The organism is Moraxella sp. FZLJ2109 (genome assembly GCF_024296965.1).
Lineage (GTDB): Bacteria > Pseudomonadota > Gammaproteobacteria > Pseudomonadales > Moraxellaceae > Moraxella.
The window spans coordinates 57,672-114,741 of sequence record NZ_CP101112.1 but is presented as its reverse complement, the minus strand read 5'-3'; the positions used below and the strand labels follow the sequence as shown (position 1 = coordinate 114,741).

The window sequence follows — 57,070 nt, the reverse complement described above, 5'->3', positions numbered from 1 at the left end:
AAAACAAGCCGCGATCATATGATGGCAGCTTGTTTTTTGGTGAATGGTATTGGCTAATTAACCTTGAAATTTCTGCAAGGCTGCAATACGATCATCAAGTGTCGGATGTGAGCGGAACAGATTGGCAAAGCTAAAGCCTTGTGAAGTGCCTGATGAGATCGCGAATGCTTTCATTGCTTCAGGCATTTGATCAGGACGCTCAGCAGCAGGGCGTAGGGCGTTTAGTGCGCTGATCATCTTATCGCGACTGGCTAAGCGTGCGCCCATCTCATCAGCGCGGTATTCACGCAGACGCGAGAACCACATGACGATCGCTGATGCCAAAATACCAAGCAAGATATCCATGACCATGCTGGTGATGAAATAAGCAATACCTGGACCATCACCTTCGTTCTTAAAGATCGCGCGATCGACGAAGTTACCGATGATGCGTGCAAAGAACATTACAAAGGCATTGACCACGCCTTGAATTAGCGTAAGTGTTACCATATCACCATTTGCCACATGACCGATCTCATGCGCCAGTACTGCTTCGACCTCATCAGGGGTCATGGTGTGAATCAGACCTGTTGAGACAGCGACTAGGGCGTTGTTTTTATTCCAGCCAGTTGCAAAGGCATTCGGCTGTTCTGAATTAAAAATACCCACTTCAGGCATTTGGATACCGACCGCATGCGCTTGGCGTGCAACGGTATCAACAAGCCACTGTTCAGTGCCATTGCTCGGTGTTTCGATCACGACCGTGCCTGTTGATTTTTTTGCCATCCATTTTGACATAAATAGCGAAATCAATGAACCGCCCATGCCCCACACAAGGCACAGTACCATCAATGAAGCAAGGTTCAAACCGCCGTTGCCGTGCACACTGCCAAGTCCAAAGACGCTAGAAATGACAAAAAATGCAATGCCGCAGACGATCATGACAGCCAAGTTGGTTAATAAAAATAAACCAATTCGCATCATAAGAAGCTTTTCCTTTTAAAAACAAAATTAAACATGGGTGTAGAGTATTATAGGGATATTTGCCCAAAAGAAAAGGCAAAATTTGAGAAAGTTCTCTAAATTTTGCCTTAATATACAAAAAACTGACAAAGCGTTTTGTAACTGCAAGAGTTGCATACAGTTTATGTAACTCTTGCTAGGATCAATCAGCGGCTAGAGATATAAACGCGTCCACTGGTTGAGCCGACATTTGGATTTTGTGGGGTGGCATAGCTACCACCTGAACCCAGTACTTGACTGGTTTGTGAGATGGTGGTCGATGCTGGCGGTGTATTCATCGCAAGGGTAGTGCGTGAACCGTTAAAGCCTTGATATAGGCTGGCATCTAGGCTATAGATGTTGTTATAACGCTCATTGACTTTTTGAACATAGTTGCGCGTCTCACGGAATGGCGGGATGCCACCATGCTTGCGCACATTACCTGGACCTGCGTTATAGGCAGCGATCACATGATTTGGATTGCTGAACATGCCTTGTAGGTAGGCTAGATATTTAGTACCGCCATCGATGTTCTCAGCAGGATCATAGGCATTATACACACCCATATCGCTTGCAGTGCCTGGCATCAACTGCATCAGACCCATTGCGCCTACTGGTGAGCGCGCGCTTGGATTAAAGGTAGATTCGGTATGGATGATCGCTTTTACCAACGCAGGATCGACGCCATAACGCGAGGCCGATTGGCGGATCAAATCATCATAAGCATCACGACCAGAGCCATAGCTGCTGTATGATGTATCCCAATGCGATGATGTGAATGCTGAGTAGTTCGGAGTTGATGATTGGTTGCTAGAAGTGTACTTTGACAATGCTGCAGTAGCGTAGCTTGTGGTTTGGCTTTGGGTCAAGACAGCCTTATTTGGGGTTTTGCTTGGTTGAATTGACACGGTTACGCCGCCAGCAGGCATCGTTGTGGTGGTCACTTCTGCCATAGCAGTCGTGCTTAGTAGTGCGATAGATAGGGTACTTAATGCGATTTTGTTAATTTTAATAGTCATAATCGTAAGTGAAGTTGAAATTTGAAACGCATTGTATAGCATAAAAATATGAATGGCTAGTAAAAAATATCATCAAGTTACAAAAAATAACACAATGGCAAGATTAGATTTAGCTTATAAATACCAAAGCAAAAACAAGGTGCAAAGCTTGGGAAAATAAGCAATATTCTGTTTAAAAATTCGCCTTTATATGGGATTTTCCAATAAATAATTTGTATTCAGAAATCAACCATCAAATTTCAAGGATGATAATTGTAACAAAATATGTATCAGCACTTTACAAAAAAGCCCAAATTTGTCTATTTGGGCTGATTGATATTCTACAAGTTGTGGCTAGCTTAATAACAGTTCCATCACCGCCTTTGAGCCGACAAAGCCCACTGCCAGTAGCACAAAGCCATAGATGGCAAAGCTTGCCGCGCGCTTGCCACGCCAGCCATAGCGATAATGCCCCCAAATCAGTATGCCATACACAAGCCAACTGATCAGGCTAAACACCATCTTATGCGCCAAATGCTGCGTCATGATGTCATAAGTGGCAATAAACCCAAGCACCAAAGCAAGGCTTAAAATCGCAAAACCCAGCGCAATCATATCAAACAATAAGCCTTCCATGCTCTGCAGTGATGGCAGGCGCGACACCCAAAAACGGTGCATAGTCTGATGCTTGAGTTCGCGGATCTGTAAGCGCAGCAAAATCCCTTGCACCGCCGCCATCAAAAGCACACAATAAGCAGCAAAAGACAATAAAATATGCACCTGCAAGCTTGCAGACAGATCAGAGATTGGCTGATAGTCTGCCTTGCCAAAATAGCCTAAGCTGATACCAAGCAGTCCTGATGGCACAGCAAGCACGCCAAGGCTTAGAATAGGGCGATATAAGCCAAACAGCACATAAAACAGCACAAAAAACAAACTGGTAAGGCTCAAAGTATTAAATAGATTAAAATTCAGCCCATAGTTTGTCACAATTTCAGGATACAGCACAGCGCCATGCAAGATAAGCGCGATAATAAGCAGGCTTAGCAAGCTGACTTTGGCAATCGGACGGTCTTTGGCAAGACAAGCAAGTAAATAGATGCTTGCCGCTGCATACACCGCCACACACGATAGGTATATAAAAAGCACAGTGACCCCTTGAGTCTTGTCAAATGATGCAAAACTTGCCGATTTGCCTGTGGTTTTATGGGTAAAATTGGCAAAAAAGACAAAAATTTGTGGATATTGACAAGATTTGTGCAATTAAATTGGAATATTTGCCTAATTTAGCATAAAATAGCGTTTATTTGTAGCACTAGTTTTGGCAAGACACACAACCTTGCCCATTGAAAAGATTGGAAAAGCAATGTTTGATACCTTAACAGAACGACTTTCGGGCAGTCTGCGTAATATCGCAGGCACAGGTCAGCTGACCGAAGATAACATCAAAGACACACTGCGCGAAGTGCGCATGGCGCTACTAGAAGCGGATGTGGCACTGCCTGTGGCGCGAGATTTTGTCGCCAGGGTCAAAGAGCAGGCTTTGGGTCAAGATGTCCTAAAAGAGCTTGCACCTGGTCAAGCCTTTGTCAAAATCGTCTATGATGAGCTGACTGAGATGATGGGCAGCGCCAATCAGACGCTTGAGATGACTGGCAAGCCGCCGATGGTGTATCTGCTGGCAGGTCTGCAAGGTGCGGGTAAGACGACGACAGCAGGTAAGCTTGCTAAGTTTTTACAAGAAAAACAAAATAAAAAAGTCATGCTAGTCTCTGCCGATGTCTATCGTCCTGCAGCGATCAAGCAGCTTGAGCAGGTGGCAGGGCAGGTTAAGGCAAGCTTTGTGCCATCAAGCAGTGATGAAAAGCCGATCGACATCGCGCATCGTGCGATTAATGAAGCGAAATTACAATATCAAGATATTCTCATTATCGATACCGCAGGTCGCTTGCACATCGACGATGAGATGATGGATGAGATCAAAGAGCTTGCCGCGGCGGTCAATCCTGTCGAGACGCTGTTCATCGTCGATGCGATGACAGGTCAAGATGCGGCAAATACCGCTAAAGCATTCAATGATGCACTGCCTTTGACAGGTGTGATCTTGACCAAGACAGACGGTGATGCGCGCGGTGGTGCGGCATTGTCGGTGCGTGCGATTACCGGTAAGCCGATTAAGTTCTTGGGTCGTGGTGAGAAGCTGGATGCGCTTGAATTATTCCACCCTGAGCGTATCGCCCAGCGTATCTTGGGTATGGGTGATGTGCTGAGTCTGGTCGAAGAAGTTGAACAAAAACTTGACCGTGAAAAAGCCGAAAAAATGGCGAAAAAGATGCAAAAAGGCGGCGAGTTCGACCTTGAAGATCTTTTGACCCAATTTCAACAAATGCGTAATCTTGGCGGCATGGCAGGTTTTCTAGATAAAATGCCAGGTCTTGGCGGTGCGGACATCCAAAAGGCGATGGCAGAAGCTAAGCCTGAAGAGAAAATCAAAGAAATGGAAGCCTTGATTCACTCAATGACCCCATTTGAGCGCCAAAATCCTGATCGCATTACCCCAAGCCGTAAGCGTCGTATCGCGGCAGGTTCTGGTCGCCAAATCCAAGATGTCAATCGCCTACTCAAGCAGCACAAGCAGATGGCAAAAATGATGAAAATGATCAGTCGTCCAGATGGCATCGGTAAGATGATGAAAGCTGTGCAAGGTTTGACGCGTGGTATGTCAGGCGGCGGCCCATTGTTTGGCAATAAAGGCGGTGATGCGAGCGCTGCCCCAAGCATGGCAGAGATGCAAAAATCGATGCAGGATCTGGGCTTGAACCCAAATGATATGCCAAGCATGGAAGAAATGCAGAAAAAAATGCAAGAATTGGGCGGTCAGCTGCCACCACAATTTAAAAAGCGTTTTTGATTGGCTGTAGCTGTGATTGATTTGAAAAACCGCTCTCCATTTGGCGAACGGTTTTTCGTTTTATCATTTTATTGATTTTGAGAGCTTTTTGTCATGGCAATTTTGATGGCATTTGATACGGTGTTTGAGCAGTGTTCGGTGGCGATCGTGCGTGATAATGCCGTGTTGTATCATAAGACAGTGGCGGGCAATCGCGGACAGACTGAGCTGATTTTGGGCATGGTGGATGATGCATTGGCGGCGACAGGTTTATCATTGAGCCAAATTGACTGCTTGGCGTTCAACCGCGGACCGGGGGCATTCAGCGGCATTCGTATCAATACTGCGGTGGTGCAAGCTTTGGCAGTGGCGGCAGATTTGCCTTGCGTGGGCGTCTCAAGCCTTGCTGCACTTGCTGATACGGCTTGTCATCAAGAAAGCTTGGCAGATGATACGATCATTGCAGCAGTGATGGATGCACGCCAAAATCAAGTGTATCATGGGCGATTTATTGTCAAAAATGGTGCGCTACATCGTGAAAATGGCACAATCATCGGTGATGAGAGTCTGTCTGATTATGACAGTCTTATCATCTGTGATGTCGCGGTCGGTGATGGCGTGGATTTGCTACAGATTGATACGGCTAAAACCGCCAAAATCACAGATCTAAAGCCCGCTGCCATTGATATTGCACGCTTAGGGTTAATTGCTTATCAAGCAGGGCAAGCGGTGAGTGCTGAGCAGGCATTGCCCGTTTATCTGCGTGATAATGCGTGGAAAACCTTGGCTGAGCAAGGCAAAAGTTAGTTTATACTCAGTTTTTGTCCAAATGTAAAAGTTATCAAAACCACAAAACTAAGTTTAGCACCTTATTTAAGCTTTATTTCAGCTTGGTGCGTTATCATTTGCCATTATTTGGTTAATTTTTAGGTTGTTCTATGGATATTTTGCTGATTATCAAAGCCGTCATCATGGGTATTGTTGAAGGCATTGCTGAGTTTTTGCCCATTTCTAGCACGGGTTATTTGATTTTATCAGCCGATGTGATGAATTTTTTGAGTGGTGAATTTCGCAATTTGTTCATCGTCTTTATCCAACTTGGGGCGATTTTGGCGGTGATTTATGACTATTGGGGCAGATTGTGGAATGCCTTTATGGGGCTTGTGACAGGTAAAGCCGAAGGGCTTGAGCGTCCGCGTCAGCTTGGGCTTGCCTTGATTGTTGCGACCATTCCTGTGATGCTTGTGGGCTTTACTTTTGCTAATGCCATCACGGCTGTGCTGTTTCATCCGTTGGTGGTGGCGACGATGCTGATCGTCGGTGCGCTACTGATCATTTATGCTGAGAAAACTCCCCGCAAAATCATCGCTGATGAAGCTGAGAACATCAGCTTTAAGACCGCACTGTACATTGGTCTGTGCCAATGTCTGGCACTCATTCCAGGCACGAGTCGTTCGGGGGCAACCATCATTGGCGCGTTGCTACTTGGCACTTCGCGCAAGGCAGCGACTGAGTTTTCGTTTTTCTTAGGCATCCCTGTCATCATCGGTGCGGCATTATTGGATCTGATCAAGCATAAAGACACGCTACAGACAGGCAGCGACTGGGCGATTTTGGGCATTGGTACACTGGTGTCATTCATCGTTGCCTTGCTGTGCATTCGTCTGATGGTGGCGTGGGTGTCGAAAAAAGACTTTATGATTTTTGCTTGGCTGCGTATCATCACAGGCGTGATTGTGCTGATTGCGTTTTTTGGGTTTGGTTATCAGATTCAAGGCTGATCAATGCAGATGGCTGCGGATTTACCGATTTTTTGTACCCATTTAGATGACATTGTCAAAGTGATGGCAATGGCGGATGGGATGCCACTAAATATTGAGCCAATTATTTTATCTAAGCTTAATAATAAATACCTAGGCTTTGCTTTTACTGAGCATAACATCAGCCAAGCGTTATTGTTTGAAAAAGATAAATTATCACTCGTGCAGTACAAGGATGGCGAGCTGATCAAGGTCAGTAATGAATGGCACACACTCACCAAGCGCATCGTCACTGCAGGGCGCAAATCCGAGCTGCTCTTACAAGCAGCCAAGCTTGCGGCAGGACAAAGCGTGATCGATGGCACGGCAGGCTTTGGGCATGATAGCCTAATATTAGCAAGCACTGGCGCGATGGTGATGATGTGTGAAAATAATCCCATCATGGCGCTGATGCTGATGCATGAACATCACAGAATGCAGTCGAATGCCAATTGGCAAGGTTTGTTATCGCGTACTAAGATTTATCATGGCAATGTGCTGGATGTGCGTGCAAGCTGTGATCTGGTCTATCTTGATCCGATGTTTCCGCAGGACAGCTACAGTGCTAAGGTGGGCAAAACGATGCAAGCCTTGCACGCTTTTGTCGCGCCACCAAGCCATGATGATGAGATACAATTATTAAACCATGCTGTACAATTAATCCATGATGAGGGGCGCGTGATTATCAAGCGACCCGTGAGTGCGCCGCATTTGGCACAGCAAGCACCGATACAATCATGGCAAAATGACGCAGTGCGGTTTGATCAATATCACAAACACCCTATAGTTGATAATTCAGTAGCCTAATGAAAAACCACCACACTAATCACCCTATGATCGCCCGCGATAAGTTCATCGCATGGCTACATCTGACACGCTTTGATAAGCCTGTCGGTACAGAGCTGCTCTTGTATCCGACGCTGTGGGCAGTGCTGATGGCGTATGTTGGGCAAGAGCAGATGGTAAGTTTGAAGGTGTTTGTTATTTTCACGCTTGGGGCGATTTTGATGCGTGCGGCGGGCTGTGCGATCAATGATTTTGCCGATCGTAAAGTTGATGGTCATGTCAAGCGCACCAACACTCGCCCGCTTGCCGATGGACGATTGTCCGCCAAAACTGCGCTTTATACCTTTGTGGGTTTGTCATTATTATCCGCGTGCCTGCTGTTTTTCTTGCCAGTTGCGGTGTTTTATTGGTCGCTTGGAGCGGTGGTGTTGGCGTTCGTTTATCCATTTATGAAACGCTATACACATCTGCCGCAAGTGGTGCTTGCTGCGGCGTTTGGCTGGGCGATACCGATGGCGTTCGTTGCCGCGCAAGGACATACCGATGTGTGGACATGGGTGCTGTTCGTGGCTTATATGTGTTGGACGGTGGCGTATGATACGCAATATGCGATGTGCGATCGTGATGATGATATGATCATCGGGGTCAAATCAACGGCGATTTTATTTGGCAAATATGATGTGGCGATCATCGTGCTATTAAAGGCATTATTTGTCGGCTTAATGGCGGTGGCGTTGGTGCATTATTATGGCGATACGCTTGATGCTGTGTGGATTTGCGTGGCGTTATTGCCTGTGGTTGGTAAATTTATTTATCAATATAATTTGATCAAAGACCGTGAGCGTTTGGCGTGTTTTGCTGCATTTCGTCATAATGTCTGGGTAGGGCGTTATATGTTTGCTTTGGTGGCGGTATTGACGGCGTTGCCGATGTTGTTGGCGTGATTTTAAAGGCGTAAACAATACGCCCTTAATCATCAATCATCAAAAAACAATCAAGCTGCTTTCACTCGCCGTCCGACCAATACAATCCCAACCAGCACCATCACCGCTCCGACAATAAAGCTTGTGGTCATCTCATCGCCCAAAATCCACGCACCCAGTGCCACCCCAAAAATCGGTGTCATCAAAATCAACGCCCCAATATCTGCTGAGCGATAGCGAGTCAAGAGCCAAAACCATGCCACCGTCGCTAAAAACGCCACAAATACCGCTTGAAATCCGACGCTAAGCACGCTGGCAGTTTGCCAATTCATCACCGCTTGATCGGTCGCTATCGCATATAGCCACAGTAATACAGCGATGGCAAACAGCTGATAGGCAAGCACCTGTTTGGCAGGCAGTGTACCAAGGCTTGTCATACGGATAATCACCGTTGTCAAGCCCCACGACAAGCCCGCCGCCAATGCTAAGCCATCACCTAGTAGCGAGCCACCCGCCTGTGATGACAGCAAAAACGCCACCGCAATCCCGCCAAAAGCAAGCCCCATGCCTAGCCACTGCACCCAAGACAGCCGTTCATCTTTGACCAAAAAATGCAAAAACAACGCCGAAAATAGGGGTGATGTATATAAGAACACCACACTGCGAGATGCACTGGTATAGCGTAGCGACTCGCCTGCCAAGAGTGACTCAAAAGCGAACAATGCACCGACAAATAGCCCAAGCTTGATTTGTTTGGGATTGAACCGCAGTTCTTTTTGGTACACCATAAAGCCAAGCAAAATCAGCAAACCAAACAGCGAACGCATCGACAGCTGCATCACTGGCGAGATTTCGTGGTGGCTGAGCTTGATGGCGATATTGCTCAATCCAAGAAACAAACAGCATACCACCATCGTACTGATGGCGATATGGTCAAGGGGGCGTCTGGTGGATGTCGGCATGATAAAATGAAAAATTATATCATGAAAAAAGCCAAAATCAAGCCAAATAAAATTTAAAAAATACAATAAAATCAATTATTTGATCATAAAAATTCATCACTTGGCATGACATATCCGCCATCAATCCGACAGCGGATGGATGAAGTTCTTTTGGTATTTTTGCAGTTTTTTCTTGAAATTGTCATCCAATGGCTATATATTGAAAGGACGGACAACGGCATTTGGCAGTGTTCGCAAATTTATCAACGAATCAACAAAGAAGGAATACCGCAATGGCATTTACTCTACCTGAGCTAGGCTACAGCTACGACGCACTAGAGCCACATTTTGACAAAGAAACCATGGAAATCCACCATTCACGCCACCATCAAGCGTATGTGAATAATGCCAACGGCTTGCTAGAAGGCACTGAGTGGGCGGACAAGTCAGCCGAAGAAGTGATCGCAAACCTAGACAAGCTACCAGCTGACAAACAAACTGGCGTGCGTAACAATGCAGGCGGTCATGCCAACCACAGCCTATTTTGGACAATCCTAAAAACTGGCACCACACTTGGCGGCTCACTTAAAGAAGCCATCGAGCGTGATTTTGGTTCGGTAGAAGCATTCCAAGAGCAGTTTGAAAAAGCGGCAGCGACTCGCTTTGGTTCAGGCTGGGCATGGCTAGTTAAGCAAGGCGATAAGCTTGCTGTCGTTTCAACGGCTAACCAAGACAGCCCATTGATGGGTACTGCAGTTGCAGGCTGCGAAGGTACGCCGATCATTGGTTTGGATGTGTGGGAGCACGCTTACTACCTAAAATACCAAAACAAACGCCCAGACTATATCAAAGCATTCTGGAGCGTGGTGAACTGGGACGAAGCACAAAAACGCTTTGACGCAGCTTAATAATCATCTATGAAACCAAAAAATCGCATTCAGTGATGGATGCGATTTTTTTATTGTGCGAAATTATTGTGCGAATGGTTGGATTAGGTTAAGTTTAGATAAACACTTCCCATGCTAATGCCACAGCAATAGCGATAAATACCGCACCGCATAAGCGATTGAGCCACAATAAGCGGTTGCCTTGTCCCAGCCAGTTGGCAAGCTTTTGACCGCTGATGGCATACATAAACTGCCAAAAGGTCTCAATGACATAAAAGCCAATCACCAAAATCACATATTGGGGCAGTAGTGGTGCTGAGAAGTTGATAAATTTTGGGAAAAATGCTGCAAAAAACAAGATGGCTTTGGGATTGGATAATGATACCCAAATGCCTGTGCGAAACAATGCCCAGTGCGAGCCATTCGCCTCGATAGCACTGCCAAAACTGCCGCCATCACTTCGCCATGACTGCACGCCAAGATAGCACAAATATATCGCACCTAGAACCTTGACGCTGTCCAATACCACAGGGTGTCGGCTGATGATACTTAGGCCAAACAGTGATGCACCAAGCAATATCATCAGTCCAAGCATCAGACCTGCCATCGCCCACAGTGTACGGCGTAAACCGTGGTTGAGACCGCATTGAAAGGCGAACAGCATATTTGAGCCTGGGGTAGCAGAGACCAGTAGGGTGCTGATGGCAAAGAAGATGAATAATTGAATGGTCATGATATCGTTCATTTAAGCGGTGGTGGTACGCACAACTTTGGGTTCTTTGATGGGTAAATTACTCACCGCCGCCAATAATGCCAAAGCCATGTCGGCATACCACATATAGGCATAATTGCCAAAGCTGTCAATGGCAAGCCCGCCAAAATACGCCCCAAGAAAACCACCGATTTGATGGCTAAGCAATGTTAAGCCAAACAAAGTCGCCAAATATCGCACGCCAAACAGCTTACCGATCGCCCCTGCAGTCGGTGGCACGGTCGCAAGCCAAGTCAGACCAAGACCGATGGCAAAGATATAAAAAGTCATCGGAGTCTGCGGTGCCATCAGATAAATCGCGACCAAAACCACACGGCTTAAATACATCCAAAATAAGATATATTTACACCGCCAATGACCCACCGACCATCCGACAAACAGACTGCCCACGACATTAGACAGCCCAATCAATGCCAACGACCATGATGCCACTGATGAGCTAAGCCCCGCCAGTGTCACTTCGGTTGGCAGATGCGTCACCAAAAAGGCGATATGAAAACCGCAGGTAAAAAATGCCAAGTGAATCAATAGATAATTGCGATCAGCCATGGCAGACTTGACAGCCTGTGAGAGCGTCTGTGTCGGCTCAGTGGGTGCGATGGCTTTGGGTGCTGACTGATGGCGTGTCAGATACCATGCCAAAGGCAGGCATAGCAGGCTGATGGCCGCCAAGACATAAAATGCCTTTGACCAGCCGATGAGCGGTAAGCTGATGAGTAGCTGTAGCATCGGTGCGAACAAAAACTGCCCAAAGCTTGAGCCGGCATTGATGATGCCAGATGCCGTACCCCGAGCGTGCTCAGGCACTTGATTGGCGACTTGTCCCATGAGTACCGAGAAGCTGCCTGCACCAGCACCAAAGGCAATCAGTACGCCCAAAGTCAAAGTCAGCCCCCAAGCGGACAATAGATGTGGCACCAAAGCACAGCCGAGCATCAACACCAGCGTACCAATAAATAGCACCCATTTTGCACCGAAGCGATCGGCAATCGCCCCTGTGATTGGCTGTGATACGCCCCACATCAGCTGTGTCATCGCCAAGGCAAAGCTGATTTGTACGATATTGACCGTCGTCTCAGCGGTAATCGGCTGAATGAATAAGCCTAATGACAAGCGAATGCCAGTGGTGATGAGTAGAATCGTCGCAGCGATGGCGACCAGTGACCAGATGGCGACAGCGGACTTTGTCATAAGATTCCAAAAAATGCACAAAAGAAAAATGATGCAAAATAACAGCAGTTATTGTACGCTATCTCATCACCGAAAATAAAGAGTAAATATATGTTTGAATTGACATTTTTGGGCACATCAAGCGGTGTACCGACTTTGCGTCGCAATGTTTCTGGGCTTGCGGTATCACTACTTGCCAAAAGCTATCAGACGGGCAAATCAACACCGTGGATACTCATCGACTGTGGTGAAGCCACACAGCATCAGCTACTACGCACGCCACATAAGCCTAGTATGCTACAAGCGATTTTGATTACTCATATGCATGGCGATCATTGCTATGGCTTGATGGGGCTGTTGGCAAGCCTAGCCATGCATGGCCGCACCACAAGCTTGCCGATCATCGCACCGCCTGCTTTGGGGGAGCTTTTGGATGCATTTATCCGCCTAACTGAGATGAATTTGAGCTATGAGATTGATTTTATTGATATTCATAGTGTGCTAGATACAGGGCTTGTGCTTGAGTTGTCTGATGAATTATCCTTAGAAATCGATATTCACCCACTTAGCCACCGCTGTGATAGTTTTGGGTTTGGACTGACCCAAATCCACCGCCAAAAAAAGCTAAATACCAGCAAACTCTCACTTGATCATATTGCCACACGCCACTGGGGTAGTATTTTAAAATCTGATACGCCAAGTCTTAGCATGGATGGGCGCACCGTGTTGGTGGATGAGTATCTACAGCTGAACGAAACTTCCCAAAAAATCGTCATCGCAGGTGATAATGATACACCAAGCCTGCTGACTGATGCTGTCAAAGGTGCCGTGATGCTGGTGCATGAAGCGACCTATACGCAGGCAGTGATGGATAAGATACTTGCCAAAGGTGTGTTTGACCCCAAGCATTCAAGTGCCAAGATGGTGGCCAAGTTTGCTCGTGATGCAGGTGTACCTTGTCTTGTACTGACGCATTTTAGTGCGCGGTTTATGCTATTTGATGACCCTGATGATAGCACGCCAAACATGGGGCATATCCGTACAGAAGTAGAATCGGTCTATGATGGCAGATTGATTTTGGCGGAAGATTTGATGGTGGTGAAGATTGGTGAATGATCAATTTTACCAGTCCCTTATAAGCTTACCATCTTTCCAGTAAGGTACGGCAACATAACTGTCTCTATCCACAAAGCCATAGGGTTTGTTACAATCTTCAAATTTCCAACCATCTAAAGTCAGCGTACCTTTATTTTTCTGTGCTTGTTCAAAGCCGATATCAAATCTTACCCATGAATATGCAGGGCAGGTGATGGCATCATAATCATCACGATCGTACGCATCGGCAAATAATTCGCCGGGTGTGAATGGTTCGGTATTGATGACAGTGATTTGCCAGCTTGTATTAATATAGATGACTGATATGCCATTGATGAGTATGGGTGTGGGTAATTTGGCTTGGATAATTTTGGCAGTGGTGTTATTTTGGACATCACCACCGTACGGCACGCCATACTCCACATGAGTGCCGATTGGCAGGGTGATAGCACCATAAGGTTTTTCACTGCTTAAGGTTGCATAACGATACAAATTCTGAATTTGATCTCGCTGCTGTGCTTGATCACTCTGATAATCCATGACGCCATAAAAAATCAAACTCAATACAGCTGGTATATTTATGATACTCAGCCATCGCTTGTCAGCTTTGGTCATTTGATAAGTATGACCGTGTGATTTTGATTTTGTGATACGCAAAAGCAGGCGAATATCAACAACAATCGCGAATAAGACGCTAAGACCCATCACCAAGAAGATAACAAATATCAGAAAAAATGGCGGCGCAACTGTCATAAATCAGTCATCCATCGCTTGGTTTGATTGATGGTTTAGCCCAGTCATCCCCACCCAATGTTGGCTAAATTGATACGCCACACGCCCCGAGCGACCGCCCCGAGTGCTTGCCCATTTGAGCGCTTCGGCTTCGGTGATATCATCATAGCTGATACCATGCTTGGCAAGTAGGTGCTTGACGATGTCCAGATACAGCACTTGATTCATCGGATAAAACGACAGCCAAATCCCAAAGCGGTCTGATAGCGATACCGTCTCATCGATGGTCTCATAGGGATTGACTTCATCGGTTTGACCATTATAGATGCTGACATTGTCTTTCATCAGCTGTGGCAGTAGATGGCGGCGGTTACTGGTAGCATAGACGAGCAGGTTATTTTGTTCGCTGTCAAGTGCGCCATCGAGCACACTTTTTAGGGTGCGGTAATTTTCATCTTGGGCGTTGAATGCCAAATCATCACAGTAGATGATGTAGCGATTGGGATTACCACGCTTGGCAGCGGTTTTGATGGCTTGGCGAATTTTATCAAGGTGTAATAAATCATCACGAGCCACTTCGATGATACGCAGCCCCTTGTGGTGATAGGCCTTGAGCAGGGCACGAATCAGCGATGATTTGCCTGCGCCACGAGTGCCTGTCATCAGCACATGGTTGGCAGGCAGGCGAGCCAAAAACTGCTCGGTGTTGGCGATGAGCTTGTCTTTTTGGGTGTCAATACCAAGCAAATCCGCCAAATCCCCACCGAAGCTCACATCAATCGGCACAAGCTTGCCATGCAGACCGCCCACCCAGCGATAGGCAAGTACATCAGCATCGATGCTAATGGGCTGTGTGGTACGCTCGCTTAGGTATTGGGTCAGTAGGTTAATGAGTTCATTTGGCAAAGTCATGGCATATCCTTAATCATACAAATCAAAAATAAAAAAATTGGGATACGCCATTGTACCCCAATTTTTTAGCAAATTACCATCAAATATTGCGTGTGGCAAAGGTATCGCACTGCTTAATATCACCAGTTTCAAAGCCACGATAGAACCACTGCTTACGCTGTGCGCTCGTGCCATGCGTAAAGCTGTCAGGGACGGCATGACCTTGTGCCTTGTGCTGTAGGTAGTCATCACCGATTTTTTCGGCGGCATCCAGTGCTTCTTCGATGTCGCCTTGTTGTAGGAATTGGGTGCGTTCGTGATTGTGGCGTGCCCATAGCCCAGCAAAGCAGTCGGCTTGTAGCTCTTGGCGGACAGATAGGTTATTGGCGGCAGCCTTGCTTGCCTGTGCTTGTGCTTGGCGGACTTGGCTTGAGATGCCTAGCAGGGTCTGCACATGATGACCGACTTCATGGGCGATGACATAGGCTTGGGCGAAGTCGCCTGCTTGGTCATTGCGAGTTAGTTCAGTGTTGTTTTGTTCACCGCCGATGCCCATTTGGGTTCTCATATCACGAAAAAATCCCGTGTCCAGATACACCTTTTGGTCAGCAGGGCAATAAAACGGGCCGCTAGCAGAAGTTGCCGAACCGCACGCAGATTGCACCGCACCGCTAAATAGCACAAGGGTCGGCGCTTGATAAGTTTTGCCAAGCTGATTAAAAATCGGCGTCCAGACTTCTTCGGTATCAGCAAGTACTGTTGCCACAAATTCACGAGATTCTGCCATATCCGCCGTTTCGGTAGCAGGGGCGGTGGCAGGCGTGTTGGCATTTTGGATTTGTTGAGTGACGCCTAGCGTGGTCTCGGGGCTGATGCCAAATACTTGCCATAAAATCAGCGCAATAATCAGACCGACGATGCTGATACCGCCTGCTTTTTTGGCACCGCCACCGCGTCTGTCTTCGATATTGCTACTTTGTCTGCGACCACGCCACTGCATAGAGTTATCCTTTAAATGAAATAAAATATGGCTTATTATACAAAACGATGCCGATAAATGGGCAATAGGTTACGATATTTTACAAAAGTTACCCTGTGATGATGCGATCGATCCATTCAGTGCGCACAAGTCGCCATATGCACGAGTGGCGACCACCAGTAGCCTTTGATGGCGTCAGTTTGGTGTATAGCTGATGCGTGAATATTTGCCAAATCCTGCTGATGGCTGTGATGGGCATGATGGCTGTCGTGACTGCCGTGACTGTCGTGATGATGGGCGTGCGATGTATCAAACCCACCCCGATGATGGCTGACCACCACTGCACACACCATAAAGGCGATGGCAATGAGTATCCCAATCATTACTTGATAAGTCTGTGTACTGTCTGTGCGTGCCATCATGCGGATGCCTTGTCATTAGAGTGATTAGTATAAGTGGTTTGGTGGTGACTTGGCAAGCGTGATTGACTTGCAATTTTGGCACATTGGGCGTAAGATTGGCAGTATTACTGATTTTAGGAATGATTTATGCTAAAAAGTGTCATTGTAGAGCACAACCCAAATAACTTACCCATCACTCATGCGGTGATTTGGCTGCATGGCTTGGGGGCGAGCGGTCATGATTTTGAGCCGATTGTCCCTGAGCTTGGCTTGGTGGGTGATGTGGGTGTGCGATTTATTTTTCCGCACGCACCACAGATTCCTGTGACGATTAATGGTGGCTATATCATGCCGGCGTGGTATGACATCCTTGAGATGACACTCGATCGCAAGGTGGATGTCGCCCAAATTGCTGCATCAGCAGATGCCATCAATGTGCTGATTGATGAGCAAATCAGCGCAGGCATTGATAGCCAAAACATCATCATCGCAGGCTTCTCACAAGGTGGTGCGGTGGCATATCACACCGTCTTGACCAATACTCGCAAGCTTGGTGGATTGCTTGCTTTATCGACTTATTTTGCCACCAGCAATGAAATCTCAAGCGTCGGCATCAACCAAGACATCGCTGTCAAAATCGATCATGGCGACTTTGATGACATCGTCCCGCCTGTACTTGGTGCACGAGCCAAAGCATCGCTTGAAGCGCTTGGACTATCCCCGACGCTATCGACTTATCCAATGGCGCATCAGGTGTGTCTGGCGCAGATTAAGGCGATTGGTCAATGGATGAATGAGTTATTTGCCAAGTCTTGATTGATTTAGCCATAACCGCTTATCAAGAATAAAAAAGCCCAACACGCTTCCCCACATCTTGGGTGACCGTGGTCACCCCGTGGGAGTAGTGTTGGGCTTAATTGTCATTGTATCAAATGTGATTTGATATGGCAAGTTTGAGAAGTAAGCTTTGGAAAATCAGTCAAGATGGACGATTGCAAACCGTCTGGTCGGTTTATATTAATGATGATAATGATTAAGCATGATTAAATTGACCATGTTGCAAAAAATGTAGCGTCTGCATTGCTACTGTCTTATCAGTCAGCAATCCTGAATGACTGACAGGCAAAACCAAATAATCCGTCGCATGGTCAAGGGTGGTTTCGGACAATAGCACCGTGCCGTCATGTCGTCTATCAAGCCTATCATGCCTGCGTTGGTAGCTGTACAGCGCAAGCAATGGCACGCCCAGACCGATAGGTCGGTTGCCAGCAATGACACCAATCTTGGTACCAGTCGGCGGTAGTGGACAGGTACCATCGAGTGCACCCGTGTAGGCATGTCTGACCAATGAAGGCAGATATCTGCGTGCATAGCGTGCTGTCTGACTACCTTGATGTGGCGTGCCGAGTGTGACACAGTGATGTACTTGCCACATCGGATAATGCGCCAAGAAATGCCGTATCACAAGACCGCCTAGGCTATGCCCAACCAGATTGATTGGCTGAGCGGGATGATGATTGGCGAGCAGATACTCGTGCAGGTCTTGGCTGTTGATCGCGATGGGTTGACTTAGGCTTTTGTAGCCATAGCAAAAGGTAAGCAAACCATGGTTTTCAAGCTTTTTGGCGAGTGGTTTCATATACCACGGATTGAGATGCAGTCCATGAATGAGAATGGTTAAGGGGGTGTTCATTGACGATATTATGTTGTTTGGATGAACCATATCATAGCAAATCCACAAAACCACAATCAATCACTGCACAAAAAAAGATCCAAACAATCGTTTGAATCTTTTGGGATTTGATGGTGCAAATAGCACTAAGCCATCAACTCAGTGGATTATTTACCACGATAAGTGATGCGACCCTTGCTCAAATCATACGGTGTCATCTCAACCTTAACCTTATCACCAGTTAGGATGCGGATGTAGTGCTTACGCATCTTGCCTGAGATATGAGCGATGATTTCGTGTCCGTTATCTAGGCGGACTTTGAACAGGGTGTTTGGCAAAGTGTCGATTACTTCGCCTTCAAATTCGATGATGTCGTCTTTTTTTGCCATAATCTAAATCAAGTGGTTAAAAAATTTGGGCTATTATACTATTTTTTGAGCCGAAAACATAGCCTTATTTGACTATTTCGGCAAATTTAGCCAAAGGGGTGTCAGTGGCTCATCAGGCAGTAGCATCTGAAAGTGCTCTGGATAATAGGCATTGATAAAATATAGCCCATCAGCGGATGCGGTCGGCGGTGCCAAGGTGCGATCTTTGGCGTGTATCAAGGGCATCAGCTCATCTACTGCCATCTCGCCACGACCAATGGCAAACAGTACACCCATGATGTTACGCACCATGTGATGCAAGAAGCCATCAGCTTGGATATCCAGCACCAAGTACGCCCCATGCGTGAATAAATCGGCATGACTTACTGTACGCACTGGTTGATTGGACTGACACGCCGCCGCTCGAAAGCTGCTAAAATCATGCGTACCAACCAGAAGCTGACTTGCTTGTATCATCTTATCGATATCCAAGGGTGCGTATTCATGCGTCACTTGATGGCGTAAGATGGCAGGGCGATAGGGCTGATTGAGTGTGATGTAACGATAGCGGCGTGCAATGGCGCTGAATCGAGCATGAAACTCAGACGGCATCGGCACCATCCAGCGTAGCGCGATGTCATCAGGCAACATACTATTGACACCGCGTAGCCAGTTATACACAGGACGCTTGGCGTGCGTGCTAAAATGCGCCACCATATTGCCTGCATGGACGCCTGCATCGGTACGCCCTGCGGCGATGAGTTCAATGGGTTCGTTGGCGATTTTGGACAAGGCGTTTTCAATGACGGCCTGCACGCCAATGGCATCGATTTGACGCTGCCAACCACGGTAGTTTGTTCCGATAAATTCAATCCCAACGGCATAGACTTGTGCTTGATTGGGTGTTAATTGTTCAAATTGATCCATCATTGATCGGCTACCCAGTTTGATGCGGTCAATTGATCATTCAAGGATAGCCATATCGCTTGTCCATAGATGGCTGCGATGCTAAGTCTACCACCTGCGATGATGCCATGTGCATATTGCCAAGCACCAGCGGCATAGGTGCTGCTCACACCACCAAAAGCACACATTGTCGTGCAGATGACGGTGATTTTTTGGTCGTGTAGCTGATCTAAGGCGGTTTTGATGGCGGGTGTTGATGGCAGATTGCCCGAGCCGTAGCCAATTAGGATGACCGCTTTGGTATCCATGTGTAGATTGCCCAGATTATAAGCCAGCTGATCGGCATCATTTGGCAAAGCGTAGATTGCTTGAATGCGGGTATGGCTGGCTTTATTTACAAGCTGTGGTAGCTTTAACAGTTTATCCGTGATGCGCTGACTGTCTGTCGATGGCTTGATGCCGTCCAAAGTCGCAGGCGTGCCGACAAAGGCATCATGGATTTGACTGTTGATTTTTTGGGTGTTTTTGGCATCGAATGTCTGACGATAAAACTGTACAAACACGCCCGTATGTGCGATAGCGATATCCAAGGCGCCGCTAAGATTTGCCCATGCATCACTGTGTGGATTGATTTGATGTTCGGCTGTATCAGGGATAAATAAAGGCTGCATACTGCCTGTGATGACAAGGCTAATATCAGTCAAATCTTGCAGTGCATTTGCCAAAAATGCCGCCAAAAAGCTTAGGCTGTCAGTCCCTGTGATGAGAACAAACTGGCGTTTGCCCAATTGATAAGCGTGTAATATCTGCTGATAAAATGCCACAAAGTCCACAGCGGTCAAGGTGCTAGAATCCTTGACAATCTCATTTGGCAAAATCTCAACCGTATAGCCATGTGTCGCAAGCTGTGTTCCCAAAATTGGCAAAAACACATCGGCAGGTAGTGGGGATAACGGTGTGCCATGACTGCCAAAAGTGCCGCCAGCATAGATGAGTTGTACGGATGGATTGTTTGTGGTCATAATATCATCAATAAAAATAGGTTGGCTTATTATAAAGCAAAGCTGACAAAAAAGCACATCGAAATCGATGTGCTTTTGATGATCTGCCTATCTTAGATGCGACCTTGTAGGATGGCCAACATACGGCGTAGTGGCTCGGCAGCACCCCATAGTAGCTGATCACCGACGGTGAACGCAGTCAGATACTCGCCACCCATGTTCATCTTACGCAGACGACCAACAGCGACATTGAGCGTGCCTGTGACAGCGACAGGGGTTAGACGTTCCATGCTGGCAGGTTTGTCATTTTCGACGACATCCAGCCATGGATTGTCGCTTTCACGCAAGGCGGCTTCGATTTCTTCTAGTGGAATGTCTTTTGTTAGCTTGATGGTCAGTGCTTGGCTGTGGCAACGCATCGCACCGATACGCACGCAGATACCATCGATGTTGATCAGATCATCGCCTGATTTGCCAAGGATTTTATTCGTTTCGGCTTGACCTTTCCATTCTTCACGAGATTGACCATTCTCAAGCTGGCTGTCGATGTACGGGATTAGACTGCCTGCCAAGACCGCACCAAAATGCTGTTTTGGGAAGCTGTCACTACGCTGTGTATCGGCGATGGTCTTATCGATCTCAAGGATGGCAGAAGCAGGGTCGGCAAGCTTATCAGCGACCGAATCACGCAGTACGCCCATACCGCTGATGAGTTCACGCATATTGTTGGCACCAGCACCTGATGCAGCTTGATAAGTCATCGCTGATACCCATTCTACCCAGCCGCGGCGGAATAGCTCACCGATGGCCATCAGCATTAGGCTGACGGTACAATTACCACCGATGAAGTCTTTTTTGCCATTGGCAAGGGCGGTATCAATCACATCACGATTGACAGGATCTAGAATGATGATGGCGTCATCTTCCATGCGTAGCGAGCTGGCTGCATCAATCCAGTAGCCATTCCAACCGCTGTCACGCAGTTTGCCATGTACAGCTTTGGTGTAGTCGCCACCTTGGCAGGTGATGATGGTATCGCATTTGGCAAGCTCTGTGATGTCATTGGCATCTTTTAAAGTGCCTGCATCCACGCCAAAGTCAGGGGCTTTGCCGCCAGCGTTACTCGTTGAGAAGAATACAGGCGTAATGTGTGCAAAATCGCCTTCTTCAATCATACGAGCCATCAGTACAGAGCCAACCATACCACGCCAGCCAACCAGACCAACTACCATTTTTTCTGCCATGTTAAAACTACCTTTTGCTTGGTGAAATCGCCCAATTAGACCATCACAATTGGACTAAATATCAAATAGCTAACTATGCCTTGTTATCGACAAAAAATCAAGTGTTTTTAACCGCTTTTGTAGAGTTATTTGTTTGGTTGAGCCAAACTTTTGTTTAAGATAACAAAACAATTTCAAAACCATCGCATGATTGGCTTTGAAAAATCTCACTGATATCTTTATAACTAGATGATTTTAAAAAGATTTTTTCATGCACTGCCGATGATTTTGGATGAAATTGATAATAAATAACGCTGATGATTTTCGCTATTGCCCATGATTTTATGTGATCAATAATAACACTGCCGCTGTCGCGATGATGCTGGCATACACGCCAAGCAGTAGCTTTAGCCCGAAGCTTAATAGACTTTTTTCGTCCAATGTGCCATCGACATTATTTTGGCTTGCGATGGTACAGATCAAAATAATCAGTGGCATGGATGTAAATACCGCAAAGCCTGCGCCAGCATTTTGGATCGCGGCAAACAGTAAATCATGCCCAAATTTATCCCCAAGCTGCACGCTGATGTCCATCAATAACGCATTGCCGCCGAGGTTTGAGCCTGTCACAAAGCCGCTTAGCATCGCAAAAATCGGCAAAATCAGCACATACAGCCACAGCCCGCCGACACCGTCAAGGCTTGCGATCAATGCTGAGATAAACCCTGCAAAGCCCATCAATTGCGCGAGCAAAATAAAGATAAACAAAGTCGCGCACGCCTTGATGCTCTTGGCGATCGGCAGATGAATGCGATAATGACGATGGCGAACCGCGATGCTTAAGATGGTCAAAGTGATGGCAAGACAAGGACTGGCAAACAGCACAAAATTCACGCCATGACCATGCAGCGTGCCAAGTTCTAGCAGATTTGGCATCGCATATACCAATAGCTTAATGGCGATGACAAACACGACCACGAGTAGATACGGTATCATGACGATGAGAAAAGTGCGTGTGGTTTTGGCAAGGGATTGCTTATTTTTGATTAAAAAATAAGCACAAAACACCACAAAGCTGATAAAGCCTGCAACCACACCAGCCAGCTCCACTTGATTGTAGCGATTGGCAAAGTACAACGCCGTGCCAAATACTGCGATGAGTAGCGCACAAAAGCCGATGTCACCAAGGTTTGGGCGAGATTGTTTTAGGAGTTTAAAGGCGGTCATGCTAAACAGCAGTAGATACAGCGGCACAAAATACGCCGTCATCACACCCAAAGTCGGCGCGTCCATGCCTGCCAATTTACTGCCAACCATGGTCGATAGCCCAAGCGTTCCCCATGAGATGATATTCATGCTCAGCATCGACAGCTGCGCGGCGGTCGTGGCATGATACAGTGAGAAAAACAGCGGCACAGCCAAAATCAGCGAGACGCCAAAGCCTGTGATCGACTCAATGGCAGGCAATAGCCCAAATAACAAAATCAGCACCTTGTGATGTGCATCAATCGGCAATGCCGCCAAAAAATCACGGATTTTAGCATTATAGCGATATTCATCGAGCAGCACGCCCAATGTCAAACCAGGTAAAATCACACAAAATGCCGTCAAAGATAAAATCAGTGTATTAACCACAGATGCGTGTATGATGGTTGTGTCCAGCCGCAAGCCATCGACCGTGACCGCTAAGAATAGGGCGGTTATGATACCGACAATGCCCGCGGTTTGGCTGGATTTGTGCAGCACGAGCATGGTGAATAGACTGATTAAAATCGGCAAGAGCAATAGGGCGATCATGTTATTATTCCTGTTATAAGCTTTTGATTTTAGCTGCTTTTAGTGATGACTATTATCCATAAATTATTATTAATATTTATTATAGATACTGCATAAAAAACAGTGCATGACAAGTATCATACACTGTTTTTAAGATTATTCAAGTTCAGCCACAGCTCACTTCAAGCGTTTGGCTAAGTTCGGCTAGGCTTTTGCCCGTACTAAAATCGCGATTTGCCGCTGGAACTTGTAAGCTGTCAAGCTGACTGGCAAACTCGCTGTCGCTTGTCGTACTGATCAGCTTGCCTGTGCAGACATCGACCGCGAAATAATGCGGTGCTTTATCGCCATTTGCCACGCCATAGACCAGTGTGTCATGCACAAGTAGTGGATCTTGTGCCGTCACTGCACCTGCATCAGGGGTAAATGCACCATCTTGATACAGATGATAATGCCCATCGGTTGCTAGGCGAAAATCCGTCTGCGCCACAGATACAGTCAGCTCGCCGATGCACCACGCGCTGATCACTACGACGATGGCCAGCGCGCCAATACCAAAGACTCTTTCTTTCATCGAAGTATATGCTTTCATAACAGCCATCCTTTTGTTTGTTACTCTGACATTACCGTTTGGTATAGTTATATTATAATAGCAAATTATGCAAAAATGAAATGATATATTTTTACAAAAAATGACTGAGCAGTCATTTTGAATAGAGTGGCGTATATTGGGGTGGTGATTGATGATAAAAGTTTTGGGGTAAAAGGGTGTTGGTAATAAAGTGGATCTGAGATTGGTGTGATATTGATAGACTGGAAAACCTTCCAATACAAAAAAGAAAAAGCCTTTCAAAATGAAAGGCTTTCTTGAATATGGCTCCCCAACCTGGGCTCGAACCAGGGACACACGGATTAACAGTCCGATGCTCTACCGACTGAGCTATTGGGGAATGTCGGTTATCTTTTCGCTTAACTGCTTAAGATGGTGCGTATTATAGCAGGTTATTTTTGCCTGTCAATACTTTTTTTTAAAAATTTTCGAAAAAATTTCGATTATTTGATCAATTCAATGCCAAAAGCACATAATTGAAAAAACCAAAGCACCGCTGCAAAGGGGTGACCATGAACCGTGAAGTTCAAGGCGGATAAGAGTAATGCTCATTACGGCTTCCTGATACATCACAAGGATGCAGGCCTGCACAACAGAAACATTGAACCCAAATCCTAAAATAAGATTATCGGCTCAGGAATACGCTTCACTGGCGAGTGCTCCAGTAGCGATTATTATAACAAATTGGTGAAATTTGGCAAGTGATTATTGTCAAATTTCGTGTAGTGTTTCGTAAATAACTTATTGATTTATTAGGAAAAATTCTCAAAAAGTGATGATGGCGAATGGCGATGGTCTGACAATGAACCAATAAAAATGCCCATTGAAAACTCAATGGGCATTTGAACAATTCAATTAAGCAATTATTTGATTTTTGCTTCTTTGAATAGAACATGCTGGCGAACTTTTGGATCAAACTTTTTGATTTCCATTTTGCCAGGCATGGTACGCTTGTTCTTAGTAGTGGTGTAGAAATAACCAGTACCAGCGGTAGAAACTAGTTTAATTTTATCTCTCATGATCGTATCCTTTAACTAATGGTATGTGGGGTCAAATTAGATTTTTTGACCTTGTGCGCGTAGGTCAGCAAGCACTTTTTCGATGCCGTGCTTGTCGATGATACGCATACCTTTAGATGAAACGCGTAGGCGAACAAAACGGTTCTCTGACTCTACCCAAAAACGATGGTTGTGTAGGTTTGGCAGAAAACGACGACGAGTTTTGTTGTTCGCGTGTGATACATTGTTACCCACTTGTGGGCGTTTTCCAGTCACTTGACAGACTCGAGACATGGTGAACTCCTAATCTTAGCGGCACGGATATTGAGCGGTATCAGGTGTGCCAGTCACAGCTTTGGTGCTTATTTATTTGTGGTATGGACACGGCACAAATAAAGCGTGACTTTTTCATGGTTAGGCCACTCTTTGCTTACCGTTAAAGGCGACGACAATCAAGAAGTAGCAGAAAAAATTAAAGCCCAAATTATACATGAAATGATTATAAAATACAAGTAGTATTCAGGCTTTTATGATAAAAAATACAGGGCGTATTATCTACAATAGCCCAGATATTTTTAAGTTTTTGGCGTCAAAGCATTGGTCGGCAGACCAAAACCGTGCCAACCGTAGTGCATGAAGTTACGAATATTGGCGTGATCTGTACCATCTGGTGTGGCAAGTACCGCGCGGTAATGCTCGGCAAATAGGCTTAGGGTGTCGATTTGGTTTAAGCCATGCAGTTTAGCCAAGCTAAATACTTTAGCACTGCCTTCATTAGTGCCAGCAGGGTTAGTCACATCACCATTGACAAATTCTACAGGCGTGTAAGTGTAGTGCTGCTCAATAAACGCAAGCACATCAGCAAAGGCTAGGCTTTCATTAGCGACGCCAGCCAATAAGTGTGAGATTTCAGTAGCTTTCATGACGCACCTTATTAGCGATTGAAATAATCATCATCATCGAATGATGGTGGCGCAAAGTTGCCTTGCTCAAGATGGCTCATGTGCATCTGCATAGAACGCTCGTGCTGAATGCGCTGATAGATTTCTTCACGGTGTACGGCGATGTCTTTTGGGGCATTGACGCCAAGACGCACTTGGTTACCTTTGACGCCAAGTACAGTAACACTGACTTCATCACCGATCATTAAAGTTTCGCCGACGCGACGAGTAAGAATTAGCATGATAAAACTCCTTAAAGATGATTTGCGCGATTGTTTATTATTAGCCTTGTGTGTCCTATTTTGTCAATCTTGCAAATCGGTGGTACACAGGGCAATGCCCATAAAAAGTGCCTAATGCGATATTATAATCCGCATTAGGCACTTTTGTCAGCAGTTTTTAGTCTGTTTTCGTTATATTTTGCATATCTGTATTATTGCTAAAATTAATTTATACAAAGATACTATAATTAATTTATACAAAAATACTATAGTCTGCCAGCCTTAAAATAATACTTCGTCAAACTTGCTTGTGGTACTGCTGTACAACTTCGTTTGTTTTTCTTGTCTTATTTTTAATTTGCTTGACTATACTTAACGCATAACTTTAATTACAAACCTGCAACTTTACTTTCGCCATCTTGACGATCCAGACCAAAAGCAGTGTGTAGCTCTTTGACGGCTTTTTCTAGGTGCTGCTCTTGGATTAGAACAGAGACCTTGATTTCGCTGGTAGAGATCATCTGTAGGTTGATGTTGTTGCTTGCTAGGGTGTCAAACATTTTGCTTGCCACGCCCGCGTGTGAACGCATACCAACGCCGACGATAGAGACTTTGACCACATCATTAGCACCAAAGACTTCGGTCGCACCGATCTCGTCTTTCACGCGCTCGTTTAGGATTTTTAGGGTTTTTTCGTAGTCGCCACGCTGCACGGTGAAGCTAAAATCGGTGTAGCCTTCTTGTGAAGCATTTTGGATGATCATATCGATTTCGATATTGGCAGAGCTCACTGGGCTTAGGATGGCTGATGCGATACCAGGGCGGTCTGGCACGCCGCGTACTACGATTTTTGCTTCATCGCGGTTGAATGCGATACCAGAAATTACTGCACGCTCCATATCATCTCCTTCATCAATCGTGATTAGTGTGCCGACATTTTGTTTAAAGTTGTCATCAAAGACGCCGTCTGCTGATTCGTCAAAGCTTGACAAAACGCGCAGTGGGACTTGGTATTTGCCTGCAAATTCTACAGAGCGGATTTGTAGGACTTTTGAGCCTAGACTTGCCATCTCGATCATCTCTTCAAAAGTGATTTTTGAGAGTTTTTTGGCTTTTGAAGTGACTCGTGGATCGGTGGTATAAACGCCATCAACATCGGTATAGATTTGGCATTCGTCTGCTTTTAGTGCAGCAGCTAGGGCGACGCCTGTGGTATCAGAGCCGCCACGACCCAGCGTGGTGACATCGCCAAGTTCATTGATGCCTTGGAAGCCTGCCACGACGACGACGCGACCTGCGTTTAGCTCGTTCATGATGGCATCAGTATCGATGCTTTGGATGCGAGCTTTGGTATGAGTATCATCCGTGCGAATGGCAACTTGACCACCTGTCATCGATTTGGCTTCAACGCCAATCGATTGCAATGCCATCGACAGCAGAGAAATCGAAACTTGCTCACCAGTGCAGACCATTTGGTCGTATTCGCGCGGATCTGGGTCGGTGGTAATTTCACGCGCCAGACCGATCAGTCGGTTGGTTTCGCCACTCATTGCTGAGACGACCACAACGACTTGATGACCATTGTCGTGCCAGCGTTTGACACGCTGAGCGACATTTTTGATGCGGCTGATGTTACCCATCGAAGTGCCGCCGTATTTTTGTACGATTAGTGCCATTATAGTTGCCTTGTAAATCACCCAATAGGGCTTGTCGTCAAGCGTCAAAAACGCTCATGGAAAAAAGCCAAATCCATCAAGCAAAGCTGTCGCGCGTCCGTGCCAGTCGGATATTGTGCCACAAAAACGCCGCCGTGCTTGTATGGTTTTGGGATAAGCTTATGCCAAATCGGCAGTAAGCTTGGTTTGTAATGCTTCTAAGACCGTAGCCAATTTGTCAGACTTTGGTGCACCGCCTTGGGCGTAGTCAGGTTTGCCGCCGCCTTTACCACCCAGCTCGCCAGCTAGATGGCGAATGATGTCGCCTGCTTTGACTTTGTCTTGAGCACCTTTGGCGACGCTGGCGGTGATGGCCAGATCATCGGTTTCGCCAACAATCACGATGATGCCATTGGTCAGACGAGATTTGAGCGTATCGGTCAGACCGCGAATGCTCTTACCATCGATGCCTGCAACTTTGGCAATCAGTAGCTGATACTCACCAATGCTGATTGCTTGATCTAGTAGGCTGACTGCTTGTAGGCTTGCTAGTTTTTGGCTTAGCTGTTCTAGCTGCTTTTCTAGCTCGCGTTGCTTCTCGCTTTGGCTTGTGATGCGTGGCAAGATTTCATTGCGTTTGGCTTTTAGGTTATTTGCCAAGGTTGCCAAAGTGCGTTCACCAGCTTGGATATAGCGTAGTGCACCCATGCCTGTCAAGGCTTCGACACGGCGTACACCGGCTGCGATACCGCTTTCGGAGGTGATCTTGAACATACCGATATCGCCTGTGCGTAGTACATGGATACCGCCACACAGCTCGATAGAAAATGGTGTTTTGTCTGCTTTTTCGCCCATGGTTAGGACGCGGACTGTTTCACCGTATTTTTCGCCAAACAGTGCCATTGCGCCTTTTTTCATCGCACTGTCGATGTCCATGTGTTCGATGCTGACGGTGGTGTTCTTTTGGATTTGTTCATTGACCAAGCGTTCTACTTGAGCCAGCTCTTCTGCTGAGATACTGCCATCATAAGAGAAGTCAAAGCGTAGCACTTCGCTTGAGACCAATGAGCCTTTTTGGGCGACGCCATCACCAAGTACGGTGCGTAGAGCAGCGTGTAGTAGGTGAGTCGCTGAGTGGTTCTTGGCAGATGCAGCACGCACATCATCGATGACTTGCGCGGCAGCAGCTTGTTTACTGGTGATTTGACCCATTTTTACGGTGCCATGATGAATGATGGCTTGACCTGATTTTTTGGTATCTTCGACGGCAAATACCCCTGACTCGGTGCTGATTTCTCCAGTTTCGCCGACCTGACCACCACCTTCGGCATAAAATGGGGTTGCAGTCAGGACGATGACACCGGTATCGCCTTCGGCAAGTGTATCCACTTCTTTACCATCTTGGTATAGGCCAACGATGGTGGTATCGGCAGCCAAGCTGTCATAACCCAAAAACTGTGTCGGGGTATCAACCTTAATGGCGGCAGAATAATCCACATCAAATTTACCAGCATCACGAGCGCGTTCACGCTGCGCCTGCATATGCGTTTCAAAGCCTGCTTCATCGATGCCAATCTCACGCTCACGAGCGATGTCTGCGGTCAAATCGACAGGGAAGCCATAGGTGTCATACAGCTTGAACACAGTTTCGCCATCTAGCGTATCGCCGTTATTGAGCTTTTCAAGCTCGCCTGAGAGTAGGCGTAGGCCTTGAGCAAGGGTTTTGGCAAATTGCTCTTCTTCTTTTTGGATAACGGCTTGAATTTCGGCCAGTTTTTCATTCAGCTGTGGATAGGCAGCACCCATCTCAATGGCTAGTGCTGGCACCATCTGATAGAAGAATGCACCTTCTGCGCCCAGTTTATTGCCATGACGCACGGCACGGCGGATGATGCGGCGTAGTACATAGCCACGGCCTTCATTACTTGGACGGACGCCATCAGCGATCAAGAATGATACCGCGCGGATGTGGTCAGCAATGACTTTAAGTGATGGCTGATCTTGGTTTTCGATACCAAGTAGCTTGGCAGCGGCATTCATCAGATTGGCAAATAGATCGACTTCATAGTTGCCATGAACACCTTGCATGATGGCACTGATACGCTCAAGACCCATGCCAGTATCCACCGATGGCTTTGGCAATGGTTCCATTGTACCGTCTTTTTGGCGGTTGAACTGCATAAAGACGCAGTTCCATACTTCGATATAGCGATCGCCGTCTTCTTCAGGTGTGCCAGGCAGGCCACCTTCAATATGATCGCCATGGTCATAAAAAATCTCAGTACATGGACCGCATGGGCCAGTATCACCCATCATCCAGAAGTTATCCGACTGGAATGCACCGCCTTTATTGTCGCCGATGCGGATGATGCGTTCGGGTGCAAGCCCGATGTCTTTGTGCCAAATGTCAAAGGCTTCATCATCGGTCTGATAGATGGTGACATACAGGCGATCTTTTGGCAGAGCAAGCCAGTCTTCTGAAGTTAAAAACTCCCATGCAAAAGCGATGGCATTTGCCTTGAAATAATCACCGAATGAAAAGTTGCCAAGCATCTCAAAGAATGTATGATGGCGAGCGGTATAGCCGACATTGTCAAGGTCATTGTGCTTACCGCCAGCGCGTACGCATTTTTGGGAAGTCACGGCACGCACATAGTCGCGTTTTTCAAGACCTAGGAAAGTGTCTTTGAACTGGTTCATGCCTGCGTTGGTAAATAGCAGGGTAGGGTCATTGTGCGGAATTAGGCTAGATGATGGGACATGGGTGTGCTGCTTGCTGACGAAAAAATCGATAAAGGCTTGACGCACTTGATTTAATTGCATTGTTTTCATAAATATCCTTTGCCAATCGTGGCGAATGTCAAACATAAAATCTGGTGGTCGCTGTTTAAATAAGCTGAGCGAATTACTCAACAAATATCCGACCAAAAACGCTTAATTTTAGCATAAAAGTTGGTAAATATCAGAGCTTTCATGCAAATTTTGAGAAATTTTTGTAAAAATTATCATACCCACAAATTTTTTATGGAAATTTTTATAAAAAGGCTTAACATTTGTGCAAAAAAGGTGTATAAATATAGCAAGGCTCAACACAATTGGAGTATTAAGATGAATTTACCATTATTAAGTATGTTATTTTCAATGGCGTTTACAGTGATTGTAGGTGTACTGATGATTGTGGCTTTTGTGACGGGTTTTGATAAAATGCCGCATATCGTTGGTGCTGTGGTCATCGGCGGTCTGATCAGCTTGCCTGTTGCGGTGGTTTTGACCAAGAAAATCAGCAACCTAACCAGTAGCAAAAGCTGACTGATTTAACTAACATCAAAAAACACGACAATAAGCCATATTGATTAGTAAATGTGGCTTGCGGTCGTGTTTCTTTGCTTAATAGTGCCAAATGCCTTAAAAGTGTCAAATAAGAGCAAATCTGAGCATTTGGCATAAAAATATAAAAAATAGCGACCTGACTAAACCAGATCGCTATTTTGTTTTATAGAACCGAATTTGACGGCTGATTATTTCAAATAATCCTTCAACACACGGGCTTGTGCTTCGGCATTACCTGTATAAGTGGCAGGGGTCATCACGGCTAGGCGTTCGCGGTCAGCTGCTGGTACGGTTGCCAATTCATCACCATTGACGAAATTCACCATCATTTCACGAGTCATCGCCTGACCACGGGTTAGGGCTTTTAGCTTTTCGTAAGGTTTTTCGACATTATAACGACGCATCACGGTTTGGATCGGCTCGGCAAGTACTTCTTGGGCATTGTCCAAATCTTCGAGTAGGCGGTCAGCATTAAGCTCAAGCTTGCCGATACCTTTTAGACAGGCATCAAATGCAATCAAGCTTTGGGCAAAACCAACACCCATATTGCGAAGTACCGTTGAGTCGGTCAAATCACGCTGCCAGCGGCTGATAGGTAATTTTTCGCCCAAGTGTGCAAGTACAGCATTGGCGATACCTAGGTTACCTTCAGAATTTTCAAAATCAATCGGATTGACTTTGTGTGGCATGGTTGATGAACCCACTTCACCTTCTTTTAGTTTTTGTTTAAAGTAACCCAATGAAATATAACCCCATACATCACGGTTAAAGTCAATCAAGATGGTGTTAAAACGACGCAGGGCATCAAACATCTCTGCCATGTAGTCGTGCGGTTCAATCTGTGTGGTATATGGGTTAAAGGTCAAACCTAGGCTTTCTACAAACGCTTGTGAGTGTTTTGGCCAGTCAACGCTTGGATAAGCAGATAGATGGGCATTGTAGTTACCGACAGCACCGTTAATTTTACCTAACAATTCCACTGCTTTGAACTGCTGAATTTGGCGATGTAGGCGATAAGCGACATTCGCCATCTCTTTGCCTAGCGTGGTTGGGCTTGCGGTTTGACCGTGGGTGCGTGATAGCATCGGCTGGGCGGCGTGCTTATCTGCCAAAGCGGCGATTTCATCGACGATTTTTTGCATACTTGCCACAAGCACATCACGGCCTGATTTGAGCATCAATGCGTGAGATAGGTTGTTAATATCTTCTGAAGTACACGCAAAATGGATAAACTCACCTGCATTGGCAAGCTCTGCGATGTCGGCAATTTGTTCTTTTAAGAAATATTCTACCGCTTTGACATCGTGGTTAGTGGTGCGTTCGATTTCTTTGATGCGTTCGGCATCAGTTTCTGAAAAGTTTGCCACAATCGCATCAAGGCGAGCGTTGGTCTCGGCCGAAAATGGGGCGATTTCACTGATTTGTGGGTGATTGGCTAGGGCTTGTAGCCAACGAACTTCCACAGTGACACGAGCGTGAATCAGACCAAATTCAGACAGATAAGGGCGAAGTGCATCGACTTTTGATGCATAGCGGCCATCAAGTGGTGATAGGGCGGTCAGGGTAGATAGGGTCATGAATAATCCTTAAAATCATCAAGAAAAAGGGCTTGGCGTATTATAACAAAAGTTTACACAGTTTTGGGGATTTGTGGTCAAAAAGTGCTTGTGTTGCACAAATTTTATGAATGGTGAACGAGTTTGACTTAGTTGTTAGGGTTTGATAAGGTGAATGTATGATGAATAAAATCAAGGAGATGCGTTATGAAACTTGAGTATCATTTGACAGTTGGGGAGTTGAACCGATATTTTGCCCGTAAATTTGATTGGCTAGTGATGCTGATTATCGCTTATGCAGTTGTCTTTGGTGTACAGTCCATCAATCAAGGTTCGGGTTTTCCTTGGGTGGGGGTGATGGTATTAATTGCGTCCATTGCATTGGTCTATGTACTGATTATTGGTGCGTTGTCGTTTTGGTGCAAGCCTGCAGTGATTGAAATCACTGATACTGGCATTCAAGAGACGATGAGCGGCAAGACGAGACAATGGGCGTGGCATAAGGTGGGTGATTTTGCACTCGATGAGCGGTATTTGACCATTAAGCTTGGTGCATCTATTGCCATCATACCGATTGAGCAAGTTGGTGTGGTAGCGGCGATGGATTTTTATGAACGCATTTATCAGCAAAAACGCTTGAAGCTTCAGTGAATCGAGATGATACAAAGCAAAAAGACGGCTAATAACCGTCTTTTTATTGATTGATAACCCATTAGCCAATATTGACATTACAGCCATCAATCACGCCACCACCTAGACACACATCACCATCATAAAACACGACAGATTGCCCAAGCGTAACAGCACGCTGCGGCTCATCAAATACCACACGCACTTTATCGCCATCGTGATATAAGGTGCAAGCTTGGTCAGGCTGACGATAGCGAGTTTTGGCGACAAGCTTCGCCCCATCGGCAGGCGGTGCAACTACCCAATCGAGCTTATAAGCGGTCAGCTCAGTAGACATCAGATAGGGATGCTCATGCCCTTGACCGACGATAAGGCGGTTATTGTCAAGGTCTTTGTGTAAGACAAACCAAGGCTCTTCAGGACGACCTGATACGCCACCGATACCGATACCACCACGCTGACCGATGGTGTAGTACATCAGACCATCGTGCTTGCCGATACACACGCCATCATCGGTATAGATATCACCTTGCTTGGCAGGTAGATAAGTTTGTAAAAAGTCTTTGAATTTACGCTCACCAATAAAGCAAATGCCCGTACTGTCTTTTTTCTTGGCGGTGGCAAGTTCGTATTTTTCGGCGATGGCACGCACGGCAGGTTTTTCAAGTTCACCCACAGGAAACAGCGTTTTGGCGATTTTGTCCCCGCCAACAGCGTGTAAAAAATAGCTTTGGTCTTTGTTGCCATCTAGTCCACGAAGTAGCTGTGCCTTGCCATCTACTGCAAAGCTGCGACGGGTATAATGCCCTGTGGCGATAAAATCTGCACCCAAAGTCAAAGCATAATCCAAAAAGGCTTTGAATTTTACTTCTTTATTGCACAAAATATCAGGATTTGGTGTGCGTCCTGCACTGTATTCTGCCAAAAAATGCTCAAACACTCTGTCCCAATATTCCATCGCAAAATTGGCGGTGTGTAGCTTGATGCCGATTTTGTCAGCGACGGCTTGTGCGTCTGCCAAGTCTTCTAAAGCGGTGCAGTACTCGGTGCCGTCGTCTTCTTCCCAGTTTTTCATAAATAAGCCTTCCACGGCAAAGCCTGCTTCTTTGAGCAGTACCGCAGAAACGGAAGAGTCAACACCGCCAGACATACCGACGATGACTTTGATGTCTTTGGGTTCTTTGCCAAGTGATTTGGCGACATCGGTTAGGGTGAATGGTGTGGTCATAGTTGTTCTTAATTGATAAAAATGAATGATTTATTATAGCAAATTTAGCCAGTTATTTTGTGTTATAATTGAATAATTCAAGGTTTTTAAGGAATTATCATGCTAAGAATTGGTCAGGGCTTGGATGTACACGCATTTACCGATGGCGATTTTGTGACGCTTGGTGGTATCCAAATTCCCCATACGCACGGTATCAAGGCACATTCTGATGGCGATGTGCTACTGCATGCTTTGTGCGATGCACTTTTGGGTGCGTTGGCACTCGGTGATATCGGTATGTATTTTCCTGATACTGATGACGCCTATAAAGGGGCGGATAGCAAGGTCTTACTTGCTTATGTGTATGACTTGGTTAAATCAAAGGGTTATCAGCTTGTCAATGCTGATATGACGGTGATTTGTGAAGCACCAAAACTATCACCGCACAACCTTGCCATGCGTGACTGTATCGCAGGCGTGCTAGGTGTGAGTGTGAATTGTATCAGCATCAAAGCCACTACCAACGAAAAAATGGGTTATCTTGGGCGTAAAGAAGGGATTTTTGCCAGCAGTGTGGTTTTGCTACAAAAAGTATAATATTTATTAAATTATTTGAAGTTTATAGCAATGTATGCTATAAATCATCTTGTATCTTATAATTGTTTTGGAGTCTATTATGAAGCTTAAAGTAATGATGCCAGTATTGCTTGGCTCAGTTATGATTGCATCTACTGCAAATGCTAGCTTTTGGGACAAGCTTAATGGCGTGCTAGATGGTGCTGGTAAAGTGCTAGGTACTGTGGGTGCTGTTACTGGCGGTAATAGTAATTCAGGTGTAGTGCGTTCTGCGCCAATGGCTCAAATTACAGATGAACAAAAGCAAATTATCCAAAATAGCATTCAAGCCAATACTGATGATAAATTTTTAAATGACTATATTTTGGAAGCAAAAGATAATGTAGCTCATTTTTTGGAAGTAATGTCTTGTCAGTATGATGGTGATAAACCTGCATTAGGTCGTATTATGGCATCAGGTGCAAATGTTAATTACACTACCATTATCCCAAGAACCAAATATCACCCAGTGGATCAGTGTATGACCGTTTCTTCAGTTGGCGGTTGGTATGCACCTGTTCGAGACAAGATTGTATTTAAAGTCACTTTTGTTTCAGATGTTTCAGGTGAATCGCTGCACAGAACGGTGAGTATGCAGAAAGAAAACGGCAAATGGCTTGTTGAAAACATTCTTAATATCTAATAATTGGAGAAAACCATGACAGACATCAATCCACAAATCAAAGAATTGATCGAAAACCAAATCAAAGACCATGCCGTGCTACTGTACATGAAAGGCACACCACAGTTCCCACAATGTGGTTTTTCTGCTCGTGCGGTAGAAGTATTGACCCAAATCGGTCGTCCATTTGCGTTCGTCAATATCCTAGAAAATCCTGAAATTCGCGCGACTTTGCCAATCATCGCCAACTGGCCAACTTTCCCACAACTGTGGGTCAATGGTGAGCTGATCGGCGGTAGCGACATCATCCTACAAATGTATCAATCAGGCGAGCTTAAGCCATTAATTGAAGAGCATACTCAGCCAGCCTAAGACTCCGATAGCTACTTGAATCAAGTAGCTATTTTTTTAATCATTTATGCGTGATTTATGAAATATTTATTGATTGATTTTGAAAATATCCAACCAAAAAATTTGGATCAACTGCCTTATGATCAAGTGCAGGTGTGGTTATTCGTGGGTGCTAAACAGCAAAACTTACCCACCACGCTGACCAATTCTTTATTAAAATTCAAATATAAACCCAAAATCATTCATCTGCAGAAATCGGGCAAAAATTTACTCGATTTTTATTTGAGCTATTATTCAGGGCAAATCATTGCCAAAGATCCACAGGCTGATCTGATTATCCTATCGAATGATAAGGGATTTGATGCGTTATTTGAACACATTGAAGAACAGCGGCAAGCTCACAGCATCAGACGCACTAATGACATCCATCTTGTGCAAGCGATGACCAAATCATCATCCAAGAATCATGCTGAAGATCAGCAAGCTCAACCAAGTCTGCAAATCTTTGCTGATTTTGATGATAAATCAGTTCGTAAACTATTAGATTTACTAAATAAAAATAATAATCATAGACCCAAAAAATTAAAATCCCTGCATAATGCAATTATCAATATTTTGCAATGTGATAAAGAAACCGCCAAAAAAGTCATCAAAGCACTCAAAAAACAAGGCTGTATTAAACTGATTGACAATAAAGTAATTTATGAGCGGTGATATTGCTTGATGGGCTTAGCTTGCAAATCCTACTTTTGTCCATATTAAGTGCGGTAAGATGACAATAAGGACAAACCCATGAACCCAATCAAACAAAGCTCCGAACAAATCCTAACCCTGTGCGAGACGCCAAATACGGCATTACAAGCCATTCATCTCATCATTCAGCATGGCGGTGCAGGCGAGTTGGCATGGCAAGTGGTGTACAACCGCGTGATGGCGGATCGTGATGTCGATGGGGCGTATTATTTGGCAAATTTTGCCATGCAGGTGCAGGATTTGCCTTTCGATGGCTTACCACTGGTTGAGCTTGTGCTCAAAGAGGGTGATGAGCATATGAAATTGGCATTGCTTGACAAACTGCCTGATGATGCCAAAGCTAATCTACAGACAATGGGTATTATCTAAAAAACCGCTGCGATGCATTACAGCGGTTTTAAGCTTTATTGACAGCTTGCCTTGCCAGTTCGGTGGTTGATGGCACCAAGGCTTGCCAGTAGCTGTTGCATTTCAACATGACCACGGGTACACGCATAAGAGTAGGCGGATTGGTTGTATGAGCCCATTTTTGGGTCATCGGTGGTGGCGACCAAGTTTAGATTTGCCCCTTGGGCCGCCAAATATTTGACGGTTTCAAGGCGGTTGTTACTGGCGGCGACCATCACCAAAGTTTCACCATCGCTTTCAACACTTTGATCATTGAGATCCACAGGTTGTTTGGCGTTTAGTTGTTGGTGGACTTTTTTGACGATGTTGGTATTTTTGCCCAGTACTGCCGATTTCATGACATTATACACATCGCCCGTGTCGGTGGCGTATAGGTCAGCGCCTTGAGCGATTAAATAATCCACCATGTCTTCATAGCCGATAAATGCCGCCCAGCCCAGCGCCGTCTGCTCAAGACTGCCGACATCTTTGGCTTCAATGTTTTGACCGTTTTGTACCATGTATTTGACGGTTGGCAAATCGCCGCGTTTGACTGCATCAAACCACGCTGCATCTGGACCTGTAGATGGCTTGTCATAAAACACACGCCAAGCCAATTTGTTTTCGTTGGCAATGTCAAAATTTTCTGCATCGCTAAAGCGAAAGTTTTGGGCTGGGGCGGGTTTGGTTTGGCTGTTTTGAGCATGGTCAGGTGTTTGACCGCTGACACAGGCAGTTAATAGACAGCCCAAAGTGATGATGATGGGAAGTTTCATAAAATCTCCTAATGATTTTGAAAAAAAATTAATCAAACAGCGGTAGACCTTCTATAAACAGCCGATGATGTTCAGCTGATATTGCCACTAATGCGACCAAAAAGGCAATCAGTAGCACCACAAAGCCGATGTATTTTAGTTTGGTGTGATAAAGTAGGGCTAATTTGCCACTCACCACACCAAAACCAAAAAACAGCCCCAAAAAGATGGCATGACCCAAGACGCCAACTTGATAAGTGATGAGTGAATACGCCACCAAAGCAGTAGCTGTCCACCAAGCCATCAGGCCAAGCCACGCCAGCAAGCGATACAACCGCAAAAAACATCCACACGCCGTCATTATTTAGCCTTTAGCCAGCATTATTTGCTTTTACGAGTCTTGTGCTCACCTGTCTTGCGTGGTGGCAGTCCAGTATGCTGGGTCAGCACTCGCCCTTTGGGTGGTTGACGGTGTTGCGAGTTGCCATGATTTTGGCTTTTTGCACCTTTTGTAGCGGCGTTGCCTGTCCGCTTGATGCTATCACCATTGGCACTGGAGTTCTTTTTACGAGCTGATTGATAGCTGCCTGTGCCAGCAGGTTGATAAGTTGGAATTAAATGCTGTTTACTATTGCCAATTAAATCCGATCGCCCCATTTCTTTTAAGGCTGTTCGTAACAATTCCCAATTATTGGGGTCATGATAACGCAAAAAGGCTTTATGCAGGCGGCGACGTTTCTCACCTTTGACAATATCCACATCTTCACTGGTGCGAGAGACTTTCGCTAGCGGATTTTTCCCTGAATAATACATGGTCGTTGCGGTTGCCATTGGACTTGGATAAAAGGTTTGCACTTGGTCAGCACGGAAACCATTTTTTTTGAGCCAAATTGCCAAATTCATCATATCATAATCGCTGGTTCCGGGGTGAGCAGCGATAAAATAAGGAATCAAATATTGTTCTTTACCTGCTTCTTTACTAAAACGGTCAAACATCTGTTTAAAGCGGTCATAAGTACCAATCCCCGGTTTCATCATTTTAGATAAAGGGTTTGCTTCAGTATGCTCTGGTGCAATTTTTAGATATCCGCCTACATGATGCGTAACCAATTCTTTGACATATTCAGGATTTAACACCGCCAAATCATAACGCAACCCTGAACCAATCAAAATCTTTTTAATGCCGCGGATTTCACGTGCTTTACGATAAAGTTGGGTCAGTGGAGCATGGTCAGTATGCAGATTTTGACACACACCTGGGTAAACACACGATGGTTTACGGCAATTTTTTTCAATTTCAGGGTCCTTGCAATGCAAGCGATACATATTCGCTGTTGGCCCCCCAAGGTCAGAAATAATGCCTGTAAAATTTGGTGCGGTATCACGGATTTTTTCCACTTCTCTTAAAATGGATTCTTCCGAACGATTTTGGATAATTCGCCCTTCGTGTTCGGTAATGGAACAGAAGGTACAGCCCCCAAAACAACCCCGCATAATATTGACCGAAAACTTAATCATATCAAAAGCAGGGAAACGAGCATTACCATAGCTTGGATGTGGCAAGCGAGCATAAGGCAAATCAAAAATATAATCCATCTCTTCGGTGGTGAGTGGAATTGCTGGTGGATTTAGCCAAACATCTCTATCGCCATGACGTTGCACCAATGCACGAGCATTCCCAGGGTTGGTTTCTAGGTGCAAAATACGATTGGCATGGGCATACATCACACGGTCATTTGCCACTTGTTCAAAACTTGGCATACGAATGACTGCGAGTTCTCGTGGTGGTAATTTGTGTTTAATGGCTTTTGAGGGTTGCAGACTGACAATTTGCGTATCACTTGGCAAATCATCACCTGCTTTTACGATTGGATTTTCGACCACATCTTTGTTAAAGTTTTGATATTGTTCTGTTTTATTTTGCTCAATTTCACAATCGGCAATATCTTCCATCATCACATAAGGATTGATAATTGGGTCAACTCGCCCAATCGTATCTACATCATTACTGGCAATTTCAATAAAATCTTTTTTAAGATGGCGATTAGATTTATTTAAAATAAATGCTGTACCACGCACATCGACAATCGTTTTGATAGTTTCACCACGAGCCAAGCGGTGCATGATTTCAATAATTGCACGCTCACCATTACCATAAACCAAAATATCAGGTTTTGCGTCCATTAAAATGGAGCGACGCACTTTATCTGACCAATAATCATAATGGGCGATACGGCGCAGACTGCCTTCAATTCCCCCTAAAATAATCGGCACATCGCCAAAGGCTTCACGGCAACGCTGACAATACACCGTCGCTGCACGGTCAGGGCGTTTATTTGGCACATTATCAGGGGAATAGGCATCATCAGAACGGATTTTGCGGTCAGCCGTATAGCGGTTAATCATACTGTCCATATTGCCTGCGGTAACACCAAAGGCAATGTTTGGTTTGCCAAGCACTTTAAACGCATCAGCAGATGTCCAATCGGGCTGGGCAATAATGCCAACACGAAAACCTTGTGCTTCAAGCGTGCGTCCAATCACCCCTGAACAAAATGATGGGTGGTCAATATAGGCATCACCACACACTAAAATAAAATCGCAACTATCCCAACCAAGCATATCCATTTCTGCTTTGGACATGGGTAAAAATGGTGCAGGTTCAAAACAACTTGCCCAATATTTATCATAATCTAAAATATTTTTGGCAGTTTGGCGGTGTTTATAAGCGGTGGACATGGATAGCGTTACCAAATAAAAAGTAATAATGAAAACTTCTCATTTTAGCATGAATTTTATTCAAATTGGGGGAATGTTGTGGGCTTTTGGTAAATTGATTTGAAAATGAAGCCATAAAAAAATCACGCCAAATGTGTAGATCTGGCGTGATTTTCATTAGGATAATTTGGGTGGCTTATTGTACGATCTGACCAAATTTACCGCTTTGGACATCTTGCATGGCTTGGATGATTTCTTCGCGAGAATTCATCACAAACGGACCGTAGCCAACGATTGGCTCGTTGATCGGTTCGCCTGATAGCACCAGCACTTTGGCGGCGTTATTGGCTTCTAGCATCACGCGATCACCACCTTTGGCAAAGGTCACAAGCTCGGCAGGGTGCGCGATGTTGTCGCCGTTGATTTGCACCGTGCCATCTTGCACCAGTAGCAGTAGATTATGGCTTTCTGGAATGGTGAATTCATACTTGCCACCTGCATTTAGGCGTACATCCCATAGGTTGATCGGAGTGAAAGTGCTTGCTGCGCCTTTGGTGTCACTTAAATCACCTGCAATCAGACGCGCCACCCCTTGACCATCCAAATCAACAACAGGAATGTCATCATTGGTGATGGCCTGGTATTTTGGCGGCGTCATTTTATCTTTGGCAGGTAGGTTCACCCACAGCTGCACCATCTCAAAATCACCACCAGTTTCTGAGAATTTCTCTGAATGAAATTCTTCGTGCATCAGTCCGCTGCCCGCGGTCATCCACTGTACATCGCCTGTACCGATGATGCCACCGCCGCCTGCTGAGTCTTTGTGCGCCACTTCACCCTGATAAGCGATGGTGACAGTCTCAAAGCCACGGTGTGGATGCTCGCCCACGCCGCGATGATGGCTGCTGTGATTGGGTGCAAAATGCTGCGGTGATGCATAGTCCATCAATAAGAATGGATCAAGATTTTTGTGCGTTTCTTGATAATTGAACATACCGTGAACATGAAAGCCATCACCGACCCAATGTTTTTGTGGTGCTGGATAGATTTTTAGAACTTGTTTCATTGCAAAACCCTTAGATGATTAATATGATGGCGCTATTATGGGGTTGCTAAGATAAGAATAAAACAGGGATAATTGCAACTATAAGTTTCATATTTGCAACTTAATCGGCTATTTTTGGTAATGATAATGCAATAAAAGTTGTGCTGCAAAAATCCTATCATAAAAATAGCGCAATAAAAAATGCGATAAACTCAGTTATCGCATTGTAGATTTACTTAAGATTGTAGCGTATCAGGTATTTCAGGCGCAACCAATCTACGAAGCTGCGTACCATCTAGGTTAATCGTGCCGAATCGCTCATGACCTGCATTCCAATCACTCACCGCGCGCTTAAGATCGTCGATGTTATCTGCGACGAAGTTCCACCAGATGTAGGTCGGATGTGGCAGTGGCTCACCGCCAAGCAGCATGATGTGCGTGCCTTGAGTGGCTGATAATTCAAGCGTATCTGTCGCATTGGTGCAGTCGGATAATACCACCAGCTCATCTTGGCCATAGCGTTTGCCATTGATGACAAGCTCGCCTTTGATGACCAGAAAACCATATTCAAAGCCTGCGACTTCTTCGATCTCAAAGCTGCCATCTTGGGTGAACTGCATATCCACACCCAGTAGCGGACTGTACTGTGCGGTTGGTGCTGTATGTCCGTGATAACTGCCTGTTGTTAAGATATAATTCACACCATCACGGCTCCAAGTCGGTAGCTGTGGATAATGCTCAAAGCTTGGTTTGATGTCCTGATCCATGGGCAGGGCAATCCATAGCTGTACGGCGTGTAGGTCTTTGATGCCGTCAGGGGTTTGTTCGGTGTGGCTGATGCCTGTGTGGTTGCCTGTGCCTGCGGTCATTAGATTGACTTGCTTTGGGCGAATCAGCTGACGATTGCCAAGGCTGTCTTGGTGCCATACTTCGCCTTGAAGCATCCAAGTGAAGGTCTGAAGATTGACGTGTGGATGTAGACCGACTTGTAAGCCATCTGAATCATCGGCAAATTTTAGTTCATCTGAACCGGCATGGTCCAAAAAGCACCACGCGCCAACGGTCTTGCGGCGCGCTTGTGGTAGCAGGCGAGCCACAGGAATGCCACCGACATCTTTGGTCGTGGCGGTATATTTATCAACGCTCATAAAAAATTCCTAAAAACTTTACTTAAAAAATAACCATGATCTACTTCGCATTATCCACCAAACTACCATAGCATCCAAAACCAAAACTACACCTTGGTCAATGATGCAGACTATTATGGATAATCGACCGTATTTGCCTGATATTCTGGATTTTTTTCAATAAATGCACGCACCATTGGACAAATAGGTTTAACCTTTAGGCCTTTGGCGGCAGCATCATCTAAAATGGTTTTGATTAAAAATTTAGCAATGCCACGACCGCCTAATTCTTTAGGCACTTCGGTATGGGTGTAGGCAATTCCGCCATCAAACAGCTCATAATCTTCAAAGGCGATAAAGCCATCGACATGAATTTCAAAACGGCTCAGCTCTTTATTATCAATGACGGTATAGCTTGTATCTGTCATGATTTATCCCTTTTTAGGCATGAATGCCTTCTTCTGCCATGGCTGTTTTTAAGCCAACATTGTCACTGATACGCTCATAAAACGCCACTAAGTTTTCCAATGAACTGTAGTCAATTTTTAGACCACGACACCAACGAAGTAGCACAAATAAATAGACATCAGCCACTGAAATATCATCAGCTAAATACGCTTGTGCCCCAAGGCGAGTATTGGCTTGAGCCAGCATACGCAAAATTTCACTGCGTGCATGAGTTTGCATATCGGCTTTAAACCCTTCATCTTGTACATAATCAGGTAAATGGAATAATGGTGAGAAGGCTTTATGCACATCACCATTTAAAAAAGTTAGCCAACGCATTGCCGTTGCACGACCCTCAGCCGTACGACTACCAAATAGTTTAGCTTCTGGGAATTTTTCATCTAAATAGCTTAAAATAGCCACATTTTGCGATAAGACAAACTCACCATCGACCAATAAAGGCACAGCCCCTTGTGGATTTAAGGCTAAATATTCAGGTGTTTTAGTATCGGCAAGTTTCATTGCTTGAGCTTCAAAGGCTGTACCTGTCCATACCAGTGCAGTATGCGGTACGAGTGAACACGCCCCAGCCATATAATAAAGTTTCATAGGATATCCTTGTATTGGTAAAAAATTAATTGATGAATAAAGCTTATTGCACCCACTCGGCAAACGCCGTGGCAAATTTAATTAAAAATTGACTGGTACGCTCATTGGCGACTTGCCCTTGTTCATTCAAGGCAGTATGGGCTTGGCTTAAATACACTTCAGGCGAGCGAAAAACATCCGCACCGACCGCTTGTAGGCTTTGACGCAGATGCAAACCTGAATTAATTCCGCCATACGAACCTGGGGAAGCTGTCACAACCGCCACTTTTTTATTTGCCCATAGGTTTTGACCGTTTGGACGAGATGCGATATCCAAAACATTTTTCATGGCGGCAGGGATGCTGCGGTTATGCTCGGGCGAAACAATTAAAACGGCTGTGGCTGATTGAATTTGCTTGCGGACACGCTCATAGCTTGCAATGTTATCTTGATCCAAATCTTGGGTATAAAGTGGTAAATCAGCAATGACAACTTCTTCTACCGTCAAATCGCTTGGCAAATGACCCACAATATGATTGGCGATTTTGCGATTTAGAGAATTTTGGCTAAGACTGCCGATAATCAAGGCGATGTTGGACATTGTAAAATCCTGTTGGAATAAATCCAACTATTATAAAAGAAAAGATGACAAACATAGTCACCTTTTAAGCCATCTTTTCTATTTATTTACAAAATTGATACGAATTACTTATTTTTGGGTAAGTGTTGTATAACTGTTAATCAAATTGCGATAGTCAGGGATGTGATTTGAGAATAATGTACCCAAACCTTCAATGTCATTACGCCAATCACGGTGTAATTCACACGCAGCACCGAACCAAGTCATTAATTGAACACCTGCTTGGCTCATGCGATCCCACGCAGCATCACGGGTCATTTGGTTAAATGTACCTGACGCATCAGTAATCACAAACACATCAAACCCTTCTTCAATCGCTGAAAGTGCAGGGAATGCCACACAAACTTCAGTCACTACACCTGCGATAATTAATTGCTTTTTGCCAGTGGCTTTAACGGCTGCCAAAAACTCTTCATTATCCCACGCATTGATTTGACCTGGGCGAGCGATATATGGTGCATCTGGGAACATTTCTTTTAGTTCAGGCACAAGCGGGCCATTTGGGCCTTCTTCAAATGAAGTGGTCAAAATCGTTGGCAAGCCAAAATATTTTGCCAAATCTGCCGTTGCTAATACATTGTTTTTAAATTTGTCTGGGTCAATATCACGCACCAGTGATAAAAGACCTGTTTGATGGTCAACCAATAACATGGCTGCATTGTTTTTGTCTAAACGAACATAAGGTTTTGACATGGTAAGTTTCCTTAAAATTTAATGGTTAAAAAGTCTTATAATGACTTTGGTGTTTCAGAGTAATCTCCATGAATGTGTATTATACAGGTTGCAAAAAATAGAATAAGATGTAAAATAACAATCTAAAGTTGCAAATATGAAACAAATTTATCCTGCAAATCAATGATAAAGCTTTAAGATAAAGCATGGGATTGAGTGAGTGAAACGATGCCAAAACCTATCCAGAAAATTGACCTAAATGATATGCGACTGTTTGTCTCTGTGGTGCAGGCGGGCAGTCTGACCAAGGCATCCGAGCTGCTCGATGTGCCAAAATCGCACCTAAGTCGCCATCTGACCGATCTGGAAAACAGCCTTGGCACGACGCTGATGGATCGCGGCAGGCGTGGCGTGGTGCTCAACGAGCTTGGCACACGCTTTTATCATCATGCCCAAGAAATGCTTAAAGCCGCACAGCTTGCCATTGATGATGTGCAGGATAATTTGCAATCGCCCAGTGGTTTGATCCGCTTGTCTGTATCGACTGAAGTGTGTCGCGGGTTTTTGATGCATCATTTGGCGGAATTTTTGCGCTTGTATCCTGATGTTCAGCTTGAGGTACAAGTTGATAATCGTAAGGTAAATATGATCCAAGATGGCATCGATATTTCGCTGCGTGTCGGCTCGGTGGATAATGACAATGTCATCGCGCGTAAGCTGTTCAACATTGAATTTGGGTTGTTCGCCAGTGCCGACTACATCGCACGCATGGGTATGCCGAGTACGCCCAATGAGCTGTATGGTCATCAGCTGATCCATAAATACGATGGTGTGCCGTGGCTGTTTCACCATAAGGACAGTAGCATTTTGATCGATGCTAAGAATCGCTTTATTTGCAACGATAATAATTTGGCAGGCAATATGGTCGGCGACGGTGTCGGTATCGGAATGCTGCCGCTGTTTGATAATGCATGGCAAGCTGACTGGCTGCGCGTACTACCCGAATGGCAGATTGATGGCGTGCCTTTGTACATCATTTATTATAAAAATCGCGGTGCGGTGCCTGCGGTGCGTGCCTTGGTGGAGTTTATTTTACAAAAATCGGATTTGGTCAAATCACCCAAGCAAGCCGACTGATATTGTAAACCGTCATTGAATATTCTGATTGAATTACCAATAAAAAACAGCCTTGTCACTTAGTGCAAGGCTGTTTTTTATGCGCGCGTATTAGCTGTCTTTTTTGGCAGTAGGTTTACGCGTGGTGGTTTTGGCTGCAGGCTTGGCAGCGGCTTTGGTAGCAGGTTTTTTCGCTGCTGGTTTTTTTGCCACAGGCTTGGCATCTGTAGCTTTGACTGTGGTTGCTTTTTTTGCTGCAGGTTTTCTAGCGGCTGTTTTTTTCGCTGCAGGCTTTTCATCACCCAATAGACCTTTTTCAGCGACTTTGGCAAGCAATACTTCGCCCATCGGTTTTGGATTGCCGGTAAATAGCGTTGATAAGCCGTTATTTTCGATGATATGACGGCGTAGCGCCAGACGCTCTTCGTGGTTTTCGGCTAGGCGGATGGCACGCTCGACATACTCATCAGCAGTATTGGCGATGAGCCATTCAGGTAGTCCTAGACGACCAAATAGACCTTCGTCGATGTGTTCATGTACTTCAGGGCCGGTCTTGCAGACGCCCACCAAGCCTAGTGTTACCATATCAATGATACCGTTGGTATTGCCAAATGGGAATGGGTTCACCATCATATCACACTGATGTAGGATACCTAGATATTGATGATATGGGGTGTGTGGATGTGCTGTTGCACTATCACCTAGATATGACTTGATAAAACGCTCGACATACGGATGGGTGATACCTGATGACTGACCTAGAGCAAAGTGGAAGTGTACTTTGACTTTGGCGCGGTCACGGATGGTTTGTAGTGCTTTTAGGAAATATGGGTTTAGCTTCATTGTGGTTGAAGCGATACCGATATTCACCACTTCAGGATTTTCACGCAGGCGATACTCGACTGAGTTTGGCGCTAGTGCTGATGGCACATACGGTAGCGCATCTTTTGGTAGGCGAAGTAGTGTTTCGCTAAAGCAGTCTTCTGAGCCGACATAATCATCTTCGACGATGACATAGTCAATAAATGGCGAGTGCGTCGTGCCCGGATGACCCAGTGCGACACTTTGGATTGGTGCGATTTGGGTATTGCTTAGGAAAATCGTGGTCAAATCCATGCCGATGCTTGGCATATATAGCACAGCAGGCTCAAGCTTATCAGCATAGTCTTTGATGGCGTTTAGCTTATCAAAAATGCTGTTTTGGTCAAGCAGATGGAACTCATCAAAAACATCACGGCCTGCTTGATCCACAGCTTCACCACCAAAGCCAACAAGGTGGAATAGCTCACGGGCAGCGATCATCGATGTAGAATGCGTGCGATAGATGGAGTGTGCTGAATGGAAATGCTCAAGCACGACGAACATCACAGGCTTGCCATTGGTGCGATCGATCTTGGAGACATCGCGATCTGACCAGCCGCTAGATAGCAGGTGCTTACGAATCACAGCATTCAAAGACTCTTTGACACGGTGCTTGTCAGCATCGACATCATAGCTGCAATGCATATAGACATCGTGGCTGATGGCTGATGGTAGGGTGTTTAGATTTTCAAAGGTTTTTAGCTTTTCTGGGAACCATTTTAGGATGGCGGCACGCTTATTGAATGCAGCATCCGTACCGATAAAGCGTGGTGATTGTAGGGCGAAGCATAGCGATGCACACAGTGATGGGTTAAGATTCCACATAACATCAAGGTTTAGCGGAATATTAGATTCCATGGTGTATAGGATGCAAAAACGCTTAACAGCTTCTAGATTATTTGATAGATGAATCTCAAGCGGACGCTCTGGATTTGGATTTGGATTAGCGTCATAGGTTTTTAGGATGTGGTCAGCATTGATGTATGGTGAGCTTGCAAAAATCAGACCCAACCAACGATGCAAAGTCATAAAACGGTTAAAGCCACCATCGGTGATGCTAAAGTTGTTTTTGGCATCAAACAGCTCAGTCACCGCCGATGCAACACGAGTTGCAAAATGCACCACACGCTCTTTTTCTGAGAAATTTAGCTGTTGTGGGTAGTTGCATTCGATTTGGTGAATGCCGCCGAACTGATTATCAAGACTGCCCAAGATGGCAAGTAGTTCATTGCAAGATGCTTCAAAATCTTTTTTTGCAACCGCTTGCTCTAAGCGGATGACGCTGGCAGAAGTTTGTGACATATTCAACACTCAAATAAAAAAGATCAACATGATCGGTTAAAATTTAGCCATATTATAAACCAAACTCAATGATAAAACAGGCATTTCTACACAAAGAAACCATTTACTCACAAAAACGCTACAGATCTATAGGCAGGGATTTTTATGCTGAAAATTTTGGATATTTTTTAAGTTTTTTAAGGTTGATTTAAGCTTATTATGATGAAATATACGCATTCAAGTCGCCGATCATAATAAGCGTATATGATAAGTTTGTATAAACTTAGTGATTGGAAAATTTAACCCATTGACACTGCCGTTTTGTGCTACACTGATGGTAGTTTTTAATCAGATTTTATTGAGCTAAAATTACACCAACCTAAAAAAAGAGTTTCTTATGAAAAAATTTGCCCTAATTGCTACCATCATCACTGCTACTGCATTGGCTGCTTGCACCACATCGACTACGCAGGTGGCAGCCGCGACAAAGTCTGTCCAATCTGCTGTGATTAACCCACAAGCTGCGATCAACAGCCAAGCTGTCGCAGGCGCGCCGACTACAGTTGCAAGCCTTGCCAATCTTCGTGATGAGAGCATGGTGCGCTTGACAGGTAAAATCACCAAGGCATTAGGCGATGAAAAATATGAATTCGTCGATGCGACAGGCGCAGTCATTGTGGAGATTGACAATGAAGATTGGCAAGGTCGCACTGTGACAGCCAATGACATCATCACCATCGTCGGTGAGCTGGATGTCGAGTATCTACCAACCAAACGCATGAAAGTGGATGTGGATTTTGTAGAGTTTAAATAATTTTAAATTAATAATTGTTTAAAATTAATCTGCATGATTAAGCACAAAGTCTGTATGGATTTTGTGCTTTTTATCATTCGGTGCTAAAATATACTTTTGGGTCATTTTTCATGAAATAGACATGGGGATGTGATGAAAATCATGGGTGATACCATCCCAGCGTGGGTGCTGTGGGGTGCGGTGGTGTTGGCTTTTTGTGCTGGTATGCTGAATACTACGGCGCTGATGGGCTTTACTCATGTGTCGGCATCGCATGTGACGGGCAATGTCAGCCAATTTGCCCTAAGTGTGCTTGATGGTGACTGGGCAAATATGCGCCTATTTTTGATTTCGATTTTGGCGTTTTGGTTCGGTTCTGTACTATCAGGCATGATTATCGGCTCAAGCGAGCTGAAAATCAATCGGCACTATGGCTATGCAATGTATCTTGAAGTGCTGCTGCTGTGCCTAAGCTTGGCATTGTATGTGCATGATAATTACTTTGGGCAGATGATGATCGCCATGGCGTGTGGGCTACAAAACTCGATGGTGGCGACCTACGGCGGCGCGGTGATTCGTACGACGCATTTGACAGGGACGACATCGGATCTGGGTGCGACTGTGGGGAATTGGCTAGTTGGGCGTAAGGTCGATGTCGCCAAAGTGGTGCTACACAGCGGGCTATGGTGGGCGTTTTTTGGTGGTAGCTTTGTCGCCGTGGTGTCATATCGGTACTATGGCTATTGGTCGATGCTCTTGCCGATCGTGATCATCTTGGCGGCGGCGACCAGCTATTCGCAGATGGGGCGATGGTTTGGGGTGTTTGCGCGTGTGGCACGGCTTAAGAAATTGAAAAAACTCAAACGATTTGAGCGGCTGAAGTCAGTGAAAAAGCAAGAGTGATTGAATGATTGATTATAAAAAAGGATAAAGCCAAAAAACTTTATCCTTTTTGTTAATGATTTATGCCATTTTAATTGCCATAAAGTGATGAATCACTTCGTTGATATGGCGAATGGTAGTGGGATCTTGGGTGTTAATCCATTGAAGAACATCATCATCCAGTACAGATGCTCGATTTTGGCATTGTCTTGTAACTTTTTAATCATAGGATTATTAATTGCGAGTTTAGCTTCTGTAAAATTCAAATTTTTTATAGCGTTCGAAGTTAATACTTTGTGGCATTTTGATAACTCCTTATTTGCTGATTACTTGGGAAGAAAGCGGTGATGATACGAAAAGTATCTTTGCGTTCGGTAAAAACAACAAAAAGAACTCTAATTAAACCTTGTTTCATCACCCAAACGCAGGCATTCTTTTTGGTACAGCTTCCAAAAATTCACGACGAGCATCGTGATTGCTGACAAATTCACCTAGCATACTCGTTGTGCGGGTGGTGGATTGTTGCTTACCGACACCACGCATCATCATGCACATATGGCTGGCATCCATCACCACGGCAACACCACGACAGCCTGTCAGCTCTTCGATGGCGGTAGCGACTTGCTTGGTTAGGTTTTCTTGGATTTGTAGGCGACGCGCGTACATATCGACGATGCGTGCGACTTTTGATAGACCGAGCACCTTACCATTGGGTAGGTAGCCGACATGAGCCACGCCATAAAATGGCAACAGATGATGTTCGCACAGCGAATAAAATTCGATATTTTGCACCAGTACCAATTCGGGATTATCCGAGTCAAACACCGCATCATTAGCCACAGTTGCAAGGTCTTGATGATAACCACGAGTCAAGTAGCCAAATGCTTTGGCGGCGCGCATCGGCGTATCAAGCAGACCATCACGGCTCAAATCTTCGCCTGATGCACTGATAATCTTGGCATAATGTTCAGATAGGACTTCAAAATCGGGTGTAAAGTTTACGGTATCAGAATTTGACATGGTTTTTGATGAATAATGAATGAAAACAACATAGCTTAACGCAAAACGGCAATTTTTTAAAGCCTTTATTGGGATTTATTGCGATTTTTGGAGAAATTTATCACAAGCTTGGGTGTGGTGATTGGGCGGGTGTGTGAGTGTGATATTAAGTTTACATTTGTACTAATTTTACTGCACAATTTCAAAAACCGTGCTATAATACCGCCAATTTATCAATTTTATCCAAACAAAGGACAAAAATTATGCTACTAAAAGGTCAGCGTTTTGTTGTGACTGGTATCGCCAGTAAACTATCTATCGCTTGGGCGATTGCTGAGAGCTTGCACCGCGAAGGCGCAGAGCTGATTTTGACTTATCCAAATGAGAAAATCAAAAAGCGTGTCGATATGGCAGCCGAAGCGTTCAATGCCACTGCAGTGATTGAGTGTGATGTCGCATCAGATGCCTCTATCGAAGCGTGCTTTGCCGAAGTGGCTAAACACTGGGGCAATGGCGATGATCGCGGTGTCAATGGCATCGTACACGCCATTGGCTTTGCGCCAGCAGATCAGCTAGATGGTGATTTTACCAATGCGACCACGCGTGAAGGCAGTCAAATCGCCCACGACATCTCAAGCTACAGCTTTGTGGCACTAGCCAAGGCGGGTCGTGAGCTGCTTGCTGCGCGTCAAGGTTCGCTATTGACCCTGACCTACGAAGGTAGCATCTCAGTACTGCCGAACTACAATGTCATGGGTATGGCAAAAGCCAGCCTAGAAGCATCAGTACGCTACCTAGCATCATCACTGGGTGGTGAAGGCATCCGTGTCAATGCCATCAGTGCAGGCCCAATCCGCACCCTAGCAGCCAGCGGTATCAAATCATTCCGTCGTATGCTCGATGTCAGCGAAAAAATCGCACCGCTACAACGCAATGTCAGCCAAGAAGAAGTGGGCAATGCCGCCTTATTCCTACTATCGCCTTGGGCAAGTGGTGTGACAGGCGAAATCCTGTTCGTTGATGCAGGCTTTAATACCGTTGCTATCAGTGAGCAAATCATGGCGATGGCATCTGATGATGAATAAGGCTAAATAGACATAAAAATAACCACGATTCTTATATCGTGGTTATTTTTTTCTTTAAGTAAAAGTGGTAAATCTGAAAATTGATACTGATGATTGAGATGTGATCGGTGTCCAAATACTGTTTTAGCCAAGCCACCACAGCACCGCCATCGGCAACCATACAGCGGTTACCAGCCCATTGATGGCAAGTCCAAAGGCGGCATAGCGACCAGCCGTCGGACTGATGGTCCATGCTTCGACTGTGCCGATGGCGTGTGCCACTAAGCCAAGTGCCAAACCTTGTGCGCGTTCATCTTTGATATTGCGAAATAAGATACGACACATCCCTGCACCTAAGATACCTGAGACGATGATAATCAGATTTGCCATCACCAGCGGTGCTTCGATGATTTGGGCGACTGATAGACCGACAGGTGTCGTCACTGAGCGAGTGGCAAATGCCAAGATGGTGTCCATATTGAGTGCAAACAGATAGCTGAGTGACATTGGCACGATGGCACCAACGAGACTTGCAAGTACGACGATGATGGAGAGTTTTTTGACAGGTAGTCCCTTAAAATCCATCCCAGCCAGTGGCACGGCAAGTAGCACGGTACTATAGCCCAGCAAGCGGTCAAATACAGGCTTGGCATTGGCATAATAAGTGGCATAGTCCAACTGAATAATCAGCAGCAAAATCAGCGTAATCACGATGGCGATGATAATCATCGGTACGCCACGAATGTAGCGATTCAGATAGCGAAGTACATATTTGGCGCTGATATGAGCAATCAGTGTCACAATAAAGGCAATGATGATGGTGGTACTGTCAATCTGTGGCATGGCTTACTCCTTATCCTGTTCAGAGCCTTTGAGCCATGCTGCTGAGAGCTTGGCAAATGCCCACAGCGGAATCAGCGTACTGATGATAATCACTGCCGACACAGGTAATAAATCCGACCCAAGCCCAAACAACAATATCCCGGCACCGGCCGACACCGGCAAAAATGCAAAACCGCTATCCACCAGTAGCACGCTCGATGAGTAGCTGAGCCACTCAGGCAGCCCAATCGTCATACGCATACCAATCAGTGCGATAAATAAGCTGACCAAGCCCACGATATTTGCCGCAGTTGGCATACCAAAATAGGTACAAACCACCAAGGCGAGCTCACGCACCGCTACGACGATGATGATGGTGGCGAGCATACCAAGCCAAAATTTACCTGAGTGCACGGGTAGTTTCATACTTCATCCTTGTTGGGCGATTATGTACCAAAATTTCGCCATTATTGATTGGGTTACACCTGTAAACTCTAATAAATACAAGTAATTAGCGTATTTTGACAGTTTACCCATTATCGACAAAATGGGTCAAGTTCTTCATCTAAATGTTCGCTATTTTCATTTGTGATATTATTTTGTAGCACCACCTCAAAAGGCTCAAGCACTGGTTTTAGGCTATCCGCCTGAGCTTTTGGTAGGACTTCATCAGCATCCAGTGCGTATTGACCGAGTAGCTGCTGTAGCTTGCTGGGTGCAAGTAGCACTTGTAGTACTTCTTTGCCCATCTCATCATAGCTATTGCCCGTGATGACACCCAGACCGTGCAGGGTGTTTTTGAGTCCGCCAGCATGATAAGGCAGGGTGAGTGTAAACTCTTTGAGTTCGCCTGAGAGCAGCTCTTGTACGGCGATCATCAGCTGATCGATGCCTAGATTTTCACGAGCGGAGACATAGACGCGATGCGGCACACCATGATCTTGATAATAGATGGCAGGTGGTTCGCCGCTTTTGTCGATTTTGTTATGCACAAGTAAAATCGGTGCATCGGCTTTGATTTGGGCGAGTACATCATTGACCGCGGCGATCTGCTCATGGCGATCTTCGCTGGCGGTATCGATGACGTGTAGTAGCAGATCGGCTTCAAGCGTCTCTTCGAGTGTTGCATGAAAGCTTTCGACCAGCTCATGCGGTAGATGACGTACAAAGCCGACGGTATCCGCCAGTACGACATTACCGACACCAGGCCATTTGACACGGCGAAGTGTCGGATCAAGGGTGGCAAATAGCTGATCGGCTGCATAGATGTTGTCATCGGCTAGACGGTTAAAGAGTGTGGACTTGCCAGCGTTGGTATAGCCGACCAATGAGACGGTAGGGATTTCGGACTTTTGGCGTTTGGCACGACCTTGGGCACGAGTTTGCTTGACTTTATCGAGCTTGGCTTTGAGCTGACTGACACGGATTTGCAGCAATCGGCGGTCAGTTTCTAGCTGAGTTTCACCCGGACCACGCAGACCGATACCACCTTTTTGGCGTTCAAGGTGTGTCCAGCCGCGCACCAGCCGAGTCGCTAGATGGTTAAGCTGTGCTAATTCTACTTGTAATTTACCTTCATAAGTGCGAGCACGCTGAGCAAAAATATCAAGGATTAACCCTGTACGGTCAAGCACACGACATTTTAGGATTTTTTCAAGATTGCGTTCTTGGCTTGGGGTGAGTGTGTGATTAAAAATCACCACCACATCACCTTTTTCGTCATCCGTACTCTCACGGAAGCGACGCACGGCATCGGCGATTTCATCGGCTTTACCTGTACCGACGAAGTATTTGGCGTGTGGCTTACTACGGCTGCCTGTGATGATTTCGATTTCGTTTGCCCCAGCTGAATGTACAAGCAGGCGAAACTCTTCTAAATCATCAGGATCGATGATTTGATGGATATCTAGGTGAACCAAGATGGCATTGTCGCCACCTTCATGTCTGTCAAAATATTGCAAATTTTATCCTTATGATAAATATTATTATAAATAAATTTTAACCAATTAATCAGCAAGCGACCGCATGGGATGATGATGGGGAATTTTGGTGTACCACTTACCATCGAATGTGTCACTTAAACTGCAACTTATGCTATTATAAGGCATTTTTGGGATGAAGTGAGTTTTTTATGTCACAGCGAGTAATCAGACAGCTATACGCACACGGTAAGATTTTGGAGCTATCCACGCCCAAGGTGATGGGAATCTTAAATGTCACGCCAGATTCATGCTCACGCTATCATGGGGTGGATCGGGCACTTGCTCATGCCGAATCGATGATCGCTGATGGCGTGCATATCATCGATATCGGCGGCGAATCGACACGCCCCAATGCGACCGCAGTTGGCACAGATGAAGAGCTTCGCCGTGTCGTCCCTGTGGTGCAGGCGATTCGCTCGGCGTTCGGCGATGAGATTTGGCTGTCGCTTGATACCAGCAATCCTGCGGTGATGCAAGCAGGTATCGAATCGGGCGCAGACATCATCAATGATGTGCGAGCACTGCGACGAGATGGGGCGGTGCAGATGGCGGCCAAGCTTGGTGTGCCTGTGGTGCTGATGCACAGCCGCGGTGAGCCTGATACGATGGATGAGTTGGCGGTATATACTGATGTCATCCGTGAAGTCATCGACGAGCTGTCGCACAGCATTGAGCGGGCGGTGTCAGCTGGGGTGGCTCGTGAGCAGTTGGTGATTGATGTTGGTATGGGCTTTGCCAAAACTTATGAGCATCACAAGGTGCTGATGACGCAGCTTGATACTTTTATTCGCCATTTTGATTTGCCGATGTTGTTTGGTGTGTCTCGTAAGCGGTTTTTGGGTGAGATTTTGCAGCGTACCGGACTGGATAGCCTACAAAACCATCAGCCACATGATCGAGACATCATCGGTGCAGGGATGTCGCTATTGGCGGTGCAACAAGGTGCAAGCATCGTTCGTGTGCATGATGTCGCCAAAAGCGTACAGATGCTGTCGATGTGGCAGCAGATTTATGGTGAATGAGTGAAAAATTGGATGGTATTTTATGAATTTTTAACCAATTAAATATCATTTAAAATAGCAAATTGACAGCCAATTAACCCAATTCATGAATCATATGCAGTGCTGTCAAAGCCACCACAGGGGCAGTCTCGGTGCGTAGTACTCGCTCGCCAATCGTCCAAGGTACAAAGCCATGCTCGATGGCAAAGTCAATCTCGGTCGGGGATAGACCGCCTTCAGCGCCGATAAGTAGGGCGATGGTGTCAGGCAAGGGGCTGGTAAAGCTTGGCTTGCCATCTGATAGTGCCAATACCAGTTTTAGATTAGCTGTACAATCTGCCACCCAAGTTTCGAGAGCAACAGGCGGGATAATCTTTGGAATGATGTTCAATCCGCATTGTTCACAAGCGGCGATTGCCACGCCTTGCCAGTGCTCAATTTTCTTAAAATCTCGCTCATATTTTAGATGAGCTTGACAGCGTTCGCTTGTGAGTAGCTGAATCTGATGTACGCCCATCTCGCACGCTTTTTGGATGGCATAATCCATGCGATCGCCACGACTCATTACAAGCCCAATACTGACTGCAAAGGGTGGTGTGCGATTGATGGGGTCGTAGGCATGAATGATTGCTTGTGCTGATTTTTTATCAATACTAATCAATTCTGCCGTATATTCACCACCTGTACCATCAAATAGCACCGCAGTGTCGCCCACTTTGGCACGCAAAACCTTGCACCAATGATGATAGACGCCATCTGGTAGCGTGATGCTTTGACCGATGAGCGTCGTGGATAAAGGCGTATCAATAAAAAATCTGGACATGATTCATCAATAAATGCTAAGAAAAATTAAAAACCGTAATGAGTCAATACTCATATAAACTGGCATCAACTCATGGACGGTTTTTGGATAAATTAAATTAATCCTAAGCTTTCGACCAAGGCTTTGTTTGGCTCGGTGTGGTTCATGCTATAAAAATGCAAGCTTGGCACGCCTTCACTAATCAAGCGTTCGCACAGCTGATGCACGATATCAAAGCCAAATTGGCGGATGGATTTTTTGTCATCACCATAGTCAGCAAGCTGTTTGCGGATATAGCGTGGGACATCGGCACCACAGCCATCTGCAAAGCGGATTAGGTTTGATGCATTGGTGATTGGCATGATACCTGCGATGATTGGGAAGTCATCTTGATGCACGCCTTTTTTT

At 45.5% G+C, this 57,070-nt stretch carries 60 protein-coding genes, 1 tRNA gene, 1 other RNA gene and 1 pseudogene (1 of these 63 running past the window's edge); 20 read left to right on the top strand and 43 right to left on the bottom strand.

Annotation, left to right across the window (positions count from 1 at the left end):
* Positions 1 to 57 precede the first annotated feature (57 nt).
* The 3 genes from htpX to NKU06_RS00590 form a co-directional block, all read right to left on the bottom strand.
* Complete coding sequence (gene htpX, locus NKU06_RS00600) at positions 58 to 963, bottom strand: protease HtpX (protein WP_254731547.1); 906 nt, start codon at positions 961 to 963, stop codon at positions 58 to 60.
* A 185-nt stretch (positions 964 to 1,148) separates the two neighbouring features.
* Entirely contained in the window at positions 1,149 to 2,000 is an 852-nt protein-coding gene (locus NKU06_RS00595) for a lytic transglycosylase domain-containing protein (RefSeq protein WP_254731546.1), read from the bottom strand.
* Between the two features lie 333 nt (positions 2,001 to 2,333).
* Entirely contained in the window at positions 2,334 to 3,128 is a 795-nt protein-coding gene (locus NKU06_RS00590; RefSeq protein WP_253223870.1) for an inner membrane protein YpjD, read from the bottom strand.
* A 217-nt stretch (positions 3,129 to 3,345) separates the two neighbouring features.
* Between NKU06_RS00590 and ffh the strand changes: the two genes are divergently transcribed.
* The 5 genes from ffh to ubiA all read left to right on the top strand — a co-directional run bounded on the left by ffh (position 3,346) and on the right by ubiA (position 8,398).
* Positions 3,346 to 4,890, top strand: a complete 1,545-nt coding sequence (gene ffh / locus NKU06_RS00585; RefSeq protein WP_254731544.1) for a signal recognition particle protein — start codon at positions 3,346 to 3,348, stop codon at positions 4,888 to 4,890.
* Positions 4,891 to 4,995: 105 nt separating this feature from the next.
* Entirely contained in the window at positions 4,996 to 5,676 is a 681-nt protein-coding gene (tsaB, locus tag NKU06_RS00580) for a tRNA (adenosine(37)-N6)-threonylcarbamoyltransferase complex dimerization subunit type 1 TsaB (RefSeq protein ID WP_254731542.1), read from the top strand.
* Positions 5,677 to 5,807: 131 nt separating this feature from the next.
* Positions 5,808 to 6,650: an undecaprenyl-diphosphate phosphatase gene (locus tag NKU06_RS00575; RefSeq protein WP_254731540.1), complete on the top strand. Its 843-nt coding sequence runs from the start codon at positions 5,808 to 5,810 to the stop codon at positions 6,648 to 6,650.
* Between the two features lie 3 nt (positions 6,651 to 6,653).
* Complete coding sequence (locus NKU06_RS00570; protein WP_254731538.1) at positions 6,654 to 7,475, top strand: class I SAM-dependent methyltransferase; 822 nt, start codon at positions 6,654 to 6,656, stop codon at positions 7,473 to 7,475.
* Complete coding sequence (ubiA, locus tag NKU06_RS00565) at positions 7,475 to 8,398, top strand: 4-hydroxybenzoate octaprenyltransferase (RefSeq protein ID WP_254731536.1); 924 nt, start codon at positions 7,475 to 7,477, stop codon at positions 8,396 to 8,398. The genes NKU06_RS00570 and ubiA overlap by 1 nt, the downstream gene beginning before the upstream one ends.
* Positions 8,399 to 8,448: 50 nt before the next feature.
* Here the strand turns inward: ubiA and NKU06_RS00560 are convergent, their stop codons facing one another.
* Entirely contained in the window at positions 8,449 to 9,339 is an 891-nt protein-coding gene (locus tag NKU06_RS00560) for a DMT family transporter (RefSeq protein ID WP_253223864.1), read from the bottom strand.
* Positions 9,340 to 9,611: 272 nt separating this feature from the next.
* Here NKU06_RS00560 and sodA point away from each other — a divergent pair, with 272 nt between their 5' ends.
* Positions 9,612 to 10,226 (top strand): superoxide dismutase [Mn], encoded by a 615-nt coding sequence (gene sodA, locus NKU06_RS00555; protein ID WP_253223863.1) that lies wholly within the window; start codon positions 9,612 to 9,614, stop codon positions 10,224 to 10,226.
* A gap of 94 nt (positions 10,227 to 10,320) precedes the next feature.
* On the opposite strand, the gene NKU06_RS00550 is transcribed toward sodA, so the two are convergent.
* Together NKU06_RS00550 and NKU06_RS00545 are read right to left on the bottom strand one after the other, a co-directional pair.
* Complete coding sequence (locus NKU06_RS00550) at positions 10,321 to 10,938, bottom strand: LysE family translocator (protein ID WP_254731534.1); 618 nt, start codon at positions 10,936 to 10,938, stop codon at positions 10,321 to 10,323.
* A 12-nt stretch (positions 10,939 to 10,950) separates the two neighbouring features.
* The gene (locus NKU06_RS00545; RefSeq protein WP_254731532.1) at positions 10,951 to 12,168 is read right to left on the bottom strand and encodes an MFS transporter; all 1,218 of its coding nucleotides are present in this window, start codon (positions 12,166 to 12,168) and stop codon (positions 10,951 to 10,953) included.
* 90 nt (positions 12,169 to 12,258) lie between these two features.
* Here NKU06_RS00545 and NKU06_RS00540 point away from each other — a divergent pair, with 90 nt between their 5' ends.
* On the top strand, positions 12,259 to 13,263 hold the full coding sequence (locus tag NKU06_RS00540) for a ribonuclease Z (protein ID WP_254731530.1): 1,005 nt from the start codon (positions 12,259 to 12,261) through the stop codon (positions 13,261 to 13,263).
* A gap of 6 nt (positions 13,264 to 13,269) precedes the next feature.
* Here the strand turns inward: NKU06_RS00540 and NKU06_RS00535 are convergent, their stop codons facing one another.
* From NKU06_RS00535 to NKU06_RS00520, 4 genes are all read right to left on the bottom strand, one after another.
* Entirely contained in the window at positions 13,270 to 13,995 is a 726-nt protein-coding gene (locus NKU06_RS00535) for a hypothetical protein (protein ID WP_254731528.1), read from the bottom strand.
* Between the two features lie 3 nt (positions 13,996 to 13,998).
* Complete coding sequence (locus NKU06_RS00530; RefSeq protein ID WP_254731526.1) at positions 13,999 to 14,886, bottom strand: ATP-binding protein; 888 nt, start codon at positions 14,884 to 14,886, stop codon at positions 13,999 to 14,001.
* 79 nt (positions 14,887 to 14,965) lie between these two features.
* Entirely contained in the window at positions 14,966 to 15,865 is a 900-nt protein-coding gene (locus NKU06_RS00525; RefSeq protein ID WP_254731523.1) for a neutral zinc metallopeptidase, read from the bottom strand.
* A gap of 116 nt (positions 15,866 to 15,981) precedes the next feature.
* Positions 15,982 to 16,266, bottom strand: a complete 285-nt coding sequence (locus tag NKU06_RS00520; protein WP_254731521.1) for a hypothetical protein — start codon at positions 16,264 to 16,266, stop codon at positions 15,982 to 15,984.
* 126 nt (positions 16,267 to 16,392) lie between these two features.
* On the opposite strand from NKU06_RS00520, the gene NKU06_RS00515 reads away from it, so the two are divergent.
* Positions 16,393 to 17,061 (top strand): alpha/beta hydrolase, encoded by a 669-nt coding sequence (locus NKU06_RS00515; RefSeq protein WP_254731519.1) that lies wholly within the window; start codon positions 16,393 to 16,395, stop codon positions 17,059 to 17,061.
* 217 nt (positions 17,062 to 17,278) lie between these two features.
* On the opposite strand, the gene NKU06_RS00510 is transcribed toward NKU06_RS00515, so the two are convergent.
* From NKU06_RS00510 to alaS, 15 genes and pseudogenes are all read right to left on the bottom strand, one after another.
* Entirely contained in the window at positions 17,279 to 17,938 is a 660-nt protein-coding gene (locus tag NKU06_RS00510; protein WP_254731517.1) for a triacylglycerol lipase, read from the bottom strand.
* A 146-nt stretch (positions 17,939 to 18,084) separates the two neighbouring features.
* Positions 18,085 to 18,306 (bottom strand): translation initiation factor IF-1, encoded by a 222-nt coding sequence (infA, locus tag NKU06_RS00505; RefSeq protein ID WP_029102801.1) that lies wholly within the window; start codon positions 18,304 to 18,306, stop codon positions 18,085 to 18,087.
* Between the two features lie 72 nt (positions 18,307 to 18,378).
* Entirely contained in the window at positions 18,379 to 19,215 is an 837-nt protein-coding gene (truA, locus tag NKU06_RS00500; protein ID WP_371928018.1) for a tRNA pseudouridine(38-40) synthase TruA, read from the bottom strand.
* Positions 19,212 to 20,213 (bottom strand): asparaginase domain-containing protein, encoded by a 1,002-nt coding sequence (locus NKU06_RS00495; protein WP_254731515.1) that lies wholly within the window; start codon positions 20,211 to 20,213, stop codon positions 19,212 to 19,214. The genes truA and NKU06_RS00495 overlap by 4 nt, the downstream gene beginning before the upstream one ends.
* A gap of 92 nt (positions 20,214 to 20,305) precedes the next feature.
* Complete coding sequence (gene asd / locus NKU06_RS00490; protein ID WP_254732087.1) at positions 20,306 to 21,424, bottom strand: aspartate-semialdehyde dehydrogenase; 1,119 nt, start codon at positions 21,422 to 21,424, stop codon at positions 20,306 to 20,308.
* A gap of 333 nt (positions 21,425 to 21,757) precedes the next feature.
* Positions 21,758 to 23,212, bottom strand: a complete 1,455-nt coding sequence (locus NKU06_RS00485; RefSeq protein WP_254731513.1) for an L-lactate permease — start codon at positions 23,210 to 23,212, stop codon at positions 21,758 to 21,760.
* Positions 23,213 to 23,357: 145 nt separating this feature from the next.
* On the bottom strand, positions 23,358 to 23,783 hold the full coding sequence (locus NKU06_RS00480; protein WP_254731511.1) for a hypothetical protein: 426 nt from the start codon (positions 23,781 to 23,783) through the stop codon (positions 23,358 to 23,360).
* Between the two features lie 282 nt (positions 23,784 to 24,065).
* A tRNA-Asn gene (locus tag NKU06_RS00475) sits at positions 24,066 to 24,141 on the bottom strand.
* Between the two features lie 138 nt (positions 24,142 to 24,279).
* Positions 24,280 to 24,472, bottom strand: a non-coding RNA gene (gene ssrS / locus NKU06_RS00470) — 6S RNA.
* A 192-nt stretch (positions 24,473 to 24,664) separates the two neighbouring features.
* Positions 24,665 to 24,820, bottom strand: a complete 156-nt coding sequence (rpmG, locus tag NKU06_RS00465; protein WP_078253122.1) for a 50S ribosomal protein L33 — start codon at positions 24,818 to 24,820, stop codon at positions 24,665 to 24,667.
* A 36-nt stretch (positions 24,821 to 24,856) separates the two neighbouring features.
* On the bottom strand, positions 24,857 to 25,093 hold the full coding sequence (rpmB, locus tag NKU06_RS00460; protein ID WP_064602088.1) for a 50S ribosomal protein L28: 237 nt from the start codon (positions 25,091 to 25,093) through the stop codon (positions 24,857 to 24,859).
* A 281-nt stretch (positions 25,094 to 25,374) separates the two neighbouring features.
* Entirely contained in the window at positions 25,375 to 25,722 is a 348-nt protein-coding gene (locus tag NKU06_RS00455; RefSeq protein WP_254731509.1) for a HopJ type III effector protein, read from the bottom strand.
* A gap of 92 nt (positions 25,723 to 25,814) precedes the next feature.
* Positions 25,815 to 25,982: pseudogene (gene csrA / locus NKU06_RS00450) on the bottom strand (carbon storage regulator CsrA); the annotation flags it as partial.
* A 368-nt stretch (positions 25,983 to 26,350) separates the two neighbouring features.
* Positions 26,351 to 27,637, bottom strand: coding sequence for an aspartate kinase (locus NKU06_RS00445; RefSeq protein WP_254731507.1), 1,287 nt, complete (start codon positions 27,635 to 27,637; stop codon positions 26,351 to 26,353).
* Positions 27,638 to 27,796: 159 nt separating this feature from the next.
* Positions 27,797 to 30,448: an alanine--tRNA ligase gene (gene alaS / locus NKU06_RS00440; protein ID WP_254731505.1), complete on the bottom strand. Its 2,652-nt coding sequence runs from the start codon at positions 30,446 to 30,448 to the stop codon at positions 27,797 to 27,799.
* A gap of 276 nt (positions 30,449 to 30,724) precedes the next feature.
* Between alaS and NKU06_RS00435 the strand changes: the two genes are divergently transcribed.
* Positions 30,725 to 30,925 (top strand): hypothetical protein, encoded by a 201-nt coding sequence (locus NKU06_RS00435; RefSeq protein ID WP_253223846.1) that lies wholly within the window; start codon positions 30,725 to 30,727, stop codon positions 30,923 to 30,925.
* Positions 30,926 to 31,134: 209 nt separating this feature from the next.
* On the opposite strand, the gene purB is transcribed toward NKU06_RS00435, so the two are convergent.
* Entirely contained in the window at positions 31,135 to 32,523 is a 1,389-nt protein-coding gene (gene purB, locus NKU06_RS00430) for an adenylosuccinate lyase (protein WP_254731503.1), read from the bottom strand.
* A 186-nt stretch (positions 32,524 to 32,709) separates the two neighbouring features.
* Here purB and NKU06_RS00425 point away from each other — a divergent pair, with 186 nt between their 5' ends.
* Positions 32,710 to 33,153 carry a hypothetical protein gene (locus tag NKU06_RS00425; protein WP_254731501.1) on the top strand — a complete coding sequence of 148 codons (444 nt, stop codon included), beginning with the start codon at positions 32,710 to 32,712 and terminating at the stop codon, positions 33,151 to 33,153.
* A gap of 61 nt (positions 33,154 to 33,214) precedes the next feature.
* Here the strand turns inward: NKU06_RS00425 and mnmA are convergent, their stop codons facing one another.
* Positions 33,215 to 34,360 (bottom strand): tRNA 2-thiouridine(34) synthase MnmA, encoded by a 1,146-nt coding sequence (mnmA, locus tag NKU06_RS00420; RefSeq protein ID WP_256523207.1) that lies wholly within the window; start codon positions 34,358 to 34,360, stop codon positions 33,215 to 33,217.
* Positions 34,361 to 34,459: 99 nt separating this feature from the next.
* On the opposite strand from mnmA, the gene ispF reads away from it, so the two are divergent.
* The 5 genes from ispF (at position 34,460) to NKU06_RS00395 (ending at position 37,049) form a co-directional block, all read left to right on the top strand.
* On the top strand, positions 34,460 to 34,936 hold the full coding sequence (gene ispF / locus NKU06_RS00415; protein ID WP_254731499.1) for a 2-C-methyl-D-erythritol 2,4-cyclodiphosphate synthase: 477 nt from the start codon (positions 34,460 to 34,462) through the stop codon (positions 34,934 to 34,936).
* Between the two features lie 79 nt (positions 34,937 to 35,015).
* Entirely contained in the window at positions 35,016 to 35,597 is a 582-nt protein-coding gene (locus NKU06_RS00410) for a DUF3828 domain-containing protein (protein ID WP_254731497.1), read from the top strand.
* 15 nt (positions 35,598 to 35,612) lie between these two features.
* Positions 35,613 to 35,948, top strand: a complete 336-nt coding sequence (gene grxD / locus NKU06_RS00405; protein WP_254731495.1) for a Grx4 family monothiol glutaredoxin — start codon at positions 35,613 to 35,615, stop codon at positions 35,946 to 35,948.
* Positions 35,949 to 36,005: 57 nt separating this feature from the next.
* A complete protein-coding gene (locus tag NKU06_RS00400) occupies positions 36,006 to 36,641 on the top strand; it encodes a PIN domain-containing protein (RefSeq protein WP_254731493.1) in 636 nt (211 codons plus the stop codon).
* Positions 36,642 to 36,719: 78 nt separating this feature from the next.
* On the top strand, positions 36,720 to 37,049 hold the full coding sequence (locus tag NKU06_RS00395; RefSeq protein ID WP_254731491.1) for a hypothetical protein: 330 nt from the start codon (positions 36,720 to 36,722) through the stop codon (positions 37,047 to 37,049).
* 35 nt (positions 37,050 to 37,084) lie between these two features.
* Here NKU06_RS00395 and NKU06_RS00390 read toward each other — a convergent pair whose 3' ends face one another.
* The 9 genes from NKU06_RS00390 to ycaC form a co-directional block, all read right to left on the bottom strand.
* Positions 37,085 to 37,843 (bottom strand): ankyrin repeat domain-containing protein, encoded by a 759-nt coding sequence (locus NKU06_RS00390; protein WP_254731489.1) that lies wholly within the window; start codon positions 37,841 to 37,843, stop codon positions 37,085 to 37,087.
* 28 nt (positions 37,844 to 37,871) lie between these two features.
* Positions 37,872 to 38,183, bottom strand: a complete 312-nt coding sequence (locus NKU06_RS00385; protein ID WP_254731487.1) for a hypothetical protein — start codon at positions 38,181 to 38,183, stop codon at positions 37,872 to 37,874.
* A gap of 20 nt (positions 38,184 to 38,203) precedes the next feature.
* A complete protein-coding gene (locus NKU06_RS00380; RefSeq protein WP_254731485.1) occupies positions 38,204 to 40,561 on the bottom strand; it encodes a YgiQ family radical SAM protein in 2,358 nt (785 codons plus the stop codon).
* Between the two features lie 175 nt (positions 40,562 to 40,736).
* The gene (locus tag NKU06_RS00375) at positions 40,737 to 41,606 is read right to left on the bottom strand and encodes a pirin family protein (RefSeq protein WP_254731483.1); all 870 of its coding nucleotides are present in this window, start codon (positions 41,604 to 41,606) and stop codon (positions 40,737 to 40,739) included.
* A gap of 215 nt (positions 41,607 to 41,821) precedes the next feature.
* On the bottom strand, positions 41,822 to 42,733 hold the full coding sequence (locus NKU06_RS00370; protein WP_254731481.1) for a pirin family protein: 912 nt from the start codon (positions 42,731 to 42,733) through the stop codon (positions 41,822 to 41,824).
* A 113-nt stretch (positions 42,734 to 42,846) separates the two neighbouring features.
* Complete coding sequence (locus NKU06_RS00365; RefSeq protein WP_254731479.1) at positions 42,847 to 43,140, bottom strand: GNAT family N-acetyltransferase; 294 nt, start codon at positions 43,138 to 43,140, stop codon at positions 42,847 to 42,849.
* Between the two features lie 13 nt (positions 43,141 to 43,153).
* Entirely contained in the window at positions 43,154 to 43,768 is a 615-nt protein-coding gene (locus NKU06_RS00360) for a glutathione S-transferase family protein (protein ID WP_254731477.1), read from the bottom strand.
* Between the two features lie 43 nt (positions 43,769 to 43,811).
* Complete coding sequence (locus NKU06_RS00355) at positions 43,812 to 44,348, bottom strand: NADPH-dependent FMN reductase (RefSeq protein WP_254731475.1); 537 nt, start codon at positions 44,346 to 44,348, stop codon at positions 43,812 to 43,814.
* Between the two features lie 108 nt (positions 44,349 to 44,456).
* The gene (gene ycaC, locus NKU06_RS00350) at positions 44,457 to 45,080 is read right to left on the bottom strand and encodes an isochorismate family cysteine hydrolase YcaC (protein ID WP_254731473.1); all 624 of its coding nucleotides are present in this window, start codon (positions 45,078 to 45,080) and stop codon (positions 44,457 to 44,459) included.
* Positions 45,081 to 45,287: 207 nt separating this feature from the next.
* Between ycaC and NKU06_RS00345 the strand changes: the two genes are divergently transcribed.
* Complete coding sequence (locus tag NKU06_RS00345; protein WP_254731471.1) at positions 45,288 to 46,196, top strand: LysR family transcriptional regulator; 909 nt, start codon at positions 45,288 to 45,290, stop codon at positions 46,194 to 46,196.
* 90 nt (positions 46,197 to 46,286) lie between these two features.
* Here the strand turns inward: NKU06_RS00345 and NKU06_RS00340 are convergent, their stop codons facing one another.
* Positions 46,287 to 48,338 (bottom strand): hypothetical protein, encoded by a 2,052-nt coding sequence (locus NKU06_RS00340; RefSeq protein ID WP_254731469.1) that lies wholly within the window; start codon positions 48,336 to 48,338, stop codon positions 46,287 to 46,289.
* Between the two features lie 376 nt (positions 48,339 to 48,714).
* On the opposite strand from NKU06_RS00340, the gene NKU06_RS00335 reads away from it, so the two are divergent.
* Positions 48,715 to 49,131 (top strand): NirD/YgiW/YdeI family stress tolerance protein, encoded by a 417-nt coding sequence (locus tag NKU06_RS00335; protein WP_254731467.1) that lies wholly within the window; start codon positions 48,715 to 48,717, stop codon positions 49,129 to 49,131.
* Positions 49,132 to 49,263: 132 nt separating this feature from the next.
* Positions 49,264 to 50,013 (top strand): YoaK family protein, encoded by a 750-nt coding sequence (locus NKU06_RS00330; protein ID WP_253223827.1) that lies wholly within the window; start codon positions 49,264 to 49,266, stop codon positions 50,011 to 50,013.
* Positions 50,014 to 50,406: 393 nt separating this feature from the next.
* Here NKU06_RS00330 and folE read toward each other — a convergent pair whose 3' ends face one another.
* Complete coding sequence (gene folE, locus NKU06_RS00325; RefSeq protein ID WP_253223826.1) at positions 50,407 to 51,012, bottom strand: GTP cyclohydrolase I FolE; 606 nt, start codon at positions 51,010 to 51,012, stop codon at positions 50,407 to 50,409.
* Between the two features lie 242 nt (positions 51,013 to 51,254).
* Here folE and NKU06_RS00320 point away from each other — a divergent pair, with 242 nt between their 5' ends.
* Positions 51,255 to 52,076, top strand: a complete 822-nt coding sequence (locus NKU06_RS00320; RefSeq protein WP_254731465.1) for an enoyl-ACP reductase — start codon at positions 51,255 to 51,257, stop codon at positions 52,074 to 52,076.
* Positions 52,077 to 52,199: 123 nt separating this feature from the next.
* On the opposite strand, the gene NKU06_RS00315 is transcribed toward NKU06_RS00320, so the two are convergent.
* The 3 genes from NKU06_RS00315 to hflX form a co-directional block, all read right to left on the bottom strand.
* Positions 52,200 to 52,898: an LrgB family protein gene (locus NKU06_RS00315; RefSeq protein ID WP_078253160.1), complete on the bottom strand. Its 699-nt coding sequence runs from the start codon at positions 52,896 to 52,898 to the stop codon at positions 52,200 to 52,202.
* 3 nt (positions 52,899 to 52,901) lie between these two features.
* The gene (locus NKU06_RS00310; protein WP_253223824.1) at positions 52,902 to 53,303 is read right to left on the bottom strand and encodes a CidA/LrgA family protein; all 402 of its coding nucleotides are present in this window, start codon (positions 53,301 to 53,303) and stop codon (positions 52,902 to 52,904) included.
* 110 nt (positions 53,304 to 53,413) lie between these two features.
* A complete protein-coding gene (gene hflX, locus NKU06_RS00305) occupies positions 53,414 to 54,838 on the bottom strand; it encodes a ribosome rescue GTPase HflX (protein ID WP_254731462.1) in 1,425 nt (474 codons plus the stop codon).
* 170 nt (positions 54,839 to 55,008) lie between these two features.
* Here hflX and folP point away from each other — a divergent pair, with 170 nt between their 5' ends.
* Positions 55,009 to 55,881: a dihydropteroate synthase gene (gene folP / locus NKU06_RS00300; RefSeq protein ID WP_254731459.1), complete on the top strand. Its 873-nt coding sequence runs from the start codon at positions 55,009 to 55,011 to the stop codon at positions 55,879 to 55,881.
* A gap of 73 nt (positions 55,882 to 55,954) precedes the next feature.
* On the opposite strand, the gene NKU06_RS00295 is transcribed toward folP, so the two are convergent.
* Together NKU06_RS00295 and metF are read right to left on the bottom strand one after the other, a co-directional pair.
* On the bottom strand, positions 55,955 to 56,683 hold the full coding sequence (locus NKU06_RS00295) for a 16S rRNA (uracil(1498)-N(3))-methyltransferase (protein ID WP_254731456.1): 729 nt from the start codon (positions 56,681 to 56,683) through the stop codon (positions 55,955 to 55,957).
* Between the two features lie 92 nt (positions 56,684 to 56,775).
* A protein-coding gene (metF, locus tag NKU06_RS00290; RefSeq protein WP_254731453.1) for a methylenetetrahydrofolate reductase [NAD(P)H] crosses the window boundary here: on the bottom strand, positions 56,776 to 57,070 show its 3' portion. Its footprint extends 698 nt past the window's final position; the window shows 295 of its 993 coding nt (coding positions 699-993); the start codon falls outside the window, past its right edge; it ends in the stop codon at positions 56,776 to 56,778.

Bases quoted from the DNA above. Each gene is read 5' to 3' on its own strand.
- htpX (WP_254731547.1), bottom strand. From the start codon at position 963: ATGATGCGAATTGGTTTATTTTTATTAACCAACTTGGCTGTCATGATC.
- NKU06_RS00595 (WP_254731546.1), bottom strand. From the start codon at position 2,000: ATGACTATTAAAATTAACAAAATCGCATTAAGTACCCTATCTATCGCA.
- ffh (WP_254731544.1), top strand. From the start codon at position 3,346: ATGTTTGATACCTTAACAGAACGACTTTCGGGCAGTCTGCGTAATATC.
- tsaB (WP_254731542.1), top strand. From the start codon at position 4,996: ATGGCATTTGATACGGTGTTTGAGCAGTGTTCGGTGGCGATCGTGCGT.
- NKU06_RS00575 (WP_254731540.1), top strand. From the start codon at position 5,808: ATGGATATTTTGCTGATTATCAAAGCCGTCATCATGGGTATTGTTGAA.
- NKU06_RS00570 (WP_254731538.1), top strand. From the start codon at position 6,654: ATGCAGATGGCTGCGGATTTACCGATTTTTTGTACCCATTTAGATGAC.
- ubiA (WP_254731536.1), top strand. From the start codon at position 7,475: ATGAAAAACCACCACACTAATCACCCTATGATCGCCCGCGATAAGTTC.
- NKU06_RS00560 (WP_253223864.1), bottom strand. From the start codon at position 9,339: ATGCCGACATCCACCAGACGCCCCCTTGACCATATCGCCATCAGTACG.
- sodA (WP_253223863.1), top strand. From the start codon at position 9,612: ATGGCATTTACTCTACCTGAGCTAGGCTACAGCTACGACGCACTAGAG.
- NKU06_RS00550 (WP_254731534.1), bottom strand. From the start codon at position 10,938: ATGACCATTCAATTATTCATCTTCTTTGCCATCAGCACCCTACTGGTC.
- NKU06_RS00545 (WP_254731532.1), bottom strand. From the start codon at position 12,168: ATGACAAAGTCCGCTGTCGCCATCTGGTCACTGGTCGCCATCGCTGCG.
- NKU06_RS00540 (WP_254731530.1), top strand. From the start codon at position 12,259: ATGTTTGAATTGACATTTTTGGGCACATCAAGCGGTGTACCGACTTTG.
- NKU06_RS00535 (WP_254731528.1), bottom strand. From the start codon at position 13,995: ATGACAGTTGCGCCGCCATTTTTTCTGATATTTGTTATCTTCTTGGTG.
- NKU06_RS00530 (WP_254731526.1), bottom strand. From the start codon at position 14,886: ATGACTTTGCCAAATGAACTCATTAACCTACTGACCCAATACCTAAGC.
- NKU06_RS00525 (WP_254731523.1), bottom strand. From the start codon at position 15,865: ATGCAGTGGCGTGGTCGCAGACAAAGTAGCAATATCGAAGACAGACGC.
- NKU06_RS00520 (WP_254731521.1), bottom strand. From the start codon at position 16,266: ATGATGGCACGCACAGACAGTACACAGACTTATCAAGTAATGATTGGG.
- NKU06_RS00515 (WP_254731519.1), top strand. From the start codon at position 16,393: ATGCTAAAAAGTGTCATTGTAGAGCACAACCCAAATAACTTACCCATC.
- NKU06_RS00510 (WP_254731517.1), bottom strand. From the start codon at position 17,938: ATGAACACCCCCTTAACCATTCTCATTCATGGACTGCATCTCAATCCG.
- infA (WP_029102801.1), bottom strand. From the start codon at position 18,306: ATGGCAAAAAAAGACGACATCATCGAATTTGAAGGCGAAGTAATCGAC.
- truA (WP_371928018.1), bottom strand. From the start codon at position 19,215: ATGATGGATCAATTTGAACAATTAACACCCAATCAAGCACAAGTCTAT.
- NKU06_RS00495 (WP_254731515.1), bottom strand. From the start codon at position 20,213: ATGACCACAAACAATCCATCCGTACAACTCATCTATGCTGGCGGCACT.
- asd (WP_254732087.1), bottom strand. From the start codon at position 21,424: ATGGTAGTTGGTCTGGTTGGCTGGCGTGGTATGGTTGGCTCTGTACTG.
- NKU06_RS00485 (WP_254731513.1), bottom strand. From the start codon at position 23,212: ATGATCGCCCTATTGCTCTTGCCGATTTTAATCAGTCTATTCACCATG.
- NKU06_RS00480 (WP_254731511.1), bottom strand. From the start codon at position 23,783: ATGAAAGCATATACTTCGATGAAAGAAAGAGTCTTTGGTATTGGCGCG.
- rpmG (WP_078253122.1), bottom strand. From the start codon at position 24,820: ATGAGAGATAAAATTAAACTAGTTTCTACCGCTGGTACTGGTTATTTC.
- rpmB (WP_064602088.1), bottom strand. From the start codon at position 25,093: ATGTCTCGAGTCTGTCAAGTGACTGGAAAACGCCCACAAGTGGGTAAC.
- NKU06_RS00455 (WP_254731509.1), bottom strand. From the start codon at position 25,722: ATGAAAGCTACTGAAATCTCACACTTATTGGCTGGCGTCGCTAATGAA.
- NKU06_RS00445 (WP_254731507.1), bottom strand. From the start codon at position 27,637: ATGGCACTAATCGTACAAAAATACGGCGGCACTTCGATGGGTAACATC.
- alaS (WP_254731505.1), bottom strand. From the start codon at position 30,448: ATGAAAACAATGCAATTAAATCAAGTGCGTCAAGCCTTTATCGATTTT.
- NKU06_RS00435 (WP_253223846.1), top strand. From the start codon at position 30,725: ATGAATTTACCATTATTAAGTATGTTATTTTCAATGGCGTTTACAGTG.
- purB (WP_254731503.1), bottom strand. From the start codon at position 32,523: ATGACCCTATCTACCCTGACCGCCCTATCACCACTTGATGGCCGCTAT.
- NKU06_RS00425 (WP_254731501.1), top strand. From the start codon at position 32,710: ATGAAACTTGAGTATCATTTGACAGTTGGGGAGTTGAACCGATATTTT.
- mnmA (WP_256523207.1), bottom strand. From the start codon at position 34,360: ATGACCACACCATTCACCCTAACCGATGTCGCCAAATCACTTGGCAAA.
- ispF (WP_254731499.1), top strand. From the start codon at position 34,460: ATGCTAAGAATTGGTCAGGGCTTGGATGTACACGCATTTACCGATGGC.
- NKU06_RS00410 (WP_254731497.1), top strand. From the start codon at position 35,016: ATGAAGCTTAAAGTAATGATGCCAGTATTGCTTGGCTCAGTTATGATT.
- grxD (WP_254731495.1), top strand. From the start codon at position 35,613: ATGACAGACATCAATCCACAAATCAAAGAATTGATCGAAAACCAAATC.
- NKU06_RS00400 (WP_254731493.1), top strand. From the start codon at position 36,006: ATGAAATATTTATTGATTGATTTTGAAAATATCCAACCAAAAAATTTG.
- NKU06_RS00395 (WP_254731491.1), top strand. From the start codon at position 36,720: ATGAACCCAATCAAACAAAGCTCCGAACAAATCCTAACCCTGTGCGAG.
- NKU06_RS00390 (WP_254731489.1), bottom strand. From the start codon at position 37,843: ATGAAACTTCCCATCATCATCACTTTGGGCTGTCTATTAACTGCCTGT.
- NKU06_RS00385 (WP_254731487.1), bottom strand. From the start codon at position 38,183: ATGACGGCGTGTGGATGTTTTTTGCGGTTGTATCGCTTGCTGGCGTGG.
- NKU06_RS00380 (WP_254731485.1), bottom strand. From the start codon at position 40,561: ATGTCCACCGCTTATAAACACCGCCAAACTGCCAAAAATATTTTAGAT.
- NKU06_RS00375 (WP_254731483.1), bottom strand. From the start codon at position 41,606: ATGAAACAAGTTCTAAAAATCTATCCAGCACCACAAAAACATTGGGTC.
- NKU06_RS00370 (WP_254731481.1), bottom strand. From the start codon at position 42,733: ATGAGCGTTGATAAATATACCGCCACGACCAAAGATGTCGGTGGCATT.
- NKU06_RS00365 (WP_254731479.1), bottom strand. From the start codon at position 43,140: ATGACAGATACAAGCTATACCGTCATTGATAATAAAGAGCTGAGCCGT.
- NKU06_RS00360 (WP_254731477.1), bottom strand. From the start codon at position 43,768: ATGAAACTTTATTATATGGCTGGGGCGTGTTCACTCGTACCGCATACT.
- NKU06_RS00355 (WP_254731475.1), bottom strand. From the start codon at position 44,348: ATGTCCAACATCGCCTTGATTATCGGCAGTCTTAGCCAAAATTCTCTA.
- ycaC (WP_254731473.1), bottom strand. From the start codon at position 45,080: ATGTCAAAACCTTATGTTCGTTTAGACAAAAACAATGCAGCCATGTTA.
- NKU06_RS00345 (WP_254731471.1), top strand. From the start codon at position 45,288: ATGCCAAAACCTATCCAGAAAATTGACCTAAATGATATGCGACTGTTT.
- NKU06_RS00340 (WP_254731469.1), bottom strand. From the start codon at position 48,338: ATGTCACAAACTTCTGCCAGCGTCATCCGCTTAGAGCAAGCGGTTGCA.
- NKU06_RS00335 (WP_254731467.1), top strand. From the start codon at position 48,715: ATGAAAAAATTTGCCCTAATTGCTACCATCATCACTGCTACTGCATTG.
- NKU06_RS00330 (WP_253223827.1), top strand. From the start codon at position 49,264: ATGAAAATCATGGGTGATACCATCCCAGCGTGGGTGCTGTGGGGTGCG.
- folE (WP_253223826.1), bottom strand. From the start codon at position 51,012: ATGTCAAATTCTGATACCGTAAACTTTACACCCGATTTTGAAGTCCTA.
- NKU06_RS00320 (WP_254731465.1), top strand. From the start codon at position 51,255: ATGCTACTAAAAGGTCAGCGTTTTGTTGTGACTGGTATCGCCAGTAAA.
- NKU06_RS00315 (WP_078253160.1), bottom strand. From the start codon at position 52,898: ATGCCACAGATTGACAGTACCACCATCATCATTGCCTTTATTGTGACA.
- NKU06_RS00310 (WP_253223824.1), bottom strand. From the start codon at position 53,303: ATGAAACTACCCGTGCACTCAGGTAAATTTTGGCTTGGTATGCTCGCC.
- folP (WP_254731459.1), top strand. From the start codon at position 55,009: ATGTCACAGCGAGTAATCAGACAGCTATACGCACACGGTAAGATTTTG.
- NKU06_RS00295 (WP_254731456.1), bottom strand. From the start codon at position 56,683: ATGTCCAGATTTTTTATTGATACGCCTTTATCCACGACGCTCATCGGT.